This is a genomic window from Lactobacillus sp. ESL0677 (assembly GCF_029392875.1).
In the GTDB taxonomy this organism is placed as follows: Bacteria; Bacillota; Bacilli; order Lactobacillales; family Lactobacillaceae; genus Lactobacillus.
The window spans coordinates 1,960,830-2,018,500 of sequence record NZ_CP113946.1; the positions used below are offsets into that span (position 1 = coordinate 1,960,830).

54 protein-coding genes and 2 other annotated features (2 of these 56 cut by a window edge) are annotated in these 57,671 nt (G+C 37.4%); of the genes, 26 read left to right on the forward strand and 28 right to left on the reverse strand.

Annotation, left to right across the window (positions count from 1 at the left end; translation table 11 throughout):
* The 4 genes from uxaC to OZX76_RS09530 form a co-directional block, all read right to left on the reverse strand.
* Window positions 1–220, reverse strand: the 5' portion of a protein-coding gene (gene uxaC / locus OZX76_RS09515) for a glucuronate isomerase (RefSeq protein ID WP_277179775.1). It extends 1,193 nt beyond the left edge of the window; only the first 220 of its 1,413 coding nucleotides appear in the window; it begins with the start codon at window positions 218–220; the stop codon falls past the left edge of the window.
* A 35-nt stretch (window positions 221–255) separates the two neighbouring features.
* Window positions 256–1,851, reverse strand: coding sequence for a tagaturonate epimerase family protein (locus OZX76_RS09520; RefSeq protein ID WP_277179777.1), 1,596 nt, complete (start codon window positions 1,849–1,851; stop codon window positions 256–258).
* A gap of 44 nt (window positions 1,852–1,895) precedes the next feature.
* A complete protein-coding gene (locus OZX76_RS09525) occupies window positions 1,896–3,344 on the reverse strand; it encodes a glycoside-pentoside-hexuronide (GPH):cation symporter (protein WP_277179779.1) in 1,449 nt (482 codons plus the stop codon).
* A gap of 377 nt (window positions 3,345–3,721) precedes the next feature.
* Window positions 3,722–4,390: a GntR family transcriptional regulator gene (locus OZX76_RS09530; protein ID WP_277179780.1), complete on the reverse strand. Its 669-nt coding sequence runs from the start codon at window positions 4,388–4,390 to the stop codon at window positions 3,722–3,724.
* 192 nt (window positions 4,391–4,582) lie between these two features.
* Between OZX76_RS09530 and OZX76_RS09535 the strand changes: the two genes are divergently transcribed.
* On the forward strand, window positions 4,583–6,220 hold the full coding sequence (locus OZX76_RS09535) for a mannitol dehydrogenase family protein (protein WP_277179782.1): 1,638 nt from the start codon (window positions 4,583–4,585) through the stop codon (window positions 6,218–6,220).
* Between the two features lie 22 nt (window positions 6,221–6,242).
* The gene (uxuA, locus tag OZX76_RS09540) at window positions 6,243–7,319 is read left to right on the forward strand and encodes a mannonate dehydratase (protein ID WP_277179784.1); all 1,077 of its coding nucleotides are present in this window, start codon (window positions 6,243–6,245) and stop codon (window positions 7,317–7,319) included.
* Window positions 7,320–7,367: 48 nt separating this feature from the next.
* Here the strand turns inward: uxuA and OZX76_RS09545 are convergent, their stop codons facing one another.
* The 5 genes from OZX76_RS09545 to OZX76_RS09565 form a co-directional block, all read right to left on the reverse strand.
* Complete coding sequence (locus OZX76_RS09545) at window positions 7,368–8,186, reverse strand: MurR/RpiR family transcriptional regulator (RefSeq protein ID WP_277179786.1); 819 nt, start codon at window positions 8,184–8,186, stop codon at window positions 7,368–7,370.
* 39 nt (window positions 8,187–8,225) lie between these two features.
* Window positions 8,226–10,118 carry a PTS transporter subunit IIBCA gene (locus OZX76_RS09550; RefSeq protein ID WP_277179787.1) on the reverse strand — a complete coding sequence of 631 codons (1,893 nt, stop codon included), beginning with the start codon at window positions 10,116–10,118 and terminating at the stop codon, window positions 8,226–8,228.
* 17 nt (window positions 10,119–10,135) lie between these two features.
* A complete protein-coding gene (locus OZX76_RS09555) occupies window positions 10,136–11,347 on the reverse strand; it encodes an enolase C-terminal domain-like protein (RefSeq protein WP_277179789.1) in 1,212 nt (403 codons plus the stop codon).
* 183 nt (window positions 11,348–11,530) lie between these two features.
* Window positions 11,531–12,556 (reverse strand): sugar kinase, encoded by a 1,026-nt coding sequence (locus OZX76_RS09560; protein WP_277179791.1) that lies wholly within the window; start codon window positions 12,554–12,556, stop codon window positions 11,531–11,533.
* A gap of 9 nt (window positions 12,557–12,565) precedes the next feature.
* Complete coding sequence (locus tag OZX76_RS09565; protein WP_277179793.1) at window positions 12,566–13,213, reverse strand: bifunctional 4-hydroxy-2-oxoglutarate aldolase/2-dehydro-3-deoxy-phosphogluconate aldolase; 648 nt, start codon at window positions 13,211–13,213, stop codon at window positions 12,566–12,568.
* A 152-nt stretch (window positions 13,214–13,365) separates the two neighbouring features.
* On the opposite strand from OZX76_RS09565, the gene OZX76_RS09570 reads away from it, so the two are divergent.
* Window positions 13,366–14,346: a LacI family DNA-binding transcriptional regulator gene (locus tag OZX76_RS09570; protein ID WP_277179795.1), complete on the forward strand. Its 981-nt coding sequence runs from the start codon at window positions 13,366–13,368 to the stop codon at window positions 14,344–14,346.
* A 19-nt stretch (window positions 14,347–14,365) separates the two neighbouring features.
* Here the strand turns inward: OZX76_RS09570 and OZX76_RS09575 are convergent, their stop codons facing one another.
* The 6 genes from OZX76_RS09575 to OZX76_RS09600 form a co-directional block, all read right to left on the reverse strand.
* Complete coding sequence (locus tag OZX76_RS09575; RefSeq protein ID WP_277179797.1) at window positions 14,366–15,112, reverse strand: DUF4097 family beta strand repeat-containing protein; 747 nt, start codon at window positions 15,110–15,112, stop codon at window positions 14,366–14,368.
* A 223-nt stretch (window positions 15,113–15,335) separates the two neighbouring features.
* A complete protein-coding gene (locus OZX76_RS09580) occupies window positions 15,336–16,361 on the reverse strand; it encodes a branched-chain amino acid aminotransferase (protein ID WP_277181551.1) in 1,026 nt (341 codons plus the stop codon).
* 182 nt (window positions 16,362–16,543) lie between these two features.
* Window positions 16,544–18,652, reverse strand: coding sequence for an ATP-dependent Clp protease ATP-binding subunit (locus tag OZX76_RS09585; RefSeq protein WP_277179799.1), 2,109 nt, complete (start codon window positions 18,650–18,652; stop codon window positions 16,544–16,546).
* 190 nt (window positions 18,653–18,842) lie between these two features.
* Window positions 18,843–21,383, reverse strand: coding sequence for an ATP-binding cassette domain-containing protein (locus OZX76_RS09590; protein WP_277181553.1), 2,541 nt, complete (start codon window positions 21,381–21,383; stop codon window positions 18,843–18,845).
* A 14-nt stretch (window positions 21,384–21,397) separates the two neighbouring features.
* On the reverse strand, window positions 21,398–22,267 hold the full coding sequence (locus OZX76_RS09595) for an alpha/beta hydrolase (protein ID WP_277132467.1): 870 nt from the start codon (window positions 22,265–22,267) through the stop codon (window positions 21,398–21,400).
* Window positions 22,233–23,546 (reverse strand): PTS sugar transporter subunit IIC, encoded by a 1,314-nt coding sequence (locus tag OZX76_RS09600; protein ID WP_277179801.1) that lies wholly within the window; start codon window positions 23,544–23,546, stop codon window positions 22,233–22,235. Before OZX76_RS09600 ends, OZX76_RS09595 begins: the two co-directional genes overlap by 35 nt.
* 139 nt (window positions 23,547–23,685) lie before the next feature.
* Here OZX76_RS09600 and OZX76_RS09605 point away from each other — a divergent pair, with 139 nt between their 5' ends.
* A complete protein-coding gene (locus tag OZX76_RS09605; protein WP_277132343.1) occupies window positions 23,686–23,928 on the forward strand; it encodes a hypothetical protein in 243 nt (80 codons plus the stop codon).
* Between the two features lie 44 nt (window positions 23,929–23,972).
* Here the strand turns inward: OZX76_RS09605 and OZX76_RS09610 are convergent, their stop codons facing one another.
* From OZX76_RS09610 to OZX76_RS09645, 8 genes are all read right to left on the reverse strand, one after another.
* The gene (locus OZX76_RS09610; RefSeq protein ID WP_277179803.1) at window positions 23,973–24,728 is read right to left on the reverse strand and encodes a DUF975 family protein; all 756 of its coding nucleotides are present in this window, start codon (window positions 24,726–24,728) and stop codon (window positions 23,973–23,975) included.
* Window positions 24,729–24,970: 242 nt separating this feature from the next.
* Window positions 24,971–25,945 (reverse strand): serine hydrolase domain-containing protein, encoded by a 975-nt coding sequence (locus tag OZX76_RS09615; RefSeq protein WP_277179804.1) that lies wholly within the window; start codon window positions 25,943–25,945, stop codon window positions 24,971–24,973.
* Entirely contained in the window at window positions 25,945–27,252 is a 1,308-nt protein-coding gene (gene dltD / locus OZX76_RS09620; protein ID WP_277179806.1) for a D-alanyl-lipoteichoic acid biosynthesis protein DltD, read from the reverse strand. The genes OZX76_RS09615 and dltD overlap by 1 nt, the downstream gene beginning before the upstream one ends.
* Entirely contained in the window at window positions 27,245–27,484 is a 240-nt protein-coding gene (gene dltC / locus OZX76_RS09625) for a D-alanine--poly(phosphoribitol) ligase subunit DltC (protein ID WP_277179808.1), read from the reverse strand. The genes dltD and dltC overlap by 8 nt, the downstream gene beginning before the upstream one ends.
* Window positions 27,485–27,522: 38 nt before the next feature.
* On the reverse strand, window positions 27,523–28,755 hold the full coding sequence (gene dltB / locus OZX76_RS09630; protein ID WP_277179810.1) for a D-alanyl-lipoteichoic acid biosynthesis protein DltB: 1,233 nt from the start codon (window positions 28,753–28,755) through the stop codon (window positions 27,523–27,525).
* Window positions 28,755–30,269, reverse strand: coding sequence for a D-alanine--poly(phosphoribitol) ligase subunit DltA (gene dltA / locus OZX76_RS09635; protein WP_277179812.1), 1,515 nt, complete (start codon window positions 30,267–30,269; stop codon window positions 28,755–28,757). Before dltA ends, dltB begins: the two co-directional genes overlap by 1 nt.
* A gap of 15 nt (window positions 30,270–30,284) precedes the next feature.
* A complete protein-coding gene (locus tag OZX76_RS09640; protein WP_277132355.1) occupies window positions 30,285–30,437 on the reverse strand; it encodes a teichoic acid D-Ala incorporation-associated protein DltX in 153 nt (50 codons plus the stop codon).
* Between the two features lie 115 nt (window positions 30,438–30,552).
* A complete protein-coding gene (locus OZX76_RS09645) occupies window positions 30,553–30,876 on the reverse strand; it encodes a hypothetical protein (RefSeq protein ID WP_277132356.1) in 324 nt (107 codons plus the stop codon).
* A gap of 548 nt (window positions 30,877–31,424) precedes the next feature.
* On the opposite strand from OZX76_RS09645, the gene cbpB reads away from it, so the two are divergent.
* From cbpB to OZX76_RS09665, 4 genes are all read left to right on the forward strand, one after another.
* On the forward strand, window positions 31,425–31,907 hold the full coding sequence (gene cbpB, locus OZX76_RS09650) for a cyclic-di-AMP-binding protein CbpB (protein ID WP_277181555.1): 483 nt from the start codon (window positions 31,425–31,427) through the stop codon (window positions 31,905–31,907).
* 250 nt (window positions 31,908–32,157) lie between these two features.
* Complete coding sequence (locus OZX76_RS09655; protein WP_277179813.1) at window positions 32,158–32,724, forward strand: hypothetical protein; 567 nt, start codon at window positions 32,158–32,160, stop codon at window positions 32,722–32,724.
* 154 nt (window positions 32,725–32,878) lie between these two features.
* Window positions 32,879–34,747, forward strand: coding sequence for a heavy metal translocating P-type ATPase (locus OZX76_RS09660; RefSeq protein WP_277179815.1), 1,869 nt, complete (start codon window positions 32,879–32,881; stop codon window positions 34,745–34,747).
* A 40-nt stretch (window positions 34,748–34,787) separates the two neighbouring features.
* Window positions 34,788–34,847 (forward strand) — a sequence feature (sodium ion sensor (DUF1646 type); this cis-regulatory element may regulate processes involved in with the transportation of sodium ions).
* A 39-nt stretch (window positions 34,848–34,886) separates the two neighbouring features.
* Entirely contained in the window at window positions 34,887–36,035 is a 1,149-nt protein-coding gene (locus tag OZX76_RS09665; protein ID WP_277179817.1) for a cation:proton antiporter, read from the forward strand.
* On the opposite strand, the gene OZX76_RS09670 is transcribed toward OZX76_RS09665, so the two are convergent.
* Entirely contained in the window at window positions 35,991–36,707 is a 717-nt protein-coding gene (locus OZX76_RS09670) for a type II CAAX endopeptidase family protein (RefSeq protein ID WP_277179819.1), read from the reverse strand. The two genes, OZX76_RS09665 and OZX76_RS09670, sit on opposite strands and share 45 nt — an antisense overlap.
* 86 nt (window positions 36,708–36,793) lie before the next feature.
* Between OZX76_RS09670 and OZX76_RS09675 the strand changes: the two genes are divergently transcribed.
* From OZX76_RS09675 to OZX76_RS09720, 10 genes are all read left to right on the forward strand, one after another.
* Window positions 36,794–37,882, forward strand: coding sequence for an ElyC/SanA/YdcF family protein (locus tag OZX76_RS09675; RefSeq protein WP_277179820.1), 1,089 nt, complete (start codon window positions 36,794–36,796; stop codon window positions 37,880–37,882).
* Between the two features lie 123 nt (window positions 37,883–38,005).
* Window positions 38,006–40,342 carry an ABC transporter ATP-binding protein/permease gene (locus OZX76_RS09680; RefSeq protein WP_277179822.1) on the forward strand — a complete coding sequence of 779 codons (2,337 nt, stop codon included), beginning with the start codon at window positions 38,006–38,008 and terminating at the stop codon, window positions 40,340–40,342.
* A 435-nt stretch (window positions 40,343–40,777) separates the two neighbouring features.
* Window positions 40,778–41,491 (forward strand): glucosamine-6-phosphate deaminase, encoded by a 714-nt coding sequence (locus OZX76_RS09685; RefSeq protein WP_277179824.1) that lies wholly within the window; start codon window positions 40,778–40,780, stop codon window positions 41,489–41,491.
* A 150-nt stretch (window positions 41,492–41,641) separates the two neighbouring features.
* A complete protein-coding gene (gene amaP / locus OZX76_RS09690) occupies window positions 41,642–42,196 on the forward strand; it encodes an alkaline shock response membrane anchor protein AmaP (protein ID WP_277179825.1) in 555 nt (184 codons plus the stop codon).
* 11 nt (window positions 42,197–42,207) lie between these two features.
* Window positions 42,208–42,387 carry a DUF2273 domain-containing protein gene (locus tag OZX76_RS09695; protein WP_277179827.1) on the forward strand — a complete coding sequence of 60 codons (180 nt, stop codon included), beginning with the start codon at window positions 42,208–42,210 and terminating at the stop codon, window positions 42,385–42,387.
* 20 nt (window positions 42,388–42,407) lie between these two features.
* Entirely contained in the window at window positions 42,408–42,893 is a 486-nt protein-coding gene (locus OZX76_RS09700; protein ID WP_277179829.1) for an Asp23/Gls24 family envelope stress response protein, read from the forward strand.
* A gap of 153 nt (window positions 42,894–43,046) precedes the next feature.
* Window positions 43,047–43,670: a helix-turn-helix transcriptional regulator gene (locus OZX76_RS09705; protein ID WP_277179831.1), complete on the forward strand. Its 624-nt coding sequence runs from the start codon at window positions 43,047–43,049 to the stop codon at window positions 43,668–43,670.
* A 21-nt stretch (window positions 43,671–43,691) separates the two neighbouring features.
* Window positions 43,692–44,903 carry a CPBP family intramembrane glutamic endopeptidase gene (locus tag OZX76_RS09710; RefSeq protein ID WP_277179833.1) on the forward strand — a complete coding sequence of 404 codons (1,212 nt, stop codon included), beginning with the start codon at window positions 43,692–43,694 and terminating at the stop codon, window positions 44,901–44,903.
* A gap of 12 nt (window positions 44,904–44,915) precedes the next feature.
* Window positions 44,916–45,587, forward strand: a complete 672-nt coding sequence (locus OZX76_RS09715; protein ID WP_277179835.1) for a helix-turn-helix transcriptional regulator — start codon at window positions 44,916–44,918, stop codon at window positions 45,585–45,587.
* A gap of 75 nt (window positions 45,588–45,662) precedes the next feature.
* Window positions 45,663–45,902: a hypothetical protein gene (locus tag OZX76_RS09720; protein ID WP_277179837.1), complete on the forward strand. Its 240-nt coding sequence runs from the start codon at window positions 45,663–45,665 to the stop codon at window positions 45,900–45,902.
* Between the two features lie 58 nt (window positions 45,903–45,960).
* Here the strand turns inward: OZX76_RS09720 and OZX76_RS09725 are convergent, their stop codons facing one another.
* The gene (locus OZX76_RS09725; protein ID WP_277179839.1) at window positions 45,961–46,485 is read right to left on the reverse strand and encodes an adenylyl-sulfate kinase; all 525 of its coding nucleotides are present in this window, start codon (window positions 46,483–46,485) and stop codon (window positions 45,961–45,963) included.
* A 145-nt stretch (window positions 46,486–46,630) separates the two neighbouring features.
* Between OZX76_RS09725 and OZX76_RS09730 the strand changes: the two genes are divergently transcribed.
* The 6 genes from OZX76_RS09730 (at window position 46,631) to OZX76_RS09755 (ending at window position 51,544) form a co-directional block, all read left to right on the forward strand.
* Entirely contained in the window at window positions 46,631–47,290 is a 660-nt protein-coding gene (locus OZX76_RS09730; protein WP_277179841.1) for a hypothetical protein, read from the forward strand.
* Between the two features lie 251 nt (window positions 47,291–47,541).
* Window positions 47,542–48,192 carry a deoxynucleoside kinase gene (locus tag OZX76_RS09735; RefSeq protein ID WP_277179843.1) on the forward strand — a complete coding sequence of 217 codons (651 nt, stop codon included), beginning with the start codon at window positions 47,542–47,544 and terminating at the stop codon, window positions 48,190–48,192.
* A 12-nt stretch (window positions 48,193–48,204) separates the two neighbouring features.
* The gene (locus OZX76_RS09740) at window positions 48,205–48,891 is read left to right on the forward strand and encodes a deoxynucleoside kinase (RefSeq protein ID WP_277179845.1); all 687 of its coding nucleotides are present in this window, start codon (window positions 48,205–48,207) and stop codon (window positions 48,889–48,891) included.
* Window positions 48,892–48,947: 56 nt separating this feature from the next.
* Window positions 48,948–49,179, forward strand: a binding site (T-box leader).
* Window positions 49,180–49,384: 205 nt separating this feature from the next.
* Window positions 49,385–50,026: an amino acid ABC transporter permease gene (locus tag OZX76_RS09745; protein ID WP_277143488.1), complete on the forward strand. Its 642-nt coding sequence runs from the start codon at window positions 49,385–49,387 to the stop codon at window positions 50,024–50,026.
* Between the two features lie 15 nt (window positions 50,027–50,041).
* Window positions 50,042–50,695, forward strand: coding sequence for an amino acid ABC transporter ATP-binding protein (locus OZX76_RS09750; RefSeq protein WP_277179846.1), 654 nt, complete (start codon window positions 50,042–50,044; stop codon window positions 50,693–50,695).
* On the forward strand, window positions 50,696–51,544 hold the full coding sequence (locus tag OZX76_RS09755) for an amino acid ABC transporter substrate-binding protein (RefSeq protein WP_277179848.1): 849 nt from the start codon (window positions 50,696–50,698) through the stop codon (window positions 51,542–51,544).
* Here OZX76_RS09755 and OZX76_RS09760 read toward each other — a convergent pair.
* Complete coding sequence (locus tag OZX76_RS09760) at window positions 51,541–52,338, reverse strand: Cof-type HAD-IIB family hydrolase (protein WP_277181557.1); 798 nt, start codon at window positions 52,336–52,338, stop codon at window positions 51,541–51,543. The genes OZX76_RS09755 and OZX76_RS09760 overlap by 4 nt on opposite strands.
* A gap of 212 nt (window positions 52,339–52,550) precedes the next feature.
* Between OZX76_RS09760 and OZX76_RS09765 the strand changes: the two genes are divergently transcribed.
* Window positions 52,551–53,858, forward strand: a complete 1,308-nt coding sequence (locus OZX76_RS09765) for an NCS2 family permease (protein ID WP_277179850.1) — start codon at window positions 52,551–52,553, stop codon at window positions 53,856–53,858.
* A 158-nt stretch (window positions 53,859–54,016) separates the two neighbouring features.
* The gene (locus tag OZX76_RS09770; protein ID WP_277132384.1) at window positions 54,017–55,327 is read left to right on the forward strand and encodes an NCS2 family permease; all 1,311 of its coding nucleotides are present in this window, start codon (window positions 54,017–54,019) and stop codon (window positions 55,325–55,327) included.
* A gap of 50 nt (window positions 55,328–55,377) precedes the next feature.
* On the opposite strand, the gene OZX76_RS09775 is transcribed toward OZX76_RS09770, so the two are convergent.
* Together OZX76_RS09775 and gndA are read right to left on the reverse strand one after the other, a co-directional pair.
* Window positions 55,378–56,925, reverse strand: a complete 1,548-nt coding sequence (locus tag OZX76_RS09775; protein ID WP_277179852.1) for a ClC family H(+)/Cl(-) exchange transporter — start codon at window positions 56,923–56,925, stop codon at window positions 55,378–55,380.
* Window positions 56,926–57,000: 75 nt separating this feature from the next.
* A protein-coding gene (gndA, locus tag OZX76_RS09780) for an NADP-dependent phosphogluconate dehydrogenase (RefSeq protein WP_277179854.1) crosses the window boundary here: on the reverse strand, window positions 57,001–57,671 show its final stretch. It continues 715 nt past the right edge of the window; the window shows 671 of its 1,386 coding nt (coding positions 716–1,386); the start codon falls outside the window, past its right edge; the stop codon is at window positions 57,001–57,003.

The following is a 57,671-nucleotide window of genomic DNA, read 5'->3' on the forward strand; positions in this document are numbered from 1 at the left end:
CTACACCATTTGCCCGCATCAAACGCCATTTATAGTGGTCACCATAATGTCCTTCGTTGAGCCAAATTCTAGTAATGTTTGTGTAATTCTTGTTCTCGTAAATTTCTTCTGGATTCAGGTGGCAGTGAAAATCGATAATTGGCATCTTAGCTGCATAGTCATGAAACAGCGTCTTTGCTGTATCATTTTCCAGCAAAAAATCTTGATTTAATAAACTCATACTAGATTAAAACCTCCTTAGGTTAATCTTGTTAACTAAATTTCTTTAGAAATATCAGTCTTAGGTTCATTCTTATCTAAGGCTTCTTGCTTAGTCTTAACAACACCTTGAAGCAAGTCTAAGTGTTCAGCAATATGGATATTCAAGTACTTGTCGTATAAAGCTTGGTTCTTAAGCAGAATGTTCCAGAACTTATCACGGTATACATAGTGATAGTTGTGCTTCAAGTTCATAATCGGACCAAACATCGTATGTAAAATTTGTCGTGAATCATTGTCATCTAATAATGTATTCACATTAGCTGGTGTAATTGTTTCAGGTTTAGGAGCATTACCATCAGTTTGAGCATCAAAGACGTAGTAATCCTTAACGTCATCAAGATTTTCGTAAGCAAACTTGTACAACTCAACCATAAATTCTGGATCTTTATGAGCAATTACTCGTAATGCCTCAAGCCAGTTAGTACCAGCAGTCTTGACATGCCAACCATTCTTCTTAGAAATCCGGCCAATAATTTCATAAACTGATAATTTATCAGAACCTGAGTGAATACTTAATCTGTAGCCAAAATGTTCAGCGATTGCTTCATGAACAATGTAGTCTTTTTCAAATTCCTTAGGATCACCAATGTAATCAATCGCCTTTTGGAATTCACCAACAAATCTTGGCGCTACTGAAGTTGGCGTAATGCCACGACGCTTCAATTCATTAGCAAAGAAGTAGTGGTTAGGATTAGTTGTCCGATATGGCGTTTCGTCCATTGAAATTTCAAGATCCAAGTTATAAGGGACAATGTATTTTTGGTAAACATTAATTGAAAAGAGAAGTGCATCATAGTAAGTCAATACAGATTCTTCAACGTCATGCTTAGTAAACTTAACTGAATAGCCATTACCAATATCAAAAGTTTTGTTCAAATAAGTATCGTTAAAGTATTTGATTTGTTCTGGATCAAGAGCATTAAATTGTTTATCTAGTTCTTCATCACTCAAGTTAACAGCATCATTATTAACTACTTCTGTTAAATCAAGCGTAATGATTGAACAACCAATCTTAACAGCATAATCAACTTCATAAGGTGTCTTAACGTGGTCACCATCAGCACCCCAGCCATAGGTAAAACCTTCTTCAAAGACTGACCATGAAGCATCTTGGAATACATCTGTATTAGTCCGGTTCATCAAAACTAATTCTCGAATTGATTGTTGAGCCAACACTGGCATTACACCGCGGCCCTTGAACAATCTAATATGAGCATTTGATGCATTGCCTAATCGATCACCTAAACCAAAGGAGTACTTGTAATTACGCCGTGAGGTTGGACGAATCCAGTGGAAACGTTTAGCTAAAGCATTATTGTTATGTTCGTTTAATTCAGCAACTAATAAAGTCGAGTCAACATCTGTCAAAGATTCAACTGCTTCAAAATTTGTAGCAGTCAGACGGTTTTCATAAACTACTAACTTCTTTTGCATAATGCCATCAGTACCCATTTGATGAAGGATAAAGTATACATTGCGCCGATCTACTTGAATTGAGGGCTTATAAATGTGCTCATTAGTCAAACTATCATAGTTGCCATCGGCAGCTAAAATCTCTTTAACGTTACATAATAATTCATTTAAATCCATAATATTTCTCCTATCTACAAAATTACATTTTTAAATAATTAATCTTAGTTATCGCCAATTCGGCCACCTTCCCAGAGGCCATGGTCTAAATCATCAACAATCTTAGCAAAGCGATCATCATCTAATTTATATAAAAAGCCAATGATGATTGCAGCTAAAATCAAGCAAACACCTGGATACAATGTCATTGCTGCTTTAATTCCTCTAAGAGCGCCTGGAGTCTGATGAGCATTGGCAACGTAACCAGTCATTGCCAATACACCTGCAGAAACTAACGCTGCTAAAGACTGCGCAATTTTTCTTGAAAAGTTGAATGCAGCATAGGTGATACCCTCTTTACGAGTACCTGAACGCCATTCGCCATAATCAATTGCATTGGAAACCATTGCCCACGTAATCCCATTCGGAATTGCTAAAGCAGTATAGCCAATCGTTACTAAAACAATAAAGGTAACAACATTATTAGGCAAAACAAAGTTTAAAATATTGGCTATTGCACCAATAACAAAACTCCACATTGCAGTTTTCTTTTGGCCAAAATGTTTGGTAAGAGTCGGAATCATAAATACCCCAATAATTGAACAGCCCATCATAATTGCGTTAATGACTGGCTGCAAGCCAATGTTACCTAGATTATATTCCGCATAAAACACCATCATTTGGTTATTGGTATTCATTGCAGAAATGGTAAACAAAGTCATTAAAATGATTGCTCCCAATGGGCCATTTTTAAAAATAACCTTGAAGTAATCTTTAAAGCCTTCTTTTTGTGCAGATTCGTTTCTGTTAACGTGAACATTTTCCTTCGTGCCAAAATAGCAAATTGCAAACATCACAACACCTAGTACGGCAAAAATTGATGCAGCTAAGAAATAGCCTCGACGTTGGTTACTACCACCAAGCATTACAGTTAACGGGATAAATGCTACACCAGCAATAAATTGGGCTCCTACTGAACCAATTTGTCTTGTCGTTGCCATAAAGCTACGGTCTTGCGTATTTCTGGACATTACTGAAGCTAGTGAACCGTAAGGATCATTAGTGAACGAATAAGTTAAACCCCAGATCATGTAAGCAGCATATGCATAAATAATTTTTTGATTTGTTGATAAACCATTCGGCATTGTAAAGGTAACAATCGTCAAAATTCCTAGAATTATCGCTGAAATCATCATAAACGGTCGAAATTTACCGCGTTTACCAATGTTTTTTCGATTATCAACTACTGAACCTGCTATCGGATCCATAAAAGCATCAAAAATTTTAGTAAACGCAAAGATTCCAGCGACAACTCCTGCACCAATACCAACACCATCAATCCAAAACTTAGTTAAATAAGATTGACCTAGGTCGAACATAAAGCCATTACCAAAATCACCAAAGCCATAGGCAATTTTTTGGTGAAGTGGTATGTGCTTAGATGAATCATTTACCAGCGTAGCATCACAGTCTTTTGCCTTTTTATCAATAATATTCGCATCTACGCTCTCCATTACACACCTCCATATTAAAAATATTTGAATAAATTTATTAGTTACTTAGTCCAAAAAATGCACACGTTAACATTTTTTGTAAAAATATAACTTCGATAACTGCTTCTCTCATTTTTAATGATTAGTGCTTAACGAAATCTGTAATTGAGAGAATTTAGTATTCAAGCATTAGTTGAGCTAATTGTATCTGTAATTCGATAAATCAATAAATTCATTTCTTCAAATATAAGTTTTCTTAATATATTAGTATATCTGAAATCGATTACATAATATTCTTAAAAGATATTTTTGTCAACAAAAAATTTAAAATAAAAAAATAGTTTTCGATCTTAAATCGAAAACTACTATACTAGTGAGTTCAAATGAGTTCAAAAATATTATTCAAAATAATCAGCATAATCGTGGCGTAAAGTTGGCTCCTCATCAAGCATTCGGTGCAAGTGACTTGAAAGCAGCTTAACTGCTACTGCCGGCTGCTTTTCTTTGACAGCTTCTAAAATTTGCTCATGTTCCTTAACTAACGAGTCCCACGACAAACTTTTACTGCGCAGCCTAAGTACACGGAACCGATTTAGCTGCATATTAACCATTTGCAACCATAACCAGACTTGCTCACGACCTGATGCTTGATAAAAATAATGGTGGAAATTTTCATCCTGTTCAAAAAAGCGCATATCATTATGAGTTGTCTTAACTTCAAGCTTCTGGCGCTCAATAATTTGGCGCAAAATCATAAAATCATAATCAGATAACTTTTCAACCGCTTCTTCAATAACCTTCGTTTCAACACTTTCACGCATAAAACGGGCATCCTTTGCCTTTTGCAAATTAATCTTCGAAACATATGTCCCCGATTGCGGCACAGCAACTATCAGCCCAACTTCACGCAATTGAAGAATTGCTTCCCTAATTGGCGTTCTCCCAATCTGTAGTTCTTCACATAAATCTTTTTCAGAAATTTTTTGACCGGGTAAATATTGTAAACTAATAATCCGCTTTAGAATTGTATTGTAAACTTGCTCTTTCATGGTTGAAATCATTGCCATTGTCAGTGACCTCTCTTATTTTATTATCTTCTTTATTACATCATACTCCTATTTACTTGCAAAAAATTCTAAATAAATAAAAATCTCTCAATACATATTGACATTTCCAAATAATGCGTTTACATTAGTAATATATTAGTATATTGAAATCGCAATTAATACTATCTTGTTTATACCTAAGGGGGTATTACAGTGCTTAAGTTAAGTGACAATTATTTAGAAAAAAGCGCTGACTTTGCAGCTCAAGGAATTACTGTTCCTCAATATGATCAAGCTAAAATCACAGCCGAAACTAAAGAAAATCCTGTTTGGGTGCATTTCGGAGGCGGTAATCTTTTCCGTTGTTTCCATGCTAAAATCGCTCAAGACTTATTAAATCAAAACGAACTTTCAAGCGGAGTAGTAGTCGCTGAAACTTACGATGATGAAGTTATTGACAAGATTTACCACGGCTACCAAAACAGAATGTTAAGTGTCGTCATGAACAGTGACGGTTCATTAGAAAAGGAATTATTAGCTAGTGTTGGTGAGTCACTCTACTTCAACCATACAAATCCTAGTGGTTGGAATAGATTAACCGAAATCTTCACTAAACCATCATTGCAATTTGCTACTTTTTCAATTACCGAAAAAGGTTACGCTTTAACTGACGTCAACGGCAATCTAATTGATGCAGCACAAGCTGATATTGAAAATGGTCCTGATAAACCACAAACAAATATGGGGGCAATTGCTCATTTGTTATACGCACGTTACCAGGCTGGTAAATTGCCAATCGCAATGGTCAGCACCGATAACTTTTCACAAAATGGTCTCAAACTGGAAACGGAAGTTCTTAGAATTGCCGAAGGTTGGACTAACAACGGTCTTGTCGACAAAGGCTTTATTGACTATCTGAAGGATCCAAAGCAAGTTTCATTCCCATGGACAATGATTGACCGGATTACACCTAACCCAGCTCAAAGTGTGGCTGATGAACTCAAAGCAAGTGGCTTCGCAGATACTGAGATTGTTCATACAACTAAGCACACCAATATTGCTCCGTTTGGTAACACCGAAAAAATTCATTATCTAGTAATTGAAGACAGCTTTCCTAACGGTCGCCCAGCATTAGAAAAGGCTGGCGTTATGTTAGCAAGTCGCGACACTGTTAATGATGCCGACCAAATGAAAGTTACAGCTTGTTTGAATCCTTTGCATACAGCTCTTGCCATCTATGGTAACTTGCTCGGATACACTTCAATTGCAGCTGAACTTGCCGATGAAGACTTGCTTGGTTTAATCAAAAACCTAGGCTACGGCGAAGACTTACCAGTTGTTAAAGATCCAAAGATTATCAACCCGAAGAAGTTTATTGACGAGCTGATTAACCTTCGGTTACCAAGCAAGAATATTCCTGACACGCCACAAAGAATTGCCAGTGACACTTCACAAAAGATCCCGGTACGTTACGGTGTAACCTTGCAACATTACATCGATGACCCGAAGCTTGACCCAACCAAGCTTGAATTTATCCCGTTAGTTCTTGCTGGTTGGTGCCGCTACTTAATGGGTATCGATGACAATGGCGCAGAATTTACGCAAAGTCGTGATCCATTATTAGCTGACCTAAAGCCTTATGTTGCTAACATTAAACTCGGTGATACCAATACAGATATTCACAAGGCATTAAAACCAATTTTAACTAACGATAGTATTTTTGGTAACGATCTTTACCAAGTAGGAATTGCTGACAAAGTAGAAAACTACTTCAAACAATTAATTGCTGGTAAAGGAGCTGTTCGCTCTACTTTACATGAAACTATTAAAGCGAAGAGCTATCAATTTTAATTAAAAAGGAAGATTTATATTTATGAAAAACATGGGATTTCGGTGGTACGGTGATAACAACGACTCCATCACATTATCAGATATTCGGCAAATTCCGGGTGTATCGCAAGTAGTTGGTACCCTGTTTGATATTCCAGCTGGAGAAGTTTGGCCAAAAGATCAAATTAAGCACCTAAAGGATGAAGTCGAAGCTGCTGGTTTAAAGCTCGAAGTTATCGAGTCAGTTAATGTTCACGATGATATTAAAATCGGCTTGCCAAGTAGAGACAAATATATCGAAAACTACATTCAAACAATTCGCAATTTAGCAGAATACGGTGTTAAGGTTATTTGTTATAATTTCATGCCTGTTTTTGACTGGGTTAGAACTGACTTGCATTACCCATTAGCTGATGGCTCAACTGCTATGGCCTTTGAACAAAAGTACTTGACCGATGACCCACAAAGTATTGCCGATGCAATGCAAAAGAACTCTAACGGTTACGTTCAAGCTGGTTGGGAACCAGAAAGAATGGCTGAAATCAAGCGGTTAATGGCAGCATATAAGGATGTAGATACTGAAAAATTAACTGCTAACCTAAAATACTTCCTTGATGCAATTATTCCAGTCTGTGAAGAATGTGATGTCCGCATGGCAATGCACCCAGATGACCCACCACGTGAATTATTCGGTTTGCCACGGATTTACAAGAACCGTGATGATATGCTTAAGATTGAACAACTGCACGAATCACCATACAATGGCTTCACCATTTGCTGTGGTAGTTTAGGTGAAAATCCAGAAAACGATGTTCCAGCAATTATTCGCGAATTTGCAGCTAGGGACCGTGTCTTCTTTATCCATGGCCGTAACATCAAATTCTTAAATAAAGACGGTGACTTCCACGAATCAGCTGCACTTTCATCCGAAGGTTCACTTGATATGTATGAAATCATCAAAGCTTTGCACGACAATAATTATCAAGGCTACATTCGTCCAGATCACGGACGCGATATTTGGAATGAAAATGGTCGTCCTGGATATGGCCTCTACGACCGTGCTTTAAGTATTACCTACTTGAATGGGCTATGGGAAGCTATTGATAAGGACCGTAAATAATTAATCAACGAAAAAATATCCAGCATAATGCTGGATATTTTTTATGCCTTATTTTTCACGAAAAGTATAAAGATACATTTTCAAATATAAGACACTAGCAAAAATAAAGTAGGGATCTTTGACAGATAGGTACTGACCATCTGTAACTTTTAATTCGACTGGATCAACAAAAATATTGTAATTACTCAGGCGCGAGATTTCATTATCAACGCGCTCAACCACAGAGATGAATGGCACCCCGCTCGTTCGCAACTGTCTAGCAAACAGTCTTGCGTTATCGGAAGTCCCCTTTAGCGTAATCAAAATCACAATGTCATCTTTAGTTAGCGACTTAGGTAATGACGACAACTCATCAACACCTTCAATGAAGAAAATGGTGATATTAATCGTTAAGAATAACCGTCTAATTTCTTGAGCAATATTTCGCTGCAGCGTTCCTGTACCATAGACAAAAACTTTTTTGCTCTTTAATAATGCCCGACAAATATCAGTAAAGTCCTTACTAATTATTTGTTCAACAAATTCATTAATTTGTACCTGATATTGATGAAAAATATCTTCATCAATTCTAGGAACAATACTTTCCTGCTTGAGCAAATAGCGCATTTCTGAAAATCCTTGTAAAGAAATTCTTTTAGAAAAACGAACGATTGCTGACGGCGATACGTTACATTTGGATGCTAGTTGTGTCAAATTTAATGATAAAACCGATTTCTTAGAAGATTTTATGACCCGCCAAATATGTTTATCAGTATCTGTAAGCCGCTCAAAGTTTTTAATTACTAGATCGTCAATCACCAGCACTACCTCCATTAAATGAACTATCATCAATAAAATAATTCGTTGACTAATTGCATTGTCTGTCATTATTCTATCTATTTCAAGTACATTAAACAAAGAACCTGATTATGCGAGGTACAACAAGTTTTCACTCACATCTATTTGCTTTAGATTATCTTCCGGCTTTTCAACTTGATGACCATTATTATCTGTAATAATCATGACTACTATCGGATCATAACCAGCCTTTTTAATGTTAGCTAAATCCATTTTAATTAGCGGCTGACCTTGTTTGACTTCTTCGCCCTGCTCAACTTCTGCAGTAAAGCCCTTGCCGTGCAGATCAACTGTATCAATTCCTAAATGCAGCAAAATTTCACAGCCTGTCTGGGCATCTTTAAGTCCGATTGCATGTTTAGTCTTTGCTAGCATCACTACCTGACCCGTAACCGGTGAAGTTACTTCACCAGTTGTTGGTTCAATCGCAATTGTTTTACCTAAAATTTCTTGAGCAAAAGTTTCATCATTAATATCTTTAGCAGGCACAATTTGGCCTGCAACTGGAGCAACTACTTCACCAGAATTGCTGTTTGTAGTTGCAACTGGCTCAGTATCAGCAACATTTTTACCAGCTTTAGCTTGTTCCCATTCTTGAATCTTCTTATTAGGATCAAAGAAGAAGTAAACTAGCGAACCAGAAACTAACATCGCCGTAATATGAATAATAAAGTAGTTAATCAATGCTTGTTTACTGTACAAATATGTAACTAAACCCGGAATAGCGGCTACGCCCATACCAGAACTTGCGGCATGCAGTAAACCAGCTACCATCCCTGAAACAGCACCACCACATAGGGCAAAGATAAATGGCGTCCCAAATTGTAAGTTAACACCAAAGATAGCAGGTTCAGTAATTCCCAAAAATGCTGGCAATGATGAAGAAGTGTATAGACTGCGCTTCTTAGCATCCTTAACTTTCAATCCTGTTACTAGAGCTGCGGTTGCTTGAGCGATAATCCCACCAGTAATCATTGCGTTAAATTGGTTGAAACCAGTAGTAGCAAGCAGACTAGATTCTAGTGCTAAGAAGATATGGTGCATCCCCGTAACCACAATCGCCTGTTGGGTACCACCAATAATTAATCCACCTAAACCAAATGGCAGATTGATTACAGCCTTAGCAACAAACAAGATACCGTGTTCAATCTCCTGACAAACTGGCCCAATAACTAACAGACCAAGTAATCCTGAAATCAGCAGTGTAACAAACGGTGTAATTATTAAGTCCAAACTATCTGGAACTATCTTTTTCAGTTTTTTCTCAATATATGCAGCTAGCATAACTACTACTAACGCAGGTAACACCGACCCAGCATAGCTGACAACATTGTCTTGAATGCCAAAGATATTAATCGTCAGTGCCTTTGCCGTTCCCTTAATAATATCGTTAGGGTTAGGCAAGAGTGGGTTAACTAACATCAAACCGAGGATTAATCCTAATACTGGTGACCCACCAAACTGGCGCATTCCTGACCATGCAATTAAAACTGGTAGGAAGGTAAATGCTGTTTTCATCAAAACCGTGGCAATAGTCAATGCAGCTGGACTCATGTGGACATTAAACGCCGTCAAGCAGTTAATAATCCCACTGAATAATCCAGTCGCAACCAAAGCAGGAATTACGGGGATAAAAATATCTCCCAAAATTCGGGACACCTTTTGTGGTAAGGACATGCCCTCATATTGACTAGCTTGCCCGCCATCTTGGTTATCGTTATTAGACACCAAATTGTAAATTCGGTCTACTAGCCCAGTACCCAAGATAACTTGGAACTGATCACCAGAGTAAAATTCACCCTTAACGCCAGCAATTGAACTAATACCGTCTTCATTAATCTTACTTTTATCAAATGGCGTAATTCTAAGTCTAGTTGAACAATGTGACACGTTCTTAATATTATTTTTTCCGCCTATGTTTGCCAAAATTTCTTTAGCAATATTACGATCATTGGTTTTCAACGGTCTTACCTCCTTATTTATGGTCTAACGCAAGTGCCATCTGGCAATCTGCTAATTGTCCAATCACTGGTCCAATCATCCTTAAATGAAATTTCCGGATATTCTTTAGCTGCTTCTTCATCAATATCAACGCCGATACCAGGACGGTCATTAACATAAATATAACCATCACGAACAGTAGGGGTCCCCGGAAATACCCGATAGGTATTTTCCTTAATGCTATTGCTCCACTCCTGAACACCACAATTATGTGAAGATAAACTCAATTGGGCATTGACAGCATGACCAATAGCTGACAAGTCTCCCGGGCCATGCCATGAAGTCTGAATGCCGTACAAATCGGCAAAAGCAATTAACTTCCTGATTGGAGTAATGCCACCAATCTGACTAATATGACATCTGATAAAGTCAATATCACGATCCTGAATGACCTTCATCCATTCGCGCGGATTATTAAACAATTCACCCATCGATAGAGGCACACTTGTCTGCTCCCTAACTCTACCTAACCAATCCATTTGTTCTAGTGAAACAACATCTTCCATGAACAATGGTGAAAACTTTTCCATTTTTCTTAAAAAAATAATTGCTTGATTAGGCGTCAATCGTTCATGAACATCATGAATTAGTCTTATCTTGTCACCGAACACATCATGAACCTTAGTAAAAGCTCGTAAAACTGTGTCCATATACAAGTATGGATCATAATAAACACCATCATTAGGCCCAGTCACTGAACCATAATCTGAACCACCATAACCGTTAACTTGAACCCGAATATTAGTCCAACCTTGGTCGACCTTACCTTGAACCTGCTTAACGGCATCATCTACCGAAGAAGCATCAACATGGGTATATGCAGGAATGGCATCACGACATTTACCGCCAAATAGTTCATATAGTGGCATGTCAGCCAACTTCCCCTTAATATCCCACAAGGCCATGTCAATTCCTGCTACTGCATTATTGAGAACTGGACCATTGCGCCAGTATGAGTTAGCTGTGCAGGCCTGCCAAATATCTTCAATATTGTTTGGGAATTTTCCAATCAACATCGGCTTAAGATAGCTGTCAATTGCCTTCTTAACAACCTTAATTCTTTGAGTAAATGTTGCGCACCCAACACCATAAATGCTTGGGTCATTTGTCAACACTTTGACAACTAACAAATTTATTCCTTCCGGAGCAGTGATAATGGTTTTAACATCTGTTATTACCAATTTCTTCATGAATCCTTCACCTCTCACTTTCTAAAACAGTTTTTATTGTAAGGGCTTCATCAAAAAATAGATATACTTCTTGACCATTTGAATTTTTACTTCACAAGTTGAACTATTTTTTATTTCTTAAAAAATTTTTTAAACAAAAAAGAGCCTTACAACCGTAAGACTCTTACTAGTTTATAAAAATTTTTATCTTAAAACACGCATATTGCTCTGCTTATCCATTACCGCACGAATTTCTGCATCAGTAACCAAATTAAGATCGCCGCTAATGGTCAGTTTCAAAACGCTGGCAGCAATCGCGTAATCAAGTCTATCTTGAGCGCTGAAATCATGCAACAAGCCGTGCACTAGACCAGCACCAAAGGCATCGCCAGCAGCAACACCTTCCCACACGTGCATCTTATAAATTGGCGTTTCATAAACTTGCCCGTGATCAATCATCAGCGCCATCCATTCCGAATCCTCAACAGAATGAATGTTGCGTAAGACGCTGGCAACAGTTTGACACTTAGGGTATTTAGCAGTGATGGCCTGCATCCCTTTAATAAAAGCATCTTTTTGTTCAATACCGCAGCTCATATCACCATCAAAAGCCTTGATACCCAATGTTGCTTCAAAATCTTCATCATTTGCCAAACAAACATCGACATACGGCATTAGTTGCGCCATTGCCTGTTGTGCCTTTTCTGGAGACCACATTTTACCGCGATAATTCAGATCGCACACAACCTGAATATCATGCTCAAGACAATACTGACAAGCCGCTAATACTGCCTGAAACATTTCAGTGGAAATAGCAGGCGTAATTCCTGAAAAGTAGAAATAACTGGCGTCTTGCAAAATTTCGGCCCAATCATATTCTGCCGCCTTTGAAACTGCAAAAGAACTACCAGCACGATCATAAACCACACTGGTGTTGCGAACACTCGCACCTTTTTCAAAGAAATAAATACCTAGTCTTGGTCCGCCAATTCGTATTTCAGCTGTATCAACACTATAGCGGCGCAAAGTTCCTAAGGCTGCTTGGCCAACTGCGTTTTGCGGTACTTTAGAAACAAACTGCGCATGATCGCCAAGTAATGACAACGACGTTGCTACATTAGCTTCCGCACCACCGTAAAGACCCGAAAAAGTATCAGTTTGAATAATCCGTTGGTTCTCTGCTGGCTTAAGTCGCAGCATCATTTCGCCAAAAGTTACTACCTTCTGCATTCGTCTCACCTATTTTCCTTGGATTCGTAAAATTTCCTTATGGTAGGCTTCTGCTTGTTTAGTCACTGCATCGTAGTCACCTTTAGCAGCTGCTGCTGTTAAGTTGCTGCCGGCACCAACGACAACAACACCGGCTTCGAACCACTCGCGCATGTTCTCAAGGTTAACGCCACCAGTTGGCATAATGTTAACTTGAGGCAATGGTGCCTTAACTGCCTTGATAAAGCCGCGACCCAAGACACTGCCTGGAAATACTTTGACAATTTCTGCACCATAACGCATTGCTGTTTGAATTTCAGTAACTGTCATGCAGCCTGGCATGTAAGGAATTTGGTATTCATTACACAATAATGCTACTTCCTTATCAAAGGATGGCGCAACGATAAATTTAGCACCAGCCATAATGGCAATTCTTGCAGTAACAGCATCTAATACTGTACCGGCACCAACAACAACTGCTGGGTCAGCGCTATATTCATCGTGAAGCTCGCGAATAATTTCATCTGCTTGTGGCGCGGTGAATGTTAATTCGATCGCCTTAACGCCGCCTTTAATACAAGCAACTGCTGTTTTGTAAGCTTCTTCTTTTGACTTGCCGCGAACAACAGCAACCACACCCGCATTCTGCACTGCAAGTAATGTTTCAGTCTTTTGCATAATATTTCCTCCAATTTTTATCACTAATTATAACTTTATGGTAAACCTTTACCTTAATTTTTTCAATCATTATCTTGGCAGTAAAGATAATTCATCCCTCCTAATTAGTTGTTTGCTATAATAGCGATATAAACATTGGATTTGAGGCTTTTATGAAAAGAAAAACAGCTAGTATTAAAGACGTCGCTAACCTAGCAGGCGTATCAATCGCAACCGTGTCACGATTTTTACACGGAAAATATAATCGGATGTCACAAATGACTGCCCAAAAGGTTGCTAGTGCAATTGAACAACTAAATTACGTGCCTAATGCAGCAGCTCAACAATTGATTACCAATAAAAGTAAAACGATTGCAATTATTGTAGCCAATATTGCCGACTCATTTTCAACCGAATTATTTAAAGGAGCCAGTTCAGTTCTAGAGCCCGTCGGTTATACAACAGTGATGCTCGACACCGACTCGCAGCAACAAAAGGAAGAACATTTAATCAATGCCGTTGGTTTAAACACTTATGATGGCCTGATTTTACAGCCTTTAAGTAGCGACGTTGCCACGATTAAAGATGAGGTGCGCCGCAAAATCCCCATCGTTATCCTCGATCGTAAATTAGCCTACTCTCCCTGGCCGCAAGTTTTAAGTGATAATCGCAGTGCTAGCTATCGCGCCGCTAAATATTTTCATCAGCATCATTGCACCGATGCAATTGTCTTATCTTCACCAATTTCTGTCGCTTCTACAAGACAAGAACGGTTAGCTGGAATTAAAGAAGTCTATCCTCAGGCAACAATCCTAGAATTTAACGACGAGAGCAATCAAAATGCTGTCTATCAAAAAATAGGTAAAGCTTTAACTAATAATCAAAAAACTGTTTTGTTTTTTCTCGAAGAACGGTGGCTACTTGCCCTGTTGCCACGGCTAATCAACGATAAGCTACTTAACGAAAAGAAACTACAAATTTCAGGCTTTGCCGATACCGATTTAATTTCAACGATTTGGCCCACTGCTAAAATGATTATTCAAAATCCTTACCAAATGGGTAAAAGTGCTGGTCAAATCATGCTTAATTTACTAAACGAAAATCGGAATATTCCCGAAGTCACAACCATTAAAACGGAATTTAAGCCAAAATAGGTACTAACAAATTTCTGATTTAGCTAATCGTAATGCCACCTGTAATTGTAGTAATTTTCACATGATTATCGCTAGTGAAGTTTCTGCCTGTCTGATTGGCAAAGCAGCGCACATGCCCTGCTACTGTTGATAATTGATAGTCACTGGTTGGATCAGCTTGAGTAATGCGCACACCACCGTTAGTTAGCTTCAGGATATTTTGCCCCAATAATTGACTGGCATCAATTTTAGCACCTCCATTTTTTAATCGGGCATCAAGAGTCAGTTGACTGTGATTAATTTTGATACTGCCATTGGCAATTCGCAGCATTGTCTGTGGCAAACTAGATTGTGTAATTGTTACAGAACCATTGGCCGTTTTAAGTGCCACTTGCCCAGTAACTTTCAGTCCATTTAATTTGCTGGCACCATTTTTAAGCTCCAATGCTAAATTACTACAAGTAATAGCGGCAAGATTGACGCTGCCATTACAATCATTAATCTCAATCATGTCTAAAGATACTGCACTAGGAATGGTAATTTCAATTCGAGGTTGCTCTAGGTATAAGTGAAGTAAATTAAGCTGAACAATATCGACATCACTTTCAGTAACAATTAATTCATTGCCATTGACCTCAGCGTGTAAAGTCTGTCTCTTAGTATCTGTAAGTGTAACTTGGTAAGATGTTGCGGCGGTAATCGTAACGGTCGCATTTTTAACATTAATTTTGATATTGGTAAAAGTAGCAGCGGGAATTGTATGTGTCATTTGATTAATAAAAGTCATAGTTGTCCTCCTTGTATGTTGTTTTGTTATACTCATCATTAAAGACTTATTATTAATAAAAACAATCAAAATTCAGTAAGTGGTCGGTTACCATGCCTAAGAGGTAGTAATATACAACTAAAAATATTGCTGTTCTCTTTAAGACCAAGACCATAATAAAACCCCGAAATTAGAAAAATCTAATTTCGAGGTTTCGTTTCATTTTATATTTTTCGGTCAAATTTTAATCAATTGTTTGTACCCAACCTTCAGGGCCCTCTTTATCACCATATTGGATAGCAATCAATTCATTGTACAACTTAGTTGTGACAGGGCCAGTCTTGTCTTCACTGTAAATGACATGCTTTTGTCCCTTGTAAGTGATTGAACCAACTGGCGAAATTACGGCAGCCGTGCCCATTGCGCCAGCTTCCTTCATCTTAAAGGCTTCTTCCAAAGTAATTTGACGTTCAACTGGGTTCAAGCCTTGACGCTTAGCAACTTCGAGCAGAGATCTCTTAGTGATTGAAACCAAAATTGATTCGGATTTTGGTGTGACAAATTGACCTTCTTGAGTAATACCGAAGAAGTTAGCACCACCAAATTCATCAACATACTTGTGCTCACGTGGATCAAGGTACAAGCAATCGGCAAAGCCTTCTTTATGTGCTTCAACTGATGGCAATAAGCTGCTGGCATAGTTCCCCGAAGTCTTAGCTTGACCCGTACCAGCATAAGCAGCACGGTCATACGGACTAACTTTGTAAGCTGCTGGATTCAAGCCTTTAATATATGCACCAACTGGTGTAGCGAAAATCCGCAGAGTATATTCTGTCGCTGCAGCAACACCCAAAGCTTGTGAGGTGCCAATCATAAATGGCCGAACATAAAGCGTTGCACCGCTATCATATGGTGGAACATATTCTTTATTAGCCAACACAACTTGCTTAACCGCCTCAACAAATTTATCTTCTGGATATGGCGGCATTGCTAAACGTTCAGCTGATAAAGCAAACCGGTGGGCATTTTGATCAGGCCGGAACAGATTAATTTTACCGTCTTTTCTACGATAAGCCTTCAGACCTTCGAAAATTTCCTGACCATAGTGCAACACTTCCGCACCTTCGGAAAGAGTCACAGTCGAATCTTCGACTAATTTTCCTTCTTGCCATTCACCATCTTTATATTTAGCTTCATAACGATATGGTAGATCGCGATATTCAAAGCCTAGATTATTCCAATCAAGATCTGCTAATTTTTGTTTCATCAGAGTACCTCCACTTATTAATTTTTAGAATAGATATGAAAATTTATGCCATGTTATTTTCATAATTATTTAATTGCTACCTAATTTAACTCATAAAGATACAGATGTCAACAGCAGATGATAGTTTCTTCTACCTATATATAACAAAAACGCCACTTTTAAAAAGTGACGTTTTTAAAATTAAATTATTTCTCTTCTTTTGCGACTTTTTCGGCGTCGGCTTCTACCTTGGGATTAATATCCAATATCGCCTCACCGTTCAAGTAAACATGCTTATCATCAGCAGTAAACTTAACTTCTTTAGTATCTGGTTCCTTCATTAACAATTTAGCAATTGGCGTTTCCAAATCTTGCTCAACTACCCGACGCAATGGCCGTGCACCAAATTTCTTGTCGTAACCCTTCTCTGCGATATAGGCCTTAGTTTCATGTGAAACATCAACCTGAACTTTTCTCTTGGCAAGAACTTGGTCCATCTTCTTGAGGTAAATATCGATAATCTTGGTCATATCTTCTTCACTCAAAGAGTTAAACGGTACAATTGCATCCAGACGGTTCAAGAACTCAGGTCTAAAGTAAGCTTCTAGTGCCTGAATCATCTTATCGTGGTCAACTTTGCCATCTTTAAGTAGATTATCAGAAAAGCCGGCATTAGAAGTCATAATTAAGATTGTATCCTTGAAGGAAACAGTCCTGCCTTGAGCATCTGTTAAGCGACCATCATCCATAATTTGTAATAATGCGTTGAAGACTTGTGGGTTAGCCTTTTCAATTTCATCAAACAAAATCAAACTATACGGCTGGTGACGGACTTTTTCAGTTAATTGACCACCCTCACCATAACCAACATAACCTGGAGCAGAACCTATTAATTTGTTAACTGCCATTTGGTCTTGATACTCTGACATATCGAGGCGAATCAAGTGGTTTTCACCACCGAACAACTGAATTGCTAATTGCTTGGCCAGTTCTGTCTTACCAACACCAGTTGGGCCAGTGAGCAGGAATGAACCAGTTGGGCGATCATTATCTTTGAAAACTTGCTTACGCGCAATCGCGTCGGTAATAATATCAATCGCACTATCTTGATCAATTACCGCCTTCTTTAGTCGTTTAGCTAAGTCAAGATTATGTTGCCCCTCGCTTGCGTGCAATTCACTCATCGGAATCTTGGTTCTTGCTTCAATTAAGGCATAAATATCTTGAGCCGTAACTCGCGGCGTTGCAACATCATGAACATGATCCTTTTTATCGGTCAATTCCTTGATTTGCTTCTTTAAATCACTAGCTCTAGTATAGTCTTCCTTTTCAGCAGCCTCTCTCTTCTCGTGTTCAAGATGCCCAATTCGCTCCTGCAGACTAGCTTCATCTTCGGGAACAGTATCCAGACCTTTTTTGGCACCAGCTTCATCCATTAAGTCGATTGCCTTATCTGGTAAATACCGACCTTGAATGTAACGCTGTGACAATTCAACGGCTAAGCGCAAAGCACTGTCATCATATTTAACATGGTGATATTCTTCATACTTTTTCTTTAAGCCTTCCAGAATTTTAACAGTCACATCAGCCGATGGCTCTGGTACTTGTACTGGTTGGAAACGCCGGGCCAAAGCTGCATCGTTTTCAATTCTACGGTATTCACTGGTGGTTGTTGCCCCAATTAAATTCAAATCACCGCTAGCCAAAGCTGGCTTCAAAATGTTGGCAGCATCGCCGCTATTATTTTCAGAATCAGTTGAGCCAGCACCGACAATATTGTGCAATTCATCAATGAACAAGATAATGTTCGGATCTTTTTTAGCTTGGTCAATGACCTTCTTCAGGCGTTCTTCAAAACTGCCCCGCAAACTAGAACCTGCAACCATATCATTAATATTAACATCGATAATATGCTTGTCCTTCATTTTGTCTGGAACATCACCGCTCGCAATCTTTTGTGCCAAGCCCTCAACAATCGCTGTCTTACCAACACCGGCAGGACCGACTAAGACAGGATTATTCTTTTTCCGCCGACTTAAAATTTCAATTACTTCCTGAATTTGCTCATCACGACCAATTACGGGATCGTATTTATGCTTTTTTGCCTGCTCAACTAAGTCAACACCAATTGGCTTGTCCTGCTTAGGGTCTGGACCAGCAACCGGACTTTGACCATTAAAATTTTGCGGCGATAGGTGCATATCACCTGAATAATGGATTGGTATTGAGCCGTTGTCAGAATCCTTCATATTACCAAAGAAGGAATTGTTTAATTCGTTAAATAAATTATCAAAATCGTTATCAAAGTATGCCATTTATTAACACCCCTTATTATAGTTTTTCGTCTGCAATTAGCACTCTACTAATCGGAGTGCTAACCTGTTTACATCCTAAATTATAACAGGTTATCCACAAATAGCAAATTATTTGTCTCACTTTTCCACAATGTATAGCTTTATTCTTAGGTAAACAAAAAAATGCCGATAAATCGGCAATTTGCATAGACTATTTATTATTTTTTTGATATAAATCATAGTGTTTACGCAAATATTTTGCAGTCAAGCTTGTGGAATTTTTGGAAATATCCACAGGCATACCTTTGGCAACTATTTTACCTCCCTGCTGACCACCACGTGGTCCCATGTCAATCATATAATCACTATTAGCTATCACATCTAAGTCATGAGTAATTGTAATAATTGTTGCCTGCTGAGCTAACAATTTTTGCAAAACCACTAGCAATGTCCGCACATCATACGGGTGTAAACCAACTGTCGGCTCATCAAAGACAAACAGACTACCCTTTTGCTTACGGTGCAGGTGACTAGTTAGTTTTAACCGCTGCGCTTCACCACCTGATAAAGCTGGCGTTGACTCACCTAAATGCAAATAGCCCAAGCCCATATCGTGCAAGGTTGTGACTGTTTTTTGAATTGCCGGCACTTTGGCAAATAATCCTTGATTGAGTACATCATCAACTGAAAGAGCTAAAACATCCGCAATACTCAACCCCTGCCATTTAACTTGCAAAACTTTGGAGTTATAGCGTCGCCCGCCACACACAGAGCAAGTTTCCACCATATCAGGCAAGTATTGAATATCAAGTGCAATTACCCCCGTCCCACCACAGGCTGGACAGGCACCTTCTTTATTATTATAAGAAAAATGAGTGGCCTTATATTTTAACTGCTTTGCTAGTGGCTGGTTAGCGAATAATTTGCGCAAATTCGTCATAATATCAGTATACGTCGCAACCGTTGAGCGCTGATTTTTACCAACTGGCGCAGAATTTACACTAATCACATTCGTAATTCCGCTGGCTGCTAAATCTTTGACCCAAGCTGGACCAGACTCAGACTTTTTTTGCGCCTCAAGTGCTGGTAACAGCGAATCAAGAATCATCGTTGTCTTGCCAGCACCGGAAAAGCCAGTAATTGAGGTCAAGCGACCAACAGGAATTTGCGCGTGAACATCGTGCAGATTAAAGCGATCAGTAACTGTAAAAGCAATCTTCCCCTTGGCAAACAAAGTATCTTCCTTAGCCTGTAGCCTAACTTGTAAAGGTGCGTCACCTGTTAGATAAGGGCCAATGTGTGAATTTTCATTTTGCTTAATCTGATTAGGCGTGCCTTGAGCAATAATTTGGCCACCTTGACTGCCAGATCCTGGGCCAATTTCAATAATCCAATCGGCTGCGTTAATAATTGATGTTTCATGATCAACAACGACCAAGGAGTTACCCTGATTAACTAATTCATGAAAAACATCAATCAATCCAGCTACATTATCTGAGTGCAGACCAACAGACGGCTCATCTAAAACGTACAATACACCAGTCGTTTCTGTTCTAAGCGTCCGGCCCAACTGTATTCGCTGCAACTCTCCCGTTGATAAGGTGCTAGCTTGCCGCGCCAAACTTAAATAATCTAAGCCCAACTTTAACAGCGGCTTAACCTGATGCATCAATTCACCGGTTAAATTTTGAGCTAGCGCCTGCATATCTTCTGGTAATTCAGTCAAAATCGCTTGCATATAGTCACCCAACTCACCCAGAGTTAGTTGCTCTGCCGCTACAATATTTTTACCGGCAACTAGCTGCGTCCAGCGACTAGGATCAATCCGCGAGCCGTGACAACGTGGACAGGTGCTAAAACGGTAAAAGGCGTTAATCCGCTCTAAGCCACGTTCTGACTTGGTAGTTTTACGCGAATTAGCAACAGCATTATAGGCATTTTCATATAAAGCATCTAAATGATAAACTCGTCCAGTTGAAGTTGGAAGATCAATTGGGATTTTTCGTTCTTCACCATGTAAAACAATCTGCTTTTCCTTAGCTGTTAATTCTTTATACGGAATATCGGTGCGAACGCCGAGCTCACGTGCAATCCGCCACATCCAGTTACGTCCCGGAATCTGCCATGTGGCCACAGCCCCTTGCTCAAGCGATAAATTTTTATCGGCAATAATCTTGTCGTCATCAATCTGCTCAACTGTTCCCAAACCCTGACATTGTGTACAGGCGCCATCAGAATTAAAGGCAAAATCTTCCGCACTAAACGCATAAAATTTAACACCACAAGTTGGACAGATTATTTGTCCCATTGCATCCCCCGATAGGTCCATTGCTTGAGCAATTTTAATTGTTGGCGCCACCCGATGACCGTTAGGACAAACTGGTGAGCCCAACCGTGAAAAAATCAGCCGTAAAATATTAAAAATTTCGGTTACCGTGCCAACCGTCGACCGCACACCAGGGATTGTCGGCCTTTGCCGTAATGCCAAAGCTGACGGAATATGTTTTACCTCATCAACGGTGGCTCGACCAACTTGGCTAATTCGGCGTCTGGTATAAGTCGCTAGCGAATCAAGGTAACGCCGCGCACCTTCAGCATATAAAATCCCCATCGCCAAGCTTGATTTTCCCGATCCGCTAAGACCAGAAATAGCAACAAACTTATGCAGCGGAATATTGACATTTATATTTTTCAAATTATTTACACGGCCACCACGTACTTCAATTTGAGTTGGCTGCTCTTGATATTTCATGTTCATTGTCCCTTTTATTTATTTGGCTTTGGTTGTCTTTCCGACCTCAACAAATATTGTCTAATCAATTGAACAACCTGCTTATTTTGTGGCAAATCCGAATGGTCGGCTTCTTTACCCGTAACTGTCATTGCCGTATATGATTTAACCTGATTTTGAAAAATAAACTTGCCTGCTGCAACACTTGATTCAGGAACGATGCCATCTGACTCATAATTTTTACCACCGGATAATGAATACACTCGCAAATTCTTAGGCAATTTGGAGCGACTTTTAATAAAATCAGCCAGCATTTGCGTGTGATTAGCCATATTATTTTCCGTAAAATTATACGGCGTCCCTAAGGTCATCAGGCACTTCATTTTCGTCTCACTAGAATAGTCTGCATAATAATGCTCAAGCCAGTACGTCCAAATTAAGCCACCGTTAGAATGACCAAACGCCTTAAAATTATTGAATTTATAATTACTCATTAGCGAGTCAAAGGCAATATCCAACCAATGTGCCTGCTTTTTAATATTGGCATAACCATCCTTATTATTATCAAAGCCAATAATAATGAACGGTTCTAGGTCATTTTTACCAATTGAACCGGTGTAAGAAAGTTTTGATTCACGTGAAACATTAATTTTTAAAACGCTATGATGATGCAGTGTTGTCTTATTCAGCTGGTCGATTAACTGGTTAAACCGCTCAGTTGTCGCACTCGACCCCGGAACCATAATCACTGGCGACAATAATGATTTACTGCGTTCAGCACGAGCATTGTTGGATTTCTTCATCCAATTATATCCTGGAATTGCCAGCAACAGTAATATGATTATCAGCAAACAAATCCACTTAAAATTCTTATTTTTGCGCATTAATCGCACCTTCTTGTTCAGGATTAAGCCGAGGCTCAATCTTCTCACCAATTTTAATAATCGGTAACAATAGACAAGCATCCAACACTAACAAAATTATCGGGAAAACTAATGCCACCCAATCACCATTAGTACCGAAAAACGGAATTAAAATTCCCGGTGTACCCTTTAAAATCGGATAGACTGACACGGGTAAAATATGAAGACTAATCGCACAGGCAGCAAGCAGCATATTTATCAGCGGCAATACTAATATCGGCAAAATAAACAACGGATTTAAAATTAGCGGCATCCCCACAGCAAAGCCCAATGTTGAGCTAAACGCTACTGGTAATAAGCTGAGCAGTGCCAACGCCTCAATCTCATGATTTTTTTGTCTAAGCAAAAGCACCACAATAATTGCCAGCACAATACTTGTACCACCCATCGTCCCATAATTATTAATTAGTGAACTACCTAAAAATTTGTACGGTACATTCCATGAATTACCGTGATGCAACGCATAAGTCAAATTTTCTGCTGTATAAGCATTGTTAATCGTTCCCGACATTGAACGTAGTGGATAGCCAATGCCTAACCACCCTAACAACGTGATTACTGCCGATAATAACATGCCTTCAGCCAAATTATTGGTCGTTTGCATTCGGCTGACAATTTCATTAAAACTCGCAGAATTTAACATTTTTAGTTGGAGTTCATAAATAATAACTCCTAAAATAATACCTAAAATCAATGATACGACCATTGGCAGCACACTTGCCCACGCCCGATGACGAATCCATTTAACGTTCTCTCTTTTAACAAGAACGTACCGTTTGCCCAAAAGATGAAAAACCTGCCCCACACAATAACCGACGATTAACGCAATAAACACACCATCAACCTGCAATAAGCTAGCTGTAAAGGGCACGCGACTATCGCGGCCGCTACTTGAAGCATACGCGCAAAAAAGAATAACTAACACAGCCGCCATGCCAGCCATTGTTGAATCGCGCTGATATATTCGAGCAGTATAACGCGCCATAAAATAGGTGGCATAAACGCCAAAAACGCCAAAAGTCACCTGCACCATTCCGCGACTTACAAAGGAACCAGCATACCATAAATGATCTGACAAAATTTTATCCAAACCAAAAATATTGTAAATCAACCCGTTAGGCGAAAATACAAGATCAAATAAAAGTTGAAAATATGAACCCAAAACAGCAATCGGCATTAACATTACTAGTGTTCTTTGCGTTGCTTGAAAAAATGAACGTTGCCGCAACCACACTACAGTCCTTGTAAAAAAATCAATCATTAATTTACGCCTTTACTTTATTAATCTAAATAATAATACTCAACTCTCTTAAGTCTACCAGCTCTAAACAATTAGTGGTTTTTTAACAGCAAATTTTAAAAAAATGCTATAATGAGTGTAGTTTGTGAAAGGTGAAAAAATGAGTAAGAAGAGAATTGAGTTAAACGAAAAAACAGAAAAATTGGTAGAAAAATATCTTGATGTAAATGAATCTGATATTAATGAATTGACCAATAAGGCGCTGCAGTCGTTTCTTATTAATCATCTCAGTGCTAGCCAAGTCAAAGACGCATTACAAGAAATAGATGGTATCAGCGGGGCAAGCACTAAATATTCAGAACACTTATTTAAAAATAGCATTGACGACTTAAACAGATTCTAAAATCTGTTACTAACTAAAAAAGCAGGAGCTTACTCCTGCTTTTTTTATTCCCTAAATTGGTTACCCGCCAAATTCCGGTAAAATTCTGCCTTAGTCGCTTGAATATATGGTGTCAGTACTAATGAACCAATACCAACACATAGGCCAATTATTGCCGCGTGAGCAAACACTTGATAAAGACTCGTAATACTAATCAAAGCGGTTAATCCAAAACTAATTAAGCCGCTCACTACATACAGCAAAATATACCAGCCCATAAAACTCAGGTCGAGGACAAACAACTCCCACTTGTGTCCAGCCATTAAGTCTTTGCTAGCTGTCACCCCAGCAGTAAACCCAACATGCTGACCACTATCTACCATGTCTTTTACAATATAAGGCGTCATCGCGTAAGAATAAGACTTAATTAACCCGGGGATAACTAACAATAAAAACCATAAAAATTCAAAAACATTTTGCATCAAATAATTGAGCAGTTCTGGAATAAAAAGATTATCATAAAAGGCCGAAAAAGCCGACTTAATAACGTTATCCTTACGACCATCACATAAATTTAAAAAGGTGACCGCGTAACTCAATGCAAAAAAACTAATAAAAATTGATAAGCCAATTTGCAATAACCATTGCAGCTGAACCTTGTAATCCATTCCCGCAATGTTACCGCGCACAGCAAACTGCATATAACTAGGACTAGAAACAATTAAATTAATTACAGAAATAATCAATGCTACGCCAACAGCCCAGCGCCAATTACCATGTAATTTTTCTTTTGCCTCTGCTTTTAATTCTGCTCTGGTCATAGTTAAGCTCCTTTTTATTAGTAAATATAATTTATATTATACACTATTTTTATAAAAATAATAGCAGAAGTTAAGGCATCAAAAAAGCCTAGTTCCACCAACATCGGAACTAAGCTCACACAGTGTTGTGCCGTTATTACTGACCACATATAGAAGTTAGCATTTTCGCTACCGGAGAAAATGAATACTTTCCTATAACGACACAACAAAATTTTAGCATTCAATTTGACAAAAGACAAGGTTTAACCTGTTATATTTTCACTACCAGACTTTAAGCCAATCAGTCGACCCATAATTTGATTAATCTCTGCCTTTAAAATGACAAACTGACCAGCCTTAGTCTGGTTAGACTGGATAATCATCATTGTCTTACCATTATCAGTAGTACGCATAAAGGTATAGTAACCCTCGCCAGCACCATTAGCGGTTTTAACATTGTACTTAATGTTATTGTATAAACCACCATTATAATATACGGGTGGACCAGCTTCATACAGCAACTTGCGACTTGCGTTAGTTAAAATTTTACCAGCTAAAATATAATGCATTACTTTAGCAACATCTTCATTTGACATGACAACAGAACCAGCACCAAGCTCATTACGAGCATCGCGCAAAGCCGCCTTGTGCTTAACAGTAATATAGCGACCATGATGATAAATCATCCCTGGAACCAAACCACTGCCAATAATTTTTTCGGATTTCGACCATAAAAATGCGGTGTGTTTCAATTGTAACGGTTTAATGTAGCTTTCTCGGAACAATTGTTCATAGCTTTGACCAGTAATCTGCGACATAATGCCACATAAATAAATATAATTAAGTGAACTATAATGCCATTGCCCTAGCAGTTTTGACGTAAATATCGTTCTGGCAGCATCGTGATTAATGTTGTCATCGTCGGATATAAAATGCTTACGGCCCAATTTGGCTCCAGGCTTTAAGTCCAGACCAGCAGTCATTGTCAGCAGGTTTTTAATCGTTATCTTTTTAGCTCCCGGAATTTCCGGATAAAACTTACTTAAATGATCGTGCAGATTTAATTTTCCTTTTTGCACTTCGTGCATTACCATTGCGGCCGTCATCGACTTTTGGACAGAATTAATTAAATAACTAGTGTCAGTCGTGTTTTCTGTAGCATAGTCCAGCAAAGTTTTACCATTTTTAATTACTAAAACAGAACCTTTTATTCCCAGAGCATCAATTTTCTGGCGCACTAATTGTCTTTTAAACTTTCCTTCTGACTTGTATCTGCAGGCGTCTTATCAGTTACACTAATTGCATACGGCTTGTTTTGCCATTTTTTAGTGTAAAAATAATTATGAATATTATAGTTATAAGGCAAGTTAGTTTTTGCCATGAACGGCTTAACCGCTTGATCAACTGCAACCCAGCCGCGCCAACCAAGGTGAATCGTATCTTCCATAAAGTACTGTTGTCCGCCGCGTTTTGATAAATCTTCAACGTTAGCAAAACCTTGACTGGCAAGCTGATACTTAATCTTAGAAACGGACCTCTGGTACATCTTTTGTGATAAGCCAGTATAGCTTGCCCACTTATGATTAATTGGCGGTATGATAAACAACACGTTAGTGTGTTGCTTAGCAAACTGCTGCAGCATTAATTCAAAATCACTATATTCAGCTGACTTAGTATAATCAAACTTGCGTTGGCTATTCTTCAGCTTGCGTAAATTCTTTTTATCCAGCCTCGTTCTATAGAAGCTATTATTAATCCCAAACGTGTTGGAATTAGTATGCTTGGCTGCTTGCTCATCAGCAACTTGCTCAAGCCCAGCAACTGAATATTGCTTAGGCAATAGCCTTGCACGAGCGCGAATTTTTTGAATCCGATCACGCAGTTGGAACGTACTAAAGAATTTATCTTCAGTGTTCAACATGCGGCGTTGATTTTCCAAGATAAATCTTTGCGTTGAACTTAATTGCTGACCTTGGGCAACTTTACGCATTCCCGACTTAATTTCACCTTTTACTTCTGGCATCTGCAAGAAGCGCTTAGCTGCGTAACGGTTTGTTATGGTACTCTTTTTGATTCCCAATAAGAAATTGCAAGCTTGCAGCGGTGAGTAATATAAAGTAAACGCGTTCGGGTCTTGACCCTTCTTCGTAAACCATTGCGGTGAAATAATAACTACCGCTTTTTTATTCTTCAATTGCTGCGCTGTGCCCTGCATCCCTAAGAATTGAGCTAGTGATTGACTGCCGGGTCCACCAAGCAAAAATGGCCGATAATTGCGGTGATACTTTTCAGCTAAAACACTTGGGTGTAGCGGGTCCATTCGCGATAATTCACTTGAGCCGTAAAACGGCACATAACCCTCGTCAAAGGCATTTTGCTTCATTCGCGAGCCCTTAAAAATAGTCGTCGTCTGTGAATTAGCTGCTTGATAAATCGAATCTTTCGAAAAAGTTCGCTCCCATGGCAGTAACAAAATCACCAAAAGCAGGATTATAGCGCAGAGAACCGGGCCAAAAATCTGCCACAGTCGGCGTTTGTTATTCATTTTCTAAGCTTTCCACCTTTGCCACAATCTTAGCTGGCGTGTCCCATTCTGTTCTTTCAAATTCTGAAACAGGAACATCAATATCAAATTTTTCTTGCAAGCTAAGCAGCATTTGCACACTTGCCATTGAATCCATTAATCCGCTAGAAAAAATGTTTTCGTCCATTTCATCTGACAAATCTTCACCAGTTAAATCTTGTAAAATTGCTAAAACTTCTTTTTTGGTATCCATTCTTAAAACCTCTTAAATCCTTTAAATAAAATTTCTCATTATTTCCAGCCAAACCATAATTGACTTAGGAAGCCGGAAAAAATTAAGAAACTAAAACAAACAACATTAAATGTTAGAAAAATCGCAAACCATTTTGTAAACTTGTTCGACGGAATTTGGTCTTTGTGTTTCTTTTTAAATCTAAGCCAATAATCATTGATAATAATTGCAGTTGCATGAAATGCACCGTAAACGATGTAGTACCATGTTAATCCGTGCCAAAATCCCATGATTAAAAATAAAAGGAAGTATGACACTTGTGATAATCTAATGCGGTTCTTAAACAGCTTTTTCTTCATTGCAAAGAAGGTAAACCGCATATAAATGTAATCGCGGAACCAGAATGATAGCGTCATGTGCCAGCGATTCCAGAATTCCTTAATATTTTGTGAAATAAACGGTTTGTTAAAGTTCATTGGTGTATGAATGCCCATAAAATAGGAAATTGATACAGCAAACAATGAATATCCAGCAAAGTCAAAGAACAAATACATACTGTAACAGTACATATAAGCAACAACCCACCAGGACAGTCTTAACCCACCAACAGCAGTGCCAGCAATTAACGCTGACTTGCTAATAATCGGAAGCCAATAAGTCCCAAAGAACCAACCTAAAACAAACTTATAAAGAAAGCCTTGGAACAAATAGCGCACGGCATGTGCCAAATCATCGATGTATTGCTCGCGTTTAGGTGCAGTATCGCATTCCTTAGCAAACCTACGGTAACGATCAATTGGTCCTGACGAAATTGTCGGGAAGAACAATAGAAAGCGCAGGTATGTGCCAAGATTGACTTCTTTAATTGCTCCATCACGAATTTCCATGATGACTTGCACCGTCTTAAAGGTAATATAGGAAATACCTAAGAAAGCAAGTACACCGGGAATTTTAGCCTTAGGAAATGCCGTTTGGATTTTTACCAATGCCAGTGGAATAATTGCTACAATTACCGCTAAATAAAAGACCCACGTCTTATTTTTGCCAACCTTGCGATAATGCAAATAACCGTAGGTCAGCAGCAGCTCAATTGCAAGATAGATTAACAGACTAACACCTTGCTGCCACTTAGTACCATCAAAAATCAAAAACAGAAAGACTAACGAAAAGATAACCTCGTAAGTTTTCAATCGGTGACCATAATACAAGCTGACAATCATCGGTAATAAACCAACAATCAGATAAATAAAATACTGCGGATTTCCATAAGGCTGCAAGTTAATGAAGTTCACTACTCATTAACCTCCTTAATTACAGCTTTAATATCTACCTTACCATTTTGCGAAACCGGTAATTTTTCACGGTAAACAAAACGTTGGGGAATCATATAAGGCATTAGACCATCAGCTAAATCAGCTCTAATCGCTTTAGTGATTTCAGCTTCTGAATACTGCTTTTTAACACCATCTTTTAGTTCAATTTCAGCAATAATCTGCTTAACCGTGTGATCTTTATTATATTTTGGCGCAGCAACCCCATGATCAACAAACTTGTTTTTGCCAAGATAATGGTTGATTTCTTCAAGCTCAATTCTGTAACCATTAAATTTAATTTGAAAATCAATGCGGCCACGATAAAACAGCATGTCGCCATCAAAGAAGCCCTCGTCCCCTGAGCGGTGACTCATGTATTTATCAGCAGGATCTTTAAAGAAGCCCTTCGCTGTTTTTTCAGGATTATTCATATAACCCTTAGAGACACTTGGCCCCTCAATAATGATTTCGCCCTCATTCGGTTGATCGCCCTTAGACTTATCAATCGTGATGCGCGTGTCTGCCTTAACTCTCCCAATTGGCAAACGATCATATTTAGCCAAGACATCATCGGTAATTTCAACTTGGGTAACAGCAACCGTTGTTTCGGTTGGGCCATAAGTATTGAAGATTTTACTGCTTGGAAACTTCTTACGCAGCATTGCCACTTCCGTGTGCGGTAATTCTTCACCACAAAATAGGAAGTGGGTTAAATCTGGATGGTGTGTACCATCAAAAGTCTTATCCAAGAAGCACATTTGAGCAAATGACGGTGTTGAAACCCAAACGTTAAATTGCAGTTTAGGCATTGTCATAAATAATTGAGCAAAGTTCTGGGTAACATCATGTGGTAAAACAACCAGCTTACCAGCACCAACTAGTGCTGGATAAAGACTCATTACAGAAAGGTCAAACGAGTATGGCGCTTGAACCAAAAAGCTTGGATGCTCAGGTAGAGCAAAGTCAGCCATTTCCCAATTAACAAAGCTTAACAAGTTATCATGACTAATTTGCACGCCCTTTGGCTTGCCACTAGTTCCAGAAGTAAAGATAATGTAGAAATTATCAGCTCCCGCAACAAAGTTAGCAGGATCAACTGCAAAATCACTATCTTCAACCTCAGCTGGATGAACAATTTGCAATTGAGACAAATCAATTTCAGGTAAATCATCAATTGCCAGTACAACCTGTGCTTGTGAAACTTCCTGAATCATTACTAGCCGTTCTGCATTGGAATAGCTGGCAATTGGAATATACGCATGGCCGGACTTGACACAGCCTAAAAAACTAGCAACCATTTCAAAAGTTTGCCCGCCCCAGATCATAATTGGACTATGCTCCGGAATATTTAAACTGTTAATTTTATGCGCCCAAGCATTCGAGCGCCGTTCAAGATCACCATAGGTATTAGTTTGACCAAGATAATCATAAGCAATCCGATCTGGATCAGCTTTAGCAATTTCGTCAATTTTCTTAATTATATTTTTAATCATATTAGTAACACCACCTTAGAATTCGTCGTAAATAAAGTGAACCGAAGTAAGGCCGCTATATTGATACAAATAGATTAGTGCCAGTAAAATGACACAATAAATAATTGTTGTCAGAACAAACTTCCCTATTCGTTTGCCCCGAGAATCAATTTTCTCTTTTTTATCCATATATCTCCCTCAATAACAATAAATATACTAACGACTATATTACTACAATTAGCAAGCAACCCGATATTCGCCTAATAGATTTTACTAAATTTAAATATTTTTGTTTGTATACCAATCAGTCGTTCAACTTGCGGCAATTGTGATAAGCAAAATACAACGGAATAACAATAATTATGGAGATAAATAGCAAGGCAAATACCAGTAACGCTAACACATTACGCACCTTTTCCCATTTTGTACTATTTGCCGTTGTTAATAAAAATACCGCAAACAAAATAATGATGGTTAATTCCGTTAAAAACAGGTAAGAATAACCCGCTAAACCCATGCTGCTAGTAAATTGCCACAGATATAGCCACGCTGAAGCCGGCAATAAACATAGCCATCCAGCAAATCGCAGCCAAAAAACAATTTTTTTATGATAAATTTCTTGTTTCATTTCTTTCCTTAATTGCCTCTTAGGCAGTAACCTAACACAAAAATCAGTCTAATTATAACAAGCAAAAAGTTAACAAACAATTTTTTAATTATTGAAAAATTATTCTATTTTTCAAATTCGTCACACTTTTTTCATATTTAACAGTTATACTAAAAGAGTAATAAACAAGGAATGGAAGCCTCGTATATTACAACTCAACTTTTTTGTTTTTCATTCATACTCCTCCAAGTATAAATAATGAACAAACCGAAATGACTTATAAGTCAATTTCATATCTATCCCTTTCGACTCACGTGTGTTGCGTGAGTTTTTCTTTTACCTTTAAAAGTTCTAAAGAAATTCTTTACTATTTCATAAGAAAATTACCACGCTAATTTCATAATTTACGTTTAATATTTAAATTGTAGCAAGGAGGTAAGAAAACTTGCTACATACTCCCACTTTTTTATTTCATTCATTCTTACTCCTTCAAAGTAGATGAAAACTAACAGGCTCGCATTTTGCGAGCCTTTTCCCTTATATAGAATATTTTAATGAAAGGTTTATTTATGTTCTCACCCGCAATTAAACATTTAATTCAAGAAAAATCAGGTTCATTCCTTATTCCAGCAACAAGAATTGTATTTGTTTTAGATAATAATCCGCTTTACCACGCATTTTTGATTTTAACACGCGTTAAATATTCGAAAATTCCGGTTTTAGACAGTCAAAATCACGTTGTTGGCCTTCTCAGTTTAGCAATGATTACCGATAAAATGATGAAGACTGACGAAATTTCTCTTGATCCACTATCCGAATTAAAGGTTCGTGATGTAATGCAAACTGATTTTGATAAAATAAATTTTGCACAAACTACTCTAGAGGCTCAATTACACTTATTAGTTGATAATGCATTCTTACCTGTGGTTGACGATCATAACGTTTTTCAAGGGTTACTAACTAGGCGCGAATGGATTAAGGCATTTAATTACGTCGTTCACAATTTTGAGGAAAAATATAACGTAACTAAAAAAATAAATTGCTACAATTAATCAATATTTTTAAATAACCTACGTTATTCACATTTTTATATTTTCTTTTAATTAAATTGTATTATAATAAATTTTAGTAATATAAAATTGCATTGTTTCCTTTTATATCAGCTTTTGTTAATTATATATTCATTAATTATCATCATATAACTATGAATTATTAATATAGTTATTCAACGAATATTTATCATCTAAGTAAGCTAAATAATTAAATAACATTTATGCAAAATAAGATAGGATGATGTTTACGATGACAAATAAAACAAATACAGACGATCTAACTAGTTTAGTCAATACAATCATTAAGGACAATTCATATCCTTGTGACAATGAATTGTCAGCAAAAGAAAAAGAAGCATTAATTATCAAGCTTAAGAAATTGAATAAAAATTCTGATAATTTGAACGAAATTTTGCGAATCGTCAATGCCTTTTATAAGGATAAAATCGCACGACAATTAAAATCAATTGATATCAATTCTTCTTTAATTTTTGAAATGCTGCAACATGAGGTGGTTTCAGCAACTAGGCTTCACGCATTTTTGTTAGATTTAGCTGAACAAGAAGGCTTTTCAACCAAAGGTATTGAGAAAATCAACCACTACTTTATCGAAACCAATGATTATGGTAACAATACTGATTTTATAACGATGTCTTCATTCGATGTGATTGATGCAATCAGACGTACGAAGTCAGATTATTTGGAGCATGATCCGCAAATCTTTAAGCGCCAGTGCAGTCAACATGTTGACTGCACTCTAAAGTCTACCGATGGAAAGAAAAAAATTAACAACATTATCAAGTTAAGCGATTACTAATTTTAGTAAGAGATAATATCTCTTGCCTTTTTATTTCCCAGGAAATAATTTTTGCTTAGCAGTAATTTATTTAGAACAAGTCTAATTAAATTGACTGAATTAGTGTTAAAATGAAATTCATAAACACAATTTAAGTAGCGGAGGCACAATAGTAATGAGCTTAAGACGACAATGGAAATTTATCCTTGTATTAATTGCTGGTGTAATTGGTCTTATCTGTCAATTTATTTTAAAAACCAAAAGTTTATTTCAAATTGGCAGTTTACAATTTCCCATTCAAACAATTTTAATCGATATTATTGGTGTTATGATGGCAATTTCCTTATTAATGGAAATTGTCGACGACTTTAAGACTGGTCGCTACGGCGTTGACATTCTTGCCGTAATTGCTGTTGTTTCGACCATTTTAATTGGCGATCAATGGGCCGAGTGGATGATTTTAGTTATGATGACTGGTGGCGAAACACTAGAAGATTACGCTACGGGGCAAGCCGACAAAGAACTGCGATCACTGTTAAGCAACTCGCCAAGTATTGCTAACAAAATTGTTAATAACAAACTTGTTTCTGTCGATGTTGAACAACTAAAACCTGGTGATCATGTTTTAATCAAGCCTGGTGAACAAGTGCCTGTTGACGGTAAGGTAGTTAAGGGCTCATCCAGCTTTGATCAATCCTCATTGACTGGTGAATCTGTCCCTGTTGACAAGCAACTCGGTGACGAGTTAATGTCGGGATCGATTAATGGTAGTGATGCCGTCGAAATGAGTGTTACTAAAAAAGCGAGCGATTCCGAATACCAAACGATTGTCTCTTTAGTCAAGTCTTCGCAAGCGCAACCTGCAAAATTTGTCAAAATGGCTGACCGCTATGCTGTTCCATTTACCATTATTTCCTTAGTTATCGGGATCGCAGCTTGGATTCATTCAGGAAATCCCGTCAACTTCGCGGAAGTTATGGTTGTAGCTTCCCCATGTCCGTTATTAATCGCGGCGCCAGTTGCCCTAGTTTCCGGCATGAGTTCAATGTCCAAGCACCATATCATTGTCAAATCAGGTCCAACTCTAGAAAAGTTGGCTACAGCCAAGACTTTTGCCTTCGATAAAACCGGTACTTTAACAGAAAATCAATTAGTTATTGACGCAATTGTTCCTTCTCCTGATAGTAATTTTGACGAAAAAACTTTACAAAGTTATGCAGCTAGTGTCGAACAACAATCAAGCCATATCATTGCTAATTCTTTAGTTAACGTAACAAACAAGCAGCTCATTAAACCTGCAACTGATATCAAAGAAACAACTAGTGAAGGAATCAGCGGCAACGTTGAAGATCACGTTGTTAAAGTTGGTAAATTACGTTATGTTGCTCCTGATGAAAAAATTAATGCGGTTAATTCTACTGCCGTTTACGTTTCAATTGATAATCAATATGCAGGCTATATCACCTTCAAAGATCAATTACGACCAGAAAGTGCAACAACAGTTGCTCGCCTAAAGCGGCAAGGTGGCGAGCACATTATGATGCTTACTGGTGACCACAAAGACGTTGCCGATAAGATTGGTAAAGAAGTCGGCGTAGACGATGTTCATTCCGAACTTTTGCCTGCACAAAAAATCCAGGCAATTAAAGAAGTCCCACAAGCAAATCGCCCAGTTGTCATGACCGGCGACGGCGTTAATGATGCTCCGAGCTTAACAGCGGCCGATGTCGGTATTGCAATGGGTGCTAAAGGTGCCTCTGCTGCTAGCGAAAGTGCTGATGCCGTCATTATGGTTAACGACTTATCCAAAGTTAACGATGCCGTTGCAATTTCTAAGCATACAATGAAAGTAGCTAATGTTGACGTTTTAACAGCGATTAGTATTGTAATTATTATTGAACTAATCGCCTTCACCGGTGTTATTCCAGCATTCTGGGGCGCCATCCTGCAGGAATGTGTTGATATGATTTCAATTAGTTTAGCTTTATTGGCCAAAACCCAGCCTAAAAATCCTAAGCAAACAGGTTTAGTTGCAGATAAATAATTTTTAAGATACACTTTTATTTAATTAAATATTTTTTAGTGGTTGGAGTTTTATTACCAAAATAAAAACTTTCAAGATTTGCTCTTTTGGGTCAAAGAGCTGCTTGAAAGTTTTTTGTTTACTCAAAGAAAGGAATATTATGACTTTTTTAGGAGAATTAATTTTAATCTTATTTAGTTCCATTATTTTGGGACAAATATTTACACGATTAAAAATGCCTACAGTGATTGGACAATTACTTTCGGGGATTTTACTTGGGCCAGCCTTACTTAATTGGATCAAACCAGACAATTTAATCAGTCTTTTTTCACAATTCGGGATAATTTTATTAATGTTTTTAGCCGGATTAGAAAGTAATCTTGAACTACTTAAAAAATATTTCAAATTAAGTTTTACTATCGCTACGACTGGTGTAATTTTGCCAATCACATTTATTGGACTTGCTAGTTATCTATTCGGAATGTCCATACTAGAAGCTATTTTTATTGGCATTGTTTTTTCTGCTACCAGCGTCTCGATCTCTGTAGTTGTCCTACAAGAACAAGGTCAGCTGCACAGTCGTGCTGGGACAGCTATTTTAGGTGCAGCTATTTTTGACGATATTTTAGCAGTAGTTGTGCTTAGTCTTTTTACTGCATTCAGTCATTCAGGAGAAAATAATGATCCTACTACTAATATTTTCATAAAATTTGCGTTGGAAATTGGATACTTTGGCTTTATCTGGTTAATTTATCGACTAACACCAAAATTAATACAACTCACCAGCAAAATGACAGTGAATCATGCAAGCGATATTGCCGCATTAAGTCTTGTTCTAACGCTTGCTTGGACTGCCGATTATGTAGGATTATCAGATGTAATTGGTGCTTTCTTTGGCGGACTTGCTCTTAGACAAACCCCTCAACACCAAAAGATCCAACGATCAATTGATACCATTGGTTATGCCATTTTTATTCCCATCTTTTTCACTAATATTGGATTGGCAATTACTTTTGCAAGTTTTAAGCAGGACTTAGTTTTTATTAGTGTGCTAACTATTTTAGCAATTATTTCTAAATTTTGGGCGGGAAAATATAGCAGCGAGTTATTCGGCTTTAGTAAAAATGAAGGCAATATTGTTGGTGCAGGTATGATCTCTCGAGGCGAAGTGGCTTTGATTGTAGCCCAACTTGGTCAGAGTATTCATTTAATATCGCAGGATATATATTCCAGTATAATTGTTGTCATTATTATCACAACAATCTTATCGCCATTTATTTTGAATTACTTTATCCAAAATAACCAATAAATAAGGTAGCGAATTATAAAATATATGCGTCAACATAGAATAGCGCAAATCCTTAGTGCTCGTATAAACCCATGCTAAAATGCATCCCAAGACCCAATAGATAATGATAAATTTAGTAATGCTAGGATCATGCATGTAACCAAATACGAACCCGCTGCAAATTATCCCTACCCACTTGCTTACCTTACTTTCTTTCATGAAAAAAGTGTTAAAAAACAAACCGCGAAAAATCGTTTCTTCGCAGATTGGCGCAATTATACAAACCATTGGAATAAATAAGCCGCCTGCTTGTAGCGAAATTTTGTCTAACATTGCCTGATTAGTTGAAGTGTTCTGCGCTGTTACGCCTAATAAAATTTGTAACGTATAGCTGCAAACAACAATTAAAATTAAGCCAAATAACATGATTAATAGACGATGGCCATCCCAATATGGAGATTGGTTAAAGCCCCAATTATTCTCTATTTTTAACTGTCTTTGATATAAATATAAAATGGATACCAACACTAAAATCGTTGCAATCGCGGTCAAAATAATCAGCATTACATAATTAATATGCAACAGTTTTTCCAATTGGTGCGGGAAAAAGTAAAAGTACTCCAAAATTTGGTAACTAGCAAATGCTAAAATGATACCAGCAATATTTCCTAGCCAATTAAACAGTTTTTTCATAATAATCAACCTTTATTCTCTATGACTTTTCTAAATGTATTCATTATAATAGATTTAACTCATAAAACCTAAAATGGAGATACAGAATGCACTTTTTTCAAATTTTTAGTTCAAATCAGCCATTTACCTACCTAACGATTCTATTATTCCTCACATTTATCGTATTTTTAACGGCTTGGTTAAAAGAGCCACGACGACTTTTTAATGGGATTTTATTTACAACCTTCATTTTAATACTTGGAATTTGGTTTACAGTGTTAATCATTGCTACCAATTTGCAGATTCTAATTAATATTTACATTGTTGTACTGGCGCTTTTTGTAACGATTATCGTTTTGATGGCTGCTTTTTCCTGGCTCTTCTTTTTATGGAATGCCTATTTTGTTTGGCAACGCGAAAGCCACACATTGCCTAATTTGCTAACTCTCTTTATTGGTCTGGCTTTAATTATTGTTTGGGCGATTGCATTAATCGGCCCATTTAAAGCTGCACCATATTGGCTAAAAGCCTTGCTTTACGCTACACCAGCTGTCGTTTTGTATTTTTTACTGGTTGCTTACAACTTTCTGGTGAACTTAGCACTCTACCAACTTGTACCACGACAGTATAATCAGGACTACCTAATCGTTTTGGGTGCTGGACTATATAACGGTGAGACAGTGACACCCCTACTTGCCAGCCGCATTAACCGAGCAATTCAATTTGCGCAAAAACAGGTTGCCAAGGGACGAAAAATGCCTAAACTAATTATGTCTGGTGGTCAAGGCAAAGACGAAAAAATCTCTGAAGCTCAAGCGATGACAGAATATGCTTTAGCCCGTGGTATTGCACCTGACAACATTCTGCGCGAAGATAAATCTCAGAATACGTATCAGAACATGCTCTTTTCAGCAAAAGTAGCAGCCAAAAACTATGGCAGTGATAATTATCGGGCTAAATTTTTTAGTAATAATTATCATATTTTTCGGGCTTCTCTTTTTGCCCGAGCTGCTGGGCTAAACGCTAACGGTGTCGGCTCATATACCAGGTTTTACTTCTTACCCAACGCCATTGTACGCGAATTTGCCGGTGTGCTTGTAATGAACAAAAAACGCCACTTAATAGTTATTACATTAATATTGGTAGCATTTATTCTGTTGGCACTTTTTACTGGCTTGAGTCCGGCTCAAAACTAAAGCACACTGCTATTTTGAAAGCTTAAAATCATCTTAATTTTAAGCTTTCAAGCTAGCTACTTTTTTTCATCAATGTTAAACTGATTTTTATTATTACTTTATTAAAGAAACGGACAATTTTATATGCTGCAATTAAAAGATTTACGCAAATCCTACCACGTGGGTGATACTGTCACACATGCACTTAATGATGTTTCGGTTTCATTTCGTAATCAAGAATTTGTCGCCATTTTAGGACCGAGTGGTTCCGGAAAAACAACCATGCTAAACGTCATTGGTGGCCTTGACCGTTATGATTCTGGTGACTTAATTATCAACGGTAAATCAACCAAGAATTTTAAAGAAACGGATTGGGATGCATACCGTAACAACTCTGTTGGTTTTGTCTTCCAAAATTACAATCTAATCTCACATCTCTCAATCATCGCCAACGTCGAATTGGGAATGAATTTATCTGGTGTTCCCGCTAGTGAACGCCATAAACGTGCAATTGAGGCTTTAACACAAGTTGGTCTGAAGGAACATATTAACAAAAAGCCCAATCAGTTATCTGGGGGGCAAATGCAACGGGTGGCAATTGCGCGAGCATTAGCTAATAATCCCGATATTTTACTCTGTGATGAGCCGACTGGAGCCCTTGATACTGAGACTTCTGAGCAAATCATGCAGCTAATTAAGCAGGTTGCTAAAGATCGCTTAGTAATTATGGTGACGCACAACCCTAAATTAGCTGAGGAATATGCTTCTAGAATTGTTAACTTCCAAGATGGTAAAATTCTCAACGATTCTGACCCTTATGAACCAAAAGATGAGCAAGATACGTTTAAACTTAAACGCACTAAAATGTCTTATTGGAACGCAATTAAATTGAGTTTTACCAATATTATGACCAAAAAAGGTCGCACGACACTGACAGCTTTTGCATCAAGTATCGGAATCATTTCAATTGCCATCGTTTTAGCGCTATCAAACGGTTTTCAAAAGCAAATTGATACCACAATGAGCAAGGCACTAGCTAAGTATCCGATTTCAATCAGCCAAACGGCAACTAACGCATCAAGTACTAAAAATGATGATTCTGATAAAAACGTCAAAAACCGCGGCTATATCACAGCCAAAGAAAGCGAACTGCAGTCATCCACGCACCAAAATAAAATTACGCCGGCGTATATTGACTACGTGAAAAAGATTAATCCTGACTACGCTAATAATATTTCTTACCAGCGTGGCGTTAATCTCAATTTACTAGCTAAAGATGGTCAAAAAATTAAACGAGTTAAATTTTCAACAATTGCCACTAGCGCCACTAGTGCACAAGAATCTGCATTAGCGGAAGTCCAAGAAAGCAGCGGTTTCGGCTCAGCAGTTTTTCCAACTACTCTTAAATCAGGGAAGACTTCATTTCTGAAAGATAATTATCAATTACTTAACGGTTCCTGGCCCAAAAAGGCAACTGACTTAATTCTGGTAACCAACAATAAGGACACTGTTAACATCAACGTCTTTAAGAACTTAGGTTTCAAAATTAAAAATGGTGAGAAATTGCCGTTCAACAAGTTGCTTGGTAAAGAATACAAGATCATTGATAACGACGATTACTACCAAAAATTGCCAACTGGAATGTTCATCCCGCAAAAAGCTGACACAGCAATGTACAACAATAGTAAAACTACGCTACGAGTAGTCGGCATTATTCGACCAAAGAACAAAGATTCACTCTCCCTACTTTCTCCTGGAATTACCTACAGTGATCAGCTAACGCAGCACATCATCAAGGCCAACAAAAATTCTGCAATTGTGACAGCACAAAAGAAGTCCAAACAGAATGTCATGACTGGACAAAATATGAGCACAGCTGAAAAGAAGCAAATGATGCAAGCTATCGGTGGTTCCACCTTGCCAATGGGCATCATGATTTATCCAAATGACTTTAATTCAAAAGATAAAGTCTTAAATTACCTCGACAAATGGAATAAAGGTAAGAGTAAGAAAAATAAGATTATTTATACCGATATGTCAAGTGCCGTTACATCAATGACTGGTGGTCTGCTCAACGGAATTACCACGGTTCTTGTAGCCTTTGCTGCAATATCATTGGTTACCTCAATGATTATGATTGGGATTTTAACTTATACTTCCGTTCTTGAACGAACTAAAGAAATTGGTGTGCTCAAAGCTCTCGGAGCTCGGAAGAAAGATATTACCCGTGTGTTTGATGCCGAGACATTTATTCTGGGAGTCTTTTCAGGAGTCTTGGGCATTATCATCGCTTACCTGTTAACCTTCCCAATTAACAGCATCTTGTACAATATCACCGATTTAACAAATGTAGCTCAACTTAATCCAATCCACGCATTAATTTTGATCATCATTTCAACAATTTTGACTCTGATTGGCGGCCATCTCCCAGCACGCATGGCAGCCAAAAAGGATGCAGCAATTGCATTAAGAAGTGAATAATTTTAGCAAAAAAAGTTATGTTCCATGTGTAACAATGGTCATAACTTTTTTGCTGGTTAATTTTAATAAAGAATAAAACAATGAACGAATAAAAAAACACAACTCCACCGTTATTTAGATGAAAATGGGCTTGTTAAAGCATGACCCAGAAAAGCACATAAACGGCAGCTAATTTTACAATATTTAGCCAGTAAATTTGAAGCTAACAAAAAATATTCAGCACCTAAAATCAATTTAATTTTACGAAAATATATTGATAATTATATTACCCGCAGACGCGACCTGGTCGAAGCTCACTTATTAGAACGAGCAGATAGCGGCATTAGCTATTGGCTTAAATCCGGAAAATAAAATTATTTTTTTAACTCCTTTTTATATTGACAAATTGGCATATACCAATTTATAATTAATTTATCAGATCTAGGAGGAGCAACTATGAAAATAATTACCACAACCAACAATGTCCAAGGCGGCGTTGAAGCTTTCAAAATTTTTAAATATGAAATCGAAAACGGCGCTAAAGTACTAGGACTTGCTACTGGTTCTACCCCAGTAACTTTATACCAAGAATTAGCAGCAAGTAGCCTTGATACTAGTAACTTAATCAGCATTAACTTGGACGAATACGTCGGTTTAACTCCTGATAACGACCAAAGTTACCATTACTTTATGCAACAGCATCTCTTTGCTAAGAAGACATTTAAGAAAACTTACATTCCTGATGGTATTAAGGCAATTAGCGATCCTGAAGGCGCTGCCGCTGATTACGATAAAATCATTGCTGAAAATCCAATCGATGTGCAACTTTTAGGGATTGGCCAAAATGGTCACATTGCCTTTAACGAGCCTGGAACCTCTTTTGACTCAACCACTCATGAAGTAACATTAACCGAAAATACAATTAAAGCAAATTCTCGTTTCTTCAGTAATATTGATGATGTACCAAAATCCGCTATTTGTATGGGCATCGCCAACATTATGTCAGCCAAAAAAATTGTAATTATGGCTTTTGGTGCTACCAAGGCTAAGGCAATCAAAGCAATGATTTCCGGGCCTGTAACAGAAGACATGCCAGCATCTATCTTGCAAAAGCACCCTGACGTAACAGTAATTGTTGACCCAGCCGCTGCAAGTGAACTAAATAAATAATTCAAATTTAACAAACACTGTATTAATTACAGTGTTTTTTTATGCTCAAAATTGGATAGAATAAAAACAATATATTTATTGGTGCATATTATTAACTAGTAGAATATTTAGGGCCTATGATAAGTTTAACTACTCAAAGGATGTGATAAATTGAAGCGAAGTAAAAAATGGCTATTGATATTATGTGCAGTACTCCTATTGCCCGTGCCAGTCTATCTTTTATGGCAAAATTGTAACTTATGGCAAAAATATTTACAGCTAAAATTACCATCAATCAGTACTCTTAACCCAATATTTACTTGGTATCTAATTGCCATTAGCACCATTATGATTATTATTTTAATTATTAGTTTACTGATCTTGCTTTTTTGGCCAGTACAAAGCAGTTTTCACTTGATTCCAAAACAAAGCGGACAAGTAAAAATCACTAATAAAGCCGTCAACGGTTTTGTCCTAAGCTCACTAAAAGACCTCCCCTACCTAAACAACGCTAAGGTTGATTCCAAATTAACTAAGCACCATATCAAAATTAGTGTGAGCGGTAATCTTGGAGCTGGAGAAAATGTGGCCAATTTGCTTGAAGGCTATCTTCAAAAAATAAAAGTTGACCTTAAGCAACTACTAGGGATTGAGCAAAAGCCAAAAATCAAAATCAAGTTTACTAACTATCACAACGGTGAAAAGCCTGAAAAGCGCGTTCAGTAAAGGAGGTTAAAATGAAAGAAATCTTGCAAAATCACCTTCCAGAAATAAGTGGCGCGATCGTCGGTTTACTTTTAGCTTTTTGTTTTTTGGGATTAGGCTTTTTTAAGACAATTTTTGTAATCATAATGTTAATATGCGGCCTACTAGTTGGGCACTTTTGGCCAATACTCAAAAAGCTAATGAACAAATAATTTATAGAGGAGATTTTAATATGACACAAACAAATTCAAATCAAAAAATTAAAGGCGAGCTAAAATACGATTCTAAAGTAATCCAGAAAATCATTGGCATTGCCTTATCAGACATCAAAGGACTGTTAACCGTTGATGGCGGCTTTTTCTCTAATTTGACCGATAAAATTGTTAATAATAATGATGTTACGACCGGTGTCAATGTAGAAGTTGGCAAAACTCAAGTTGCCGTTGATATTGATATTGTTGCAGAATATGGCGTACAAATCACAAAATTATACGATCAAATCAAAGAGAAGATTTACAACAAGGTCAAAGAAATGACGGGACTCGATACTGTTGAAGTTAACGTCACTGTTGTTGATATTAAGACTCAGGAACAACATCAAAAAGATTCTGTCAGCTTGCAAGATCGCATTACAGGTGTAACCAAAGATACTAAAGAAAAAATTGATGATCAAAAAGATAGGAACCAAACAGAAGCTAAAGAAGACCGAGTAAAGTAATTTACTTCTAACTAATAAGGGCAGTGATTATATCACTGCCCTTTTTTATTTCCCGGGAAATAATTATTTAATTACAATAGTGCAATAATTCTCTGCTTGCTCTTTTAAAATAATTTCACCATAATTTATTTATAAAATATGGAGGAAAGAAAAATGAAATTTGGTGAGCATTTAAAACAGGCGCGAATTACGCGTCATTTAACTCAAGAAGAAGTTGCCGAAAAGTTCTTCGTTAGCAGACAAACAATTTCTAGTTGGGAAAATGAAAAGACTTATCCTGACATGGCTAGTCTAATCAAACTAAGTGATTACTACCAGATTTCACTTGATACCCTCTTAAAGGAGGATTCGGGTATGCGTGAATATCTAGAAAAAAAGAATGTTGCCCAAGAATTAAGAAATATCCAAAAATATTTAGGATTGATAGAAGCAATAATATTAGTTGTTTGTTTAGCTGAGATACTTGACATTGTTAAGCTTCACGGCTTCTTCCTACTGCTTATATTAATTCAAATTCCTTTAACAAAGGCTATTAGACATATCAATAATTTTAACAAATCAAACAATTTAGGGATTGAATCAAAGTATCACAGTTTCTTTAAAAAGCATAGTTGGCTAGGATATCTTATTTTTTTAATACTGGCAATGATGCAATTAGGCGTCAACCTATTACATGATCCAAAATCCGAGTATCTTACAGACATCATTGGAGAACTTATAGTAATACTAATATATTTCGGACTTATTTATAAACTTGAAAAAAAGCATAATTATTAATATTTAGAATCGAGATCAATCATGTTTTCAGAAACAACTATTAAAAAATGGCATTTTTGCCAAACATTATTCCAATTAATTATTTTATTAGGAATTCTTATTTTAGGACTTATTCGGCATCATTTTTTATTGTCAAATAAAGCTGTAGCATCATATGTATTTTTACTAATTTTGATAATTTTTATCTGTTTACAATTTACATTATTGAAAAGTGACCTCAATCCTAATAGTCACCTAGTGCAATTTAACAATTATTGGGAAAGTCTCAGCATTACATTTTCCCTACAACTTACACTCTATTTAATAATCAAACTACTAAATAGATATCACATTCTAAACAGTACCTTTTGGATTGCATTATTTACCCTTTATTCATTTATCATGTATATTCCAATGGCCAAACTTGCATTATGCAAAATAAAAAACATTTGGGGTAGAATTTTTATTACCTTTATCATGTTTTCACTTTTGCTATTTGCACCAGATACATTTATAGATGCCGCAAAACCTGCGCATTGGTTGCTAATTCTTAATCAGTCGGAATTTAGTGGCGCAATCATTTTTGCAATCATTATGTTATTTGTCATGCACGATTGGGGATTCCAAGCGCCACACTTGCGAATTAGTAAACGAGCTTCAAAAGCAATTATTGGAATTATCTGTTTGTTCATCATTGTCAGATGCTTATTTAATGGTTTCAATGTTAGTGAATCTTGGACAAGTATTTTAACTTCTTGGGATTTTCATTTAGCAAAATCTATAGCGATTCCATTTTTTAGTTCTCTTAAAGCTGGCATTGCGGAAGAATTATTAATGCGTTTCTGTGTATTAAGCTTATTACTACGTTACTTTCAAAATTCTCACAGACAAATTCTGTGGTCTGTTCTATGTGATGGCTTAATTTTTGGCTCATTACATATCACAAATTTAGTTGCACAATCTGTTTCTGCTACCCTGCAGCAAATGCTTTTTGCTTGTTGTTCTGGATTTGTTTTTGCGGCAATTTATTTATATTCCGACTCTATCTTAATTAGCATGGGCTACCATGCATTATTTGATGCTGCAGCCGCTGTTACATCAGGGTCTCTAATTATGTTTTCACCTGCCGCTTTTGATTGGCAAATAACAATTTCCCTGGCAATTATTGATATTATTTTTGCCTATTTCTTAATTTCTGGCTCCAGAAAAAGCACAATTATATCCAACTTAAAACGTAGAAAATTATACCTTTAGGAGATTAAACACATGAAATTTGGTGAGCATTTAAAACAGGCACGAATTACGCGTCACTTAACTCAAGAAGAAGTTGCCGAAAAATTCTTTATTAGTAGACAGACAATTTCTAGCTGGGAAAATGAAAAAACTTATCCAGATATTGTTACACTAATTAAACTAAGTGACTACTACCAAATTTCACTTGATACCCTATTGAAGGAGGATACGGGTATGAAAGAATATTTAGAAAAAAAGAATGTCATTACAAAACTAAAGCCAATTAAGTGGTGTCTAACAGTAATTGGCCTGATATTAATTGCTTTTTGGTTAGTCAGCCTTAGTTACTCCAACATTTTCATTCTGTTAGCATTAGTAATCACGATTTTTGTCATCACAGCTTTAGCAAGACTAAATGAACTCGATCAAGCAAATTCTCTAGGCTTAAAATATAATTGGCAAAAATACTTTGATGAGCATTCCAAAATAAATTATCTTGTTTTTACAATCATATTAATTTTAGCGATTAGCTTGATTATTTACCAACTTCAAAACATTAATTTTAATAGTGCAACTATATCAGGCACATCTGAATCAGCAGGTGAAAACTTCGGTTATATCATAGGTTATGTTTTTGGCGATTTAACACATCGCCTACTATCTGTAGTGCTTGTTATCGAACTTTATAAACAATGCATTGAATAAAATTATTTTAATAAATACATGATATTTTCCGCCTAGCAGTCTATAATAAAAGCAAAAATATTAGGAGGTTACTCTATGAAATTAACTAAAAAAACGATGCTAGTAGCAACTGGTATTAGTCTTATTGCCGGTTTTGGCATTGGTAGTCTTAATCCCCTGCGCTCCACCAATGCAGACACAGAAAATAACTACCATGATAACGCAACTTATTGCAACTATCATAATCGTTATAAGAACTCATCATACTGCTATAATCAACGTAACACACATCGCGTAAATTCTAATAATTACCGTTGTTCTAATGGTTGTTGGTAATTTACAAAAAAGCTTAGCAAGTTTTGCTAAGCTTTTTTTGTTACATGTGAAACAACAGCTAACTAATTAGCCGCTTAACTTCACTAATTTCTTTTTTCAAAGGTTGCATACCATCTAGTACCAAGTCCGCATTCTTAGCAACATACTCTTGATTATCAACATATAACTGCCGCGCCGTTGATAAATATACTTTAGCCCAAGCGATTATTTCTGCTGCAGTTTTATTTTGATCATCACGGATTATCTGCCGTGCAAAAGCAACATCCAGTGGCGTTTTAATATAGACTACCCAAGTTATATACGGCTTTAAAACTTCATGACAATAACCGAAAGGAAAATCAATCAAAATCAACGGTACATTATTGTACACTTGCTTAAAGTCATTCATTAATTTACTAATATCGTACTGATTTATCGCTTCTTTTAAGGGCACTGTTGGTTCTGGTGCACTAGGTAATTGATCGATATCGTAATCGTCAAATGAAATAACCTTGCTAAATGAATATAATTTACTCAATTCATTAATCAGCGTCGTTTTTCCACTCGCGGTTACACCACTAACTACAAGGACTTTACTCTTCATGGGTTCTTCTCGACTTTCTAAATAATCAAATTCATTATAAAGCGAATTCAAAGTAACTACACTTTTTTATTGTAAAGCATCTAACAAGTACGATATAATTACATTGAAAAAAATATTTTATTATCAAACATAGGGAGCTTATACTATGAACAAAATTACAAAAGTTTTAGGCTTATCAGTTGCAGCATTGAGCCTTGCAGGTGGTAGTTTTACTACAAATGAGGTTAATGCCAAAACTACTAAAACACACATTACTAACAAAAAAGCTGTTAAAAAGACCTCTAAAAAGAAAGCCAAGGGTACGAAATATGGCTTCAAAAAAGCTTTTGTCTTCTCAAAAGACTTACAAGGTAAATGGTACAGTAACAATAATTTGACCCCTGACCCACTTGAAGTTGGCAAATCAACGTTGGTTCTTCCATATACTGGTAAAAAGGCCAAAGCCGTTGTCATTGGCAAAGTTAAGGGAACCAACAAATACACATGGCAAATGAGTGGTAATTGGAAGTTAAAGCACGCCAAGGCTTTTGCTAACGTAATGCGCGGCTCATATAAGACCATTAACAAGACTAAATGGACCGTTCTTAGTCCAGTCGATGAAAAGTCAGTTACTGCTGGCTTTGCTTATACTGTCAAGGACGAAAAAATTGACGATAAGACTGGCGAAACTATCAAAGTTGTTTTTGAAGCAAGACCTGACGATGGTAAAGTAATCAACCAATACTTTACAAGTAAAGACTTGGCTAACAAGTATGCTGCAACCAAGTTTGCTGACATGACTTATTCAGATATCAACCCAAGATAAGATTATTTTTAATAAAAAAAGCGAGTGAGGAAATTTTCCTTACTCGCTTTTTATGTTTCACATGTAACATTTAGTGCAAAATAATATACTATACAAAAACACGCTAATAACAAACGATATAATTTTTTGCTCTTCACTATACAAAATCACTTGACAATCATGTAACCATTTTAATTAACTTTTTCCTTGTTTTACCCCTACATCTCGTATTAAACTTATTAAGTATCAATATGTTGTATTTAAGAAAGAGCGTGATTCAAGTTATTGTTTTAAGCGGGCCAATTGGAGCCGGTAAATCCAGTTTAACCAGTATTTTAGCTGAACATCTAGGTACTCAAGCCTTCTATGAGGGAGTTGACAGTAATCCTGTTCTTCCCCTGTACTACAAGGATATGAAGCGATATACGTTTTTGCTCAATATCTACTTGCTCAACCATCGGATAGCACAGATTAATCAAGCAGTTAAAGAGAAAAACAGCGTTTCAGACCGATCAATCTATGAAGATGCTCTCTTTTTCAAAATGAACGCAGACAGTAATGTCGCTGATCCAACAGAATTTAAGATTTACGACAGCTTGCTCGAAAACATGATGGAAGATACTCCCGGTAATCCAAGTAAGAAGCCGGATTTACTCATTTATATTCATGTGTCGCTAGAAACAATGCTTAAACGCATTAAAAAGCGTGGTCGCTCTTACGAACAAATCAGTACAGATCCTAGTTTAAAGGACTACTATGCACGCCTTATCCGCTACTATGAGCCATGGTATAAAAATTACAATGCATCACCTAAAATAGCAATTGACGGCGACAAATTTGATTTCATTACTGATGAAAATGCTAAAAAAGAAGTTTTGCAGCAAATTGATGACAAATTGCGCGAACTAGGTAATTTAAAATAAAGAAGGAACGTGATGACAGTTATTGTTTTAAGCGGGCCAATTGGAGCCGGTAAATCCAGTTTAACCAGTATTTTAGCAGATTATTTAGGTACTAAGCCATTCTATGAAAGCGTCGATAACAACCCTGTTTTGCCGCTTTTTTACGCTGATCCTAAAAAATACGCCTTTTTATTGCAAGTGTTTTTCCTAAATACACGTTTTCGCAGTATTAAAGATGCTTTAACAGAAGACAACAATGTTTTAGATCGTTCAATTTATGAAGATGCCCTCTTCTTCCAAATGAATGCTGACATTGGTCGGGCAACTCAAGAAGAAGTAGACACTTATTATGAATTATTAAACAACATGATGAGTGAGCTTACCCACATGCCAAAGAAAAATCCTGACTTGTTAGTCCACATCAACGTTTCTTATGACACGATGATCAAGCGAATTCAAAAACGTGGCCGTCCTTATGAACAGCTTAGTTACGACGCAACTCTTGAAGACTATTACAAGCGGCTGTTGCGTTACTACAAGCCGTGGTATGACAAGTACGATTATTCACCTAAGATGGAAATTGATGGTGATGCTCTCGACTTTATGACCGATGATCAAGCTCGAGCAACAGTTTTAGATCAAATTGTTGGCAAATTAAAAGAAGTTGGCAAATTACCTGAGTCATGGGATAAGCCAACCAACATTAAGATTTCTGAATAACTTTAATTACAACTGCTTGACTTATTAAATTAAGTGATTATAATTAAAAGAAAATTAAAAAGGTTATGAGCAGACTAGTAATATTTAGGGCTTACCAGAGAGTGTCAGTTGCTGTAAAGACATAAAGCGCCTAGTATGAATCACACCTGCGAACCGTTTTTCTAAATAATGTAAGAAATTCCGGCGGTGCCGTTATCACTACAGTTTTTTATTCTTGTTAAACTGACCGAGGTTATTTACGTGAGTAAATAGCAAATTAAGGTGGAATCGCGTTAAGTCGTCCTTTTAGATAAAGATTATCTAAGAGGACGTTTTTTCTTACAAATTAAGAAATTCCGGTAGTGCCGTTATCACTACAGTTAAACTACTTATGCAGTATTTAACTGATTGAGACTGTTTGCGTGAGTAAACAGCAAATTGAGGTGGAACCACGATTAAACGTCCTCTTAGACCAACGTCTAAGGGGGCGTTTTTATTATATAAGGAGAATACCATGAATTACATTAACGCCATCATGCCTTCCCTACTTCAGGGAGCGCAAATGACCTTATCACTGTTTTGTTGGACACTTATTATTTCTATTCCCTTAGGAATTATTATTAGCTTAGGGCTCATCTCGCATATTAAGCCTTTGCAGCTCTTTTTAAAATTTTATGTTTGGATTATGCGGGGAACGCCATTATTATTACAATTAATTTTTGTTTTCTACGGTTTACCAATTATTGGCGTGATTTTTCAGCGCTATGATGCGGCATTATTTGCTTTCATCCTCAACTATGCAGCATACTTTGCTGAAATTTTTCGGGGAGGTTTTCAAGCCATTCCAGAAGGACAATATGAAAGCGCCCGGGTTTTGCGATTAACTAAGATGCAAACATTAAAGCATATTGTTATTCCCCAAGTTGTCAAGATTGTTATTCCATCCATTGGTAACGAGGTTATCAATCTCGTTAAAGATACTTCTCTAGTCTATGTTATTGGCCTTGGCGACCTCCTGAGAGCCGGTAATGTTGCCACAGCAAGAGATGTTACCTTGGTACCACTAGTTTTGGTTGGTATTATTTACCTAGCTATGACGGGAATTGCATCTTACCTTTTAAAGAAAATTGAAAATAGTTATTCTAAATGGAAGTAGTCGGGAAGCGATTAGATGTTAGAACTTAAAAATATCACCAAAAAATTTGGTCAACGAACAATCTTAGATAAAGTCAATTTAACTATCCCTAGTGGACAAATTTTAGCAATTGTCGGGCCTTCTGGAGCCGGGAAAACAACTTTGCTGCGCTGTTTAAGTGGTCTTGAAGCTATCGACTCGGGCAGCTTCTTATGGGATGGACAAGAATTTAATCCCGTTAATCCAACCGATAGCAGCCAAATAATCGGCGTTGTTTTCCAAGATTATCAATTATTTCCTAATTTAACTGTATTGGAAAACATCACGTTAGCTCCAACTTTAGCACTTAAAAAAGATAAAGCAGTTGCCGAAAAACAAGCCCAAAAACTACTTGAACGTTTAAATTTAACCGGTAAAGAACAGCTCTATCCTGCACAACTCTCTGGTGGACAGCAGCAACGAGTTGCAATTGCCCGCGCTTTAGCCATGAAACCGCAAATTCTTTGTTACGACGAGCCAACTTCTGCACTTGACCCTGCTTTACGCGGGACGGTTGCTGAAATTATTCTAAAATTAAAACGTGCAGAGAACATGACACAAATCATTGTTACTCACGACATGGATTTTGCTAAAGAAGTTGCTGATAAAACCTTTACTGTTACCGATCTCAGTCAAAGGAGGTTGAGCTAAGTGAAACGCAAAGAATTTCTTACCCTTATAGTAATTTTCTGTTGTGGGATTTTCATAACGGGTTGTAGCGGAGTTTCGGTTGGTAAGCAAGCCAGTCAAACCGACAATTGGCAGCGGCTAGAAAAGCGCGGCTATGTGACTATTGGCGTTGATGATACCTTTGTTCCAATGGGATTCCGCCAAAAAAATGGCCAATTAGTTGGTTACGATGTTGACCTAGCTAAGGCTGTTTTTAAGCAGTATGGTATGCGCGTGAGCTTCCAGACGATTGACTGGTCGATGAACACCACGGAACTCAAAAACGGGACCATTGACTTAATCTGGAACGGTTTTAGCAAGACTCCTGAACGCAAAGCAAAGGTCGGCTTTAGTAAAACTTACCTGTATAGCGAACAATTATTGGTGACTAAGCGTAAAAGCCACATTAATTCCTATGCGGACATGACTGGGAAAACATTAGGAGCACAAACTGGATCTTCTGGCTACAACGACATTATCAAGCAGCCAAAGTTGCTTAAAGATCGCATTAAAAATCACGACCCAGTCCTGTATGACTCCTTCACTAATGCTTTTATCGACTTAAATGCCGGTCGCATTCAGGGACTACTAATTGACAGCACTTACGCCAATTACTATATTGCACGCCAAAAACACCCAGCTGACTTTACCATAATTCACGGGCCATTTCCTAAAGATGCCTTTGGTGTTGGCATGAGAAAAAGCGATATAACTTTGCGTGAAAAAATCAATGCTGGATTGGATAAATTAGCTAAAGATGGCACACTAACCAAAATCAATCACAAATGGTTTGGCTCGGCTGCTGATACACCCTTGCTAAAGAAAAATTAATCTAACTGCTCCAAAACGTCGGCAATCCCGTCATGATTATTATCCTGCGTAATCACTTCAAACTTTGCCTTTAAATCAGCTGGCGCATTGGCCATTAATACTGGATGAGCAACGATTTCTAGCATTGCTGCATCATTATAATTATCACCAAAAGCCCAACAATCAGTTAATTTAACATTGAAATCTTCTGCCAAAATTTTAATGCCGTTACCCTTAGAAACACCTTTAATCATTACTTCAAGTAAATTTGGTGCAGATTTAACAATGTATAATTTTGGATATTTTACTTTTAATTCTGCTTGTTCCTCATCTAATAACTTTGGGTCACCCATAATCAATACTTTGTGAGCACCCTTAAGCTTTTTAACCTGAGCTAGTGAGCTTGGTGTTGCCTTAACATCGACGGTCTTTTCTTCTTTTCCAACCAATTCGCAATTATTTCCCGGGAAATAGTACCAGTCATAGCCACTATAAACGTTCCAAACAGTTCCGTTATTTTTACGCTCAACATACTGACATATTTCTTCTGCCTGAGCGGCAGTCATAAACTGTGAGTTTAATGGTCTGCCCATTTCATCTAAAACTAGAGCGCCATTGTAAGCAATGAGCGGGCACCTTTTCATAATTTGTCCAGCTGCTGTCATAATTCCTTGTGGCATCCGACCTGATACTGGCACAAAGATATTGTCTTTAATTACCTGTTTACGAATTGCATCCCGCGTTCTAGGTGTTACTTGCAAGTCAGAATTGATTAATGTACCGTCAATATCTGAAAAAAGTAGTTTAACCATAATTTCTCCTCAACTATTTTCTTTAATTAGTAGTAATTAAGCTTATTTTAACGATTATTACTGGCCTTGGTCAATAACTGTTAATAGACGATAGTTACTCTTTAGTCAATGATTGGTTTTAATAATTCGTGTTTGCAATTATTTTTCAGAGTGATAGACTTTAATAGTCGAAAGTTAAATTTTAAACACGAACATTAATTTGTGGGAGAGAGATAATGAATTTTATTAAGAGTTATTTTCAGCTCGATAAATATAACACTAGCATTAAAGTGGAATTTCTTGCTGGTTTAACTACTTTTATTAGTATGTCATACATCCTTTTTGTCAATCCTAGCGTCTTAGGGGCAAGTGGCATGAACTCTGGGGCCGTTTTTACCTCAACTGCCTTGGCCAGTGCATTAGGAACAGCGATTATGGGAATTGTTGCCAATTACCCAATTGGTGAAGCTCCAGCCCTTGGAATTAACGCCTTCTTTGCCTACACAGTTTGTGTTGGCATGCATGTTTCATGGGAAACAGCGTTAGCTGCTGTTTTTGTTGCTTCAATCATCTTCATTTTAATCACCTTGTTTAAATTGCGGGAAAAAATCATCAATGCTATTCCAGCTGATTTGAAATTTGCCATTTCTTCAGGTATTGGCTTGTTCATCGCCTTTTTAGGAATGCAAGATGGTGGTTTAATTATCGGTAACAAGTCAACTTTGGTCGGTTTAGGATCACTTCATGATCCAGCAGTTTGGATTACAATCTTTGGCTTGTTAATAACCGTTGTGTTAATGATTTTAAATGTACCTGGTGCTATTTTTATCGGCATGGTATTAGCTGCAATCTTTGGTGTTGCTACTGGGCAAATCCCGCTACCAACTAAAGTAATTTCAATGGCGCCAAGTATTGCACCAACCTTTGGTCAAGCAATCTTTCACATTAAAGACATCAATTCACTGCAAATGTGGGTTGTTGTTTTAACATTCTTACTAGTTACCTTCTTTGATACTGCCGGTACATTAATCGGACTGGCTCAACAAGCTGGATTTATGAAAGATAACAAAATGCCACGAGTTGGTAGAGCTTTAGCTTCTGACTCAACCGCGATGATGGTTGGTTCCGTCCTAGGTACTTCACCTATTGGTGCCTTTGTTGAATCAAGTGCCGGAATTGCTGTCGGTGGTAGAACTGGTTTAACTGCTGTCTTTGTAGCAATTTTCTTCTTAATTTCTATGATTTTCAGTCCATTACTTGGATTATTTACCACTCATGTAACAGCACCTGCTTTAATTATTGTCGGTGTTCTAATGGCTCAAAATACGGCTCACATTCATTGGAATAAAATGGAAATTGCCGTACCCGCCTTCTTAATCTTAATTGGTATGCCCCTGACCTACTCCATTTCTGATGGTTTGGCATTAGGATTAATTACTTACCCAATCTGTATGGTTGCTGCTAAGCGCGGCAAGGAAGTTACACCAATGATGTGGATTCTCTTCTTCGTCTTTATTTTCTTCCTCTGGGTACTTAACTTCTAATTTAATTGAAAAAATTTTATTAAAGCCAAAATCTAACAATAGATTTTGACTTTTTTGCTTCTTATAAAATAAATTTGGCTGTATCATGGAAATATAACATGATTTAGTTATATACTAGTTACATTGGTTCTTTTTAATTTAATATTTTGGAGGAAAAAATGACGACACTAGATAAAGTCTTTCATTTAAACGATGCTCATACCACTGTTAAACGCGAGTTAATCGCCGCATTAACCACGTTTGTCAGTCTCTCCTACATCCTTTTTGTTAACCCTAACATTTTACATGCAGCTGGAATCGATAAAGGTGCAGCATTTACCGTTACCGCAATTTCAATAGCTATTGGCTGTTTCATCATGGGCTTAGTTGCCAATTATCCAATTGCCTTAGCACCAACTCTTGGCAGTGCAGCCTTTTTCGCTTATAACGTCTGCGTTGGTATGCATATCAACTGGCAAACTGCATTAGCTGCTGTTCTAGTTGCATCCGTACTGTTTATCCTAATAACTGTTCTGAAATTACGGGAAATAGTTGTTGATGCAATTCCACAAGACATGAAATATGCAATTTCAGCTGGAATTGGCCTCTTCATCGCTTTTATCGGCTTGCAAAATGGTAAGTTGATTGTAAATAGTGATTCTAATCTTGTAACTTTAGGTAAATTTAATTCACCTGCTGTCTGGATTACCCTATTTGGGTTAACGCTAACTGTTATCTTAATGGCAATGAACATTCCCGGTTCCATTTTCATTGGGATGGTCGTTACCGCTGTATTTGGCATTGTAATTGGTCAAATAGCTTTACCTAAAGCTATTATTTCCAGTGCACCAAGTATTGCTCCTACTTTTGGCCAAGCAGTTTTTCACTTAAAAGACATTAATACACCACAACTATTTATGGTTGTTCTAACCTTCTTGCTAGTTACCTTTTTTGATACCGCTGGTACCTTAATTGGAATGACTGAACAGGCAGGAATGGTTGATAAAAACGGTAAAATTCCACGGATTGGCCGCGCATTCTTATCAGATTCTGCGGCAATGGTTGAAGGTGCTATTCTCGGGACAGCTCCACTTGGAACTTCAGTTGAATCAAGTGCTGGTATCGCCATGGGCGGTCGTACCGGATTAACTGCAATTTTTGTTGGTATTTTATTTTTAATTAGTATGATTTTTAGTCCACTCTTAGCTGTTATTCCAACAACAGTTACTGCACCAGCGTTAATTATTGTTGGTGTTTTAATGGCCGGTAATTTGAAAAAAATCAATTGGGAAAAATTCGAAATTGCCTTACCTGCATTCCTGACAGTTGTTGGTATGCCGCTAACTTATAGTATTTCTGACGGGTTAGCACTAGGCATGATTGCTTATCCGATTACAATGATCGCTTCTAAACAATCTAAAAAAGTCTCACCAATGATGTACGTACTATTTGTAATTTTTATCATTTTCTTTTTAGTAACCAATATGTAATTAAGTAAACTAAAAGTCACCTAAAAAGGTGGCTTTTTTGTATCGCAATTTTAACCATCATATTCAACAGCCTGCAACTGTTTTATCTTTTCATAAACCTGACCACGCTGACCAGCATCAACTTCCAAAATCAAACTATCACCATTGTTGATTTTAGTCTGACCATTAGGAATTAAATCTCGACCACCGCGATGAATAATTTTAACCAACGTATACTGCGGCCACTTGATATCTACTATCTTTCGGTCAACCAAGTCACTATTTTCATAAACCGGAATCGTCAGCTGATCACGCTGTCCTGTTACCTGAGTCGAATTTTTCTTACCTAGCATTGCTTGTGCCAAGCTGTCATAAATTGGCATCCCGCCGAGCAATTCATCAACTAGCAACGCCACAAACGAAACCACAGCCAGTGGCATTAAGTGCAATAACGACCCCACCATTTCCGTAATTAAAATTACGGCGGTAAACGGCGCCCGAATAATTGCCGCAAAGTATCCCGCCATTGCAAAAATGATTAGGTTAATCACCAATTTTTGGGGTAATAAATGCAGCTGTGCCATTGTTAAGCCATAAATAGCACCTATTAGGGCCCCCATCGTCAAAATCGGCAAAAAGATACCACTTGGCAATCCCGAATCATACGAAACAATTGAAAAAATAATTCTAACCAAATAGAAAAACAACAGTAATCCAACCATTGACCAGCCAGTTTTGGTAATCATCTTAGGCAAACTGAGGATCAAACGGTTACCAGGGCCAGTAATTAATGGCCAACAATATGCAATTGGAATCAATAATGCTAGAGGAATCACGCCATACAGCCAGTTAGGTAAAAACGTAATTTTTGCATATAATTTTTTGCAGCTAAATAAGCCTGCTTTATACAAATAACCTAACAATCCTAAAATAATTCCTAAAAATACCAGGTGCCAGTAAAGCAAAATTGGGAATGTATGGTTATAGGACAGAGCCAGTGCCGCATGCTGACCAAACAAGTTAGAAACGACAAAGTCGGCAACCATTGCTCCAGCCAGAGCATTGAGCCACACACGCTTTGAAAAGTTATGAAACACTTCTTCTAGGACAAACAGGGCACCACTTAACGGTGCACCAAATGCAGCAGCTAAACCACTTGCCGCTCCCGTTGCAATTAGAACGCGGGCGTTAGTTTTAGTCTGACTGCAGCCCTCGCCGACCCCTTGACCGATAGTTGCCCCTAATTGAAGAGATGGTCCCTCAGGACCTAGAAAGAGGCCTGTACTAATTACTAAACTTCCGCCAATTAATTTGCGCCACAAAATTGGTACCCACTGAAGTGTCAGGCTTCCTTGCAGCTGCAACTTAACCTCAGGAATTCCAGACCCACCAACATGAGGATACTGTTTAACAAAATAACCAGCTATCATTCCCACTAATACCAAACCACAAGCAATGATAGCAAGCCACCAAGCGTTATTATGAGCTAAATGAAATAATTTCAACCAAAAGGCTGTCATTTTTTCAATTCCTAAGCGAAAAATACCAACAATTATGCCTGTAAATAATCCCACTAACAGAGCCTGGCCCAACAATGTTATTTCCGAATGATTGCGCAAAATTCATACTCCTCTATCTACAACAAAAAACAGCTAAATTAATTTAGCTGTTTTTGTGTTACACGTGTAACATAATTATTTTTCTTCATACCATTCTGTATGGAAGACACCAGGACGGTCATTTCTGTAATAAGTGTGTGCACCGAAGTAATCACGTTGACCCTGAATTAGGTTAGCAGGTAAGCTTGGATTAAAAATTGATTCCAAGTAATTAAGAGCAGCGCTCAAGGTTGGTGTTGGAATACCAGCTTTAGTTGCTAGTGCAATTACTTGCCGCAAAGCACCAATATTTTCAGCCATTAAATCCTTGAAGTAACTATCTTCAAATAAATTATCCAGCTTTTTGCCGTTCTCATAAGCATTTTCAATATCTTTCAACATTGACGAACGAATAATACAACCAGCTTCCCAATCTTGAGCAATTGCTGGGTAACGCAAATCCCATTTATAAGCATCTGCAGCCATCTTCAATTGTTGGAAGCCTTGAGCATAAGCAACAGCTTGACCTAATTGCAATGCTTTACCCAAATTAGCTACTAAATCAGCTGGTACATCGCCATTCCAAGTGATTTCTTTACCAGCACGTGTTGTTGCCTTAGACATAAACCGTGCTAAAACAGCTTCAGCAATTACACTAATTGGTGTTCCTAAGCGAATTGCGTCCTCAAGCATCCAGTTACCAGTACCCTTGTATGATGCCACATTCAAGATATGGTCGATTACGTAATCAGGAGTTAATTCATCTT

Excerpts from the sequence above, each read along its gene's own strand:
- OZX76_RS09545 (WP_277179786.1), bottom strand. The coding sequence starts at position 8,186 with ATGACAGACAATGCAATTAGTCAACGAATTATTTTATTGATGATAGTT.
- OZX76_RS09520 (WP_277179777.1), bottom strand. The coding sequence starts at position 1,851 with ATGGATTTAAATGAATTATTATGTAACGTTAAAGAGATTTTAGCTGCC.
- OZX76_RS09610 (WP_277179803.1), bottom strand. The coding sequence starts at position 24,728 with ATGACCAGAGCAGAATTAAAAGCAGAGGCAAAAGAAAAATTACATGGT.
- OZX76_RS09530 (WP_277179780.1), bottom strand. The coding sequence starts at position 4,390 with ATGGCAATGATTTCAACCATGAAAGAGCAAGTTTACAATACAATTCTA.
- OZX76_RS09600 (WP_277179801.1), bottom strand. The coding sequence starts at position 23,546 with ATGATTGATTTTTTTACAAGGACTGTAGTGTGGTTGCGGCAACGTTCA.
- OZX76_RS09695 (WP_277179827.1), top strand. The coding sequence starts at position 42,208 with ATGAAAGAAATCTTGCAAAATCACCTTCCAGAAATAAGTGGCGCGATC.
- OZX76_RS09740 (WP_277179845.1), top strand. The coding sequence starts at position 48,205 with ATGACAGTTATTGTTTTAAGCGGGCCAATTGGAGCCGGTAAATCCAGT.
- cbpB (WP_277181555.1), top strand. The coding sequence starts at position 31,425 with ATGTTCTCACCCGCAATTAAACATTTAATTCAAGAAAAATCAGGTTCA.
- uxuA (WP_277179784.1), top strand. The coding sequence starts at position 6,243 with ATGAAAAACATGGGATTTCGGTGGTACGGTGATAACAACGACTCCATC.
- OZX76_RS09765 (WP_277179850.1), top strand. The coding sequence starts at position 52,551 with ATGAATTTTATTAAGAGTTATTTTCAGCTCGATAAATATAACACTAGC.
- OZX76_RS09555 (WP_277179789.1), bottom strand. The coding sequence starts at position 11,347 with ATGAAGAAATTGGTAATAACAGATGTTAAAACCATTATCACTGCTCCG.
- OZX76_RS09660 (WP_277179815.1), top strand. The coding sequence starts at position 32,879 with ATGAGCTTAAGACGACAATGGAAATTTATCCTTGTATTAATTGCTGGT.
- OZX76_RS09685 (WP_277179824.1), top strand. The coding sequence starts at position 40,778 with ATGAAAATAATTACCACAACCAACAATGTCCAAGGCGGCGTTGAAGCT.
- OZX76_RS09585 (WP_277179799.1), bottom strand. The coding sequence starts at position 18,652 with ATGGCATACTTTGATAACGATTTTGATAATTTATTTAACGAATTAAAC.
- OZX76_RS09680 (WP_277179822.1), top strand. The coding sequence starts at position 38,006 with ATGCTGCAATTAAAAGATTTACGCAAATCCTACCACGTGGGTGATACT.
- OZX76_RS09715 (WP_277179835.1), top strand. The coding sequence starts at position 44,916 with ATGAAATTTGGTGAGCATTTAAAACAGGCACGAATTACGCGTCACTTA.
- OZX76_RS09710 (WP_277179833.1), top strand. The coding sequence starts at position 43,692 with ATGTTTTCAGAAACAACTATTAAAAAATGGCATTTTTGCCAAACATTA.
- OZX76_RS09565 (WP_277179793.1), bottom strand. The coding sequence starts at position 13,213 with ATGCAAAAGACTGAAACATTACTTGCAGTGCAGAATGCGGGTGTGGTT.
- OZX76_RS09675 (WP_277179820.1), top strand. The coding sequence starts at position 36,794 with ATGCACTTTTTTCAAATTTTTAGTTCAAATCAGCCATTTACCTACCTA.
- OZX76_RS09570 (WP_277179795.1), top strand. The coding sequence starts at position 13,366 with ATGAAAAGAAAAACAGCTAGTATTAAAGACGTCGCTAACCTAGCAGGC.
- OZX76_RS09665 (WP_277179817.1), top strand. The coding sequence starts at position 34,887 with ATGACTTTTTTAGGAGAATTAATTTTAATCTTATTTAGTTCCATTATT.
- OZX76_RS09655 (WP_277179813.1), top strand. The coding sequence starts at position 32,158 with ATGACAAATAAAACAAATACAGACGATCTAACTAGTTTAGTCAATACA.
- OZX76_RS09730 (WP_277179841.1), top strand. The coding sequence starts at position 46,631 with ATGAACAAAATTACAAAAGTTTTAGGCTTATCAGTTGCAGCATTGAGC.
- OZX76_RS09640 (WP_277132355.1), bottom strand. The coding sequence starts at position 30,437 with ATGGATAAAAAAGAGAAAATTGATTCTCGGGGCAAACGAATAGGGAAG.
- dltC (WP_277179808.1), bottom strand. The coding sequence starts at position 27,484 with ATGGATACCAAAAAAGAAGTTTTAGCAATTTTACAAGATTTAACTGGT.
- OZX76_RS09525 (WP_277179779.1), bottom strand. The coding sequence starts at position 3,344 with ATGGAGAGCGTAGATGCGAATATTATTGATAAAAAGGCAAAAGACTGT.
- OZX76_RS09770 (WP_277132384.1), top strand. The coding sequence starts at position 54,017 with ATGACGACACTAGATAAAGTCTTTCATTTAAACGATGCTCATACCACT.
- OZX76_RS09670 (WP_277179819.1), bottom strand. The coding sequence starts at position 36,707 with ATGAAAAAACTGTTTAATTGGCTAGGAAATATTGCTGGTATCATTTTA.
- OZX76_RS09590 (WP_277181553.1), bottom strand. The coding sequence starts at position 21,383 with ATGAAATATCAAGAGCAGCCAACTCAAATTGAAGTACGTGGTGGCCGT.
- OZX76_RS09720 (WP_277179837.1), top strand. The coding sequence starts at position 45,663 with ATGAAATTAACTAAAAAAACGATGCTAGTAGCAACTGGTATTAGTCTT.
- OZX76_RS09700 (WP_277179829.1), top strand. The coding sequence starts at position 42,408 with ATGACACAAACAAATTCAAATCAAAAAATTAAAGGCGAGCTAAAATAC.
- OZX76_RS09575 (WP_277179797.1), bottom strand. The coding sequence starts at position 15,112 with ATGACTTTTATTAATCAAATGACACATACAATTCCCGCTGCTACTTTT.
- OZX76_RS09705 (WP_277179831.1), top strand. The coding sequence starts at position 43,047 with ATGAAATTTGGTGAGCATTTAAAACAGGCGCGAATTACGCGTCATTTA.
- dltD (WP_277179806.1), bottom strand. The coding sequence starts at position 27,252 with ATGAATAACAAACGCCGACTGTGGCAGATTTTTGGCCCGGTTCTCTGC.
- OZX76_RS09725 (WP_277179839.1), bottom strand. The coding sequence starts at position 46,485 with ATGAAGAGTAAAGTCCTTGTAGTTAGTGGTGTAACCGCGAGTGGAAAA.
- OZX76_RS09745 (WP_277143488.1), top strand. The coding sequence starts at position 49,385 with ATGAATTACATTAACGCCATCATGCCTTCCCTACTTCAGGGAGCGCAA.
- OZX76_RS09645 (WP_277132356.1), bottom strand. The coding sequence starts at position 30,876 with ATGAAACAAGAAATTTATCATAAAAAAATTGTTTTTTGGCTGCGATTT.
- dltA (WP_277179812.1), bottom strand. The coding sequence starts at position 30,269 with ATGATTAAAAATATAATTAAGAAAATTGACGAAATTGCTAAAGCTGAT.
- OZX76_RS09605 (WP_277132343.1), top strand. The coding sequence starts at position 23,686 with ATGAGTAAGAAGAGAATTGAGTTAAACGAAAAAACAGAAAAATTGGTA.
- OZX76_RS09750 (WP_277179846.1), top strand. The coding sequence starts at position 50,042 with ATGTTAGAACTTAAAAATATCACCAAAAAATTTGGTCAACGAACAATC.
- OZX76_RS09560 (WP_277179791.1), bottom strand. The coding sequence starts at position 12,556 with ATGCAGAAGGTAGTAACTTTTGGCGAAATGATGCTGCGACTTAAGCCA.